General features: G+C 33.7%; 38 protein-coding genes (2 of these 38 cut by a window edge). 16 read left to right on the top strand and 22 right to left on the bottom strand.

The genetic code is table 11. From position 1 onward, the window contains the following. Positions 1-793, bottom strand: the 5' portion of a protein-coding gene (locus EYY60_RS14795) for a lysophospholipid acyltransferase family protein (RefSeq protein WP_026729157.1). 38 nt of this gene lie to the left of the window's left edge; the window shows 793 of its 831 coding nt (coding positions 1-793); its start codon is at positions 791-793; its stop codon lies beyond the left edge, outside the window. Positions 794-919: 126 nt separating this feature from the next. Further along, a complete protein-coding gene (locus EYY60_RS14790; protein WP_132990095.1) occupies positions 920-1,570 on the bottom strand; it encodes an NUDIX hydrolase in 651 nt (216 codons plus the stop codon). A 91-nt stretch (positions 1,571-1,661) separates the two neighbouring features. Between EYY60_RS14790 and EYY60_RS14785 the strand changes: the two genes are divergently transcribed. The 4 genes from EYY60_RS14785 (at position 1,662) to EYY60_RS14765 (ending at position 9,588) form a co-directional block, all read left to right on the top strand. Then, positions 1,662-2,099, top strand: a complete 438-nt coding sequence (locus EYY60_RS14785; protein ID WP_132990094.1) for a DUF4268 domain-containing protein — start codon at positions 1,662-1,664, stop codon at positions 2,097-2,099. 356 nt (positions 2,100-2,455) lie between these two features. Continuing rightward, positions 2,456-5,710 carry a toxin-antitoxin system YwqK family antitoxin gene (locus EYY60_RS14775; RefSeq protein ID WP_132990093.1) on the top strand — a complete coding sequence of 1,085 codons (3,255 nt, stop codon included), beginning with the start codon at positions 2,456-2,458 and terminating at the stop codon, positions 5,708-5,710. After that, positions 5,685-7,637 (top strand): DUF3857 domain-containing protein, encoded by a 1,953-nt coding sequence (locus EYY60_RS14770; RefSeq protein WP_162847891.1) that lies wholly within the window; start codon positions 5,685-5,687, stop codon positions 7,635-7,637. Before EYY60_RS14775 ends, EYY60_RS14770 begins: the two co-directional genes overlap by 26 nt. Then, positions 7,618-9,588, top strand: a complete 1,971-nt coding sequence (locus EYY60_RS14765; RefSeq protein ID WP_132990091.1) for a DUF3857 domain-containing protein — start codon at positions 7,618-7,620, stop codon at positions 9,586-9,588. Before EYY60_RS14770 ends, EYY60_RS14765 begins: the two co-directional genes overlap by 20 nt. A gap of 90 nt (positions 9,589-9,678) precedes the next feature. Here the strand turns inward: EYY60_RS14765 and EYY60_RS14760 are convergent, their stop codons facing one another. The 5 genes from EYY60_RS14760 to mnmA form a co-directional block, all read right to left on the bottom strand. Next, complete coding sequence (locus EYY60_RS14760) at positions 9,679-11,604, bottom strand: AAA family ATPase (RefSeq protein ID WP_132990090.1); 1,926 nt, start codon at positions 11,602-11,604, stop codon at positions 9,679-9,681. Positions 11,605-11,669: 65 nt separating this feature from the next. Then, a complete protein-coding gene (locus EYY60_RS14755; RefSeq protein WP_132990089.1) occupies positions 11,670-12,080 on the bottom strand; it encodes a hypothetical protein in 411 nt (136 codons plus the stop codon). 20 nt (positions 12,081-12,100) lie between these two features. Beyond that, positions 12,101-13,045, bottom strand: a complete 945-nt coding sequence (locus EYY60_RS14750; protein ID WP_132990088.1) for an NAD(P)H-dependent flavin oxidoreductase — start codon at positions 13,043-13,045, stop codon at positions 12,101-12,103. A gap of 12 nt (positions 13,046-13,057) precedes the next feature. Beyond that, positions 13,058-14,659 (bottom strand): S8 family serine peptidase, encoded by a 1,602-nt coding sequence (locus EYY60_RS14745; RefSeq protein ID WP_132990087.1) that lies wholly within the window; start codon positions 14,657-14,659, stop codon positions 13,058-13,060. 46 nt (positions 14,660-14,705) lie between these two features. Then, positions 14,706-15,893, bottom strand: a complete 1,188-nt coding sequence (mnmA, locus tag EYY60_RS14740; RefSeq protein ID WP_132990086.1) for a tRNA 2-thiouridine(34) synthase MnmA — start codon at positions 15,891-15,893, stop codon at positions 14,706-14,708. A gap of 141 nt (positions 15,894-16,034) precedes the next feature. On the opposite strand from mnmA, the gene EYY60_RS14735 reads away from it, so the two are divergent. Beyond that, a complete protein-coding gene (locus EYY60_RS14735; RefSeq protein ID WP_132990085.1) occupies positions 16,035-17,912 on the top strand; it encodes a PEP/pyruvate-binding domain-containing protein in 1,878 nt (625 codons plus the stop codon). Here EYY60_RS14735 and EYY60_RS14730 read toward each other — a convergent pair whose 3' ends face one another. The 11 genes from EYY60_RS14730 to EYY60_RS14680 all read right to left on the bottom strand — a co-directional run bounded on the left by EYY60_RS14730 (position 17,913) and on the right by EYY60_RS14680 (position 30,392). Then, positions 17,913-18,470, bottom strand: coding sequence for a DUF4956 domain-containing protein (locus tag EYY60_RS14730; RefSeq protein ID WP_132990084.1), 558 nt, complete (start codon positions 18,468-18,470; stop codon positions 17,913-17,915). It abuts the gene before it with no gap. A gap of 120 nt (positions 18,471-18,590) precedes the next feature. Further along, entirely contained in the window at positions 18,591-19,307 is a 717-nt protein-coding gene (locus EYY60_RS14725) for a toxin-antitoxin system YwqK family antitoxin (protein WP_132990083.1), read from the bottom strand. 96 nt (positions 19,308-19,403) lie between these two features. Then, entirely contained in the window at positions 19,404-21,314 is a 1,911-nt protein-coding gene (gene yidC, locus EYY60_RS14720; protein ID WP_132990082.1) for a membrane protein insertase YidC, read from the bottom strand. 80 nt (positions 21,315-21,394) lie between these two features. Then, positions 21,395-23,008, bottom strand: a complete 1,614-nt coding sequence (locus tag EYY60_RS14715; protein WP_132990081.1) for a CTP synthase — start codon at positions 23,006-23,008, stop codon at positions 21,395-21,397. Positions 23,009-23,562: 554 nt separating this feature from the next. Continuing rightward, positions 23,563-24,027 carry a hypothetical protein gene (locus EYY60_RS14710; protein ID WP_132990080.1) on the bottom strand — a complete coding sequence of 155 codons (465 nt, stop codon included), beginning with the start codon at positions 24,025-24,027 and terminating at the stop codon, positions 23,563-23,565. After that, the gene (locus tag EYY60_RS14705) at positions 23,981-24,295 is read right to left on the bottom strand and encodes a hypothetical protein (protein ID WP_132990079.1); all 315 of its coding nucleotides are present in this window, start codon (positions 24,293-24,295) and stop codon (positions 23,981-23,983) included. The genes EYY60_RS14710 and EYY60_RS14705 overlap by 47 nt, the downstream gene beginning before the upstream one ends. A 73-nt stretch (positions 24,296-24,368) precedes the next feature. Next, positions 24,369-24,605 carry a DUF3820 family protein gene (locus EYY60_RS14700; protein ID WP_026729140.1) on the bottom strand — a complete coding sequence of 79 codons (237 nt, stop codon included), beginning with the start codon at positions 24,603-24,605 and terminating at the stop codon, positions 24,369-24,371. A gap of 297 nt (positions 24,606-24,902) precedes the next feature. Then, positions 24,903-26,831 carry a glucosamine-6-phosphate deaminase gene (gene nagB, locus EYY60_RS14695; RefSeq protein WP_132990078.1) on the bottom strand — a complete coding sequence of 643 codons (1,929 nt, stop codon included), beginning with the start codon at positions 26,829-26,831 and terminating at the stop codon, positions 24,903-24,905. A 31-nt stretch (positions 26,832-26,862) separates the two neighbouring features. Next, positions 26,863-28,236 (bottom strand): sugar MFS transporter, encoded by a 1,374-nt coding sequence (locus tag EYY60_RS14690; protein WP_162847890.1) that lies wholly within the window; start codon positions 28,234-28,236, stop codon positions 26,863-26,865. Positions 28,237-28,414: 178 nt separating this feature from the next. After that, positions 28,415-29,290 carry a sugar phosphate nucleotidyltransferase gene (locus EYY60_RS14685; RefSeq protein ID WP_132990077.1) on the bottom strand — a complete coding sequence of 292 codons (876 nt, stop codon included), beginning with the start codon at positions 29,288-29,290 and terminating at the stop codon, positions 28,415-28,417. Positions 29,291-29,300: 10 nt separating this feature from the next. Then, positions 29,301-30,392, bottom strand: coding sequence for a mevalonate kinase family protein (locus tag EYY60_RS14680; protein ID WP_132990076.1), 1,092 nt, complete (start codon positions 30,390-30,392; stop codon positions 29,301-29,303). Positions 30,393-30,626: 234 nt separating this feature from the next. Between EYY60_RS14680 and EYY60_RS14675 the strand changes: the two genes are divergently transcribed. Continuing rightward, positions 30,627-31,667: a LacI family DNA-binding transcriptional regulator gene (locus EYY60_RS14675; protein ID WP_132990075.1), complete on the top strand. Its 1,041-nt coding sequence runs from the start codon at positions 30,627-30,629 to the stop codon at positions 31,665-31,667. A 137-nt stretch (positions 31,668-31,804) separates the two neighbouring features. On the opposite strand, the gene EYY60_RS14670 is transcribed toward EYY60_RS14675, so the two are convergent. Then, positions 31,805-32,443: a carbohydrate-binding family 9-like protein gene (locus EYY60_RS14670; protein WP_132990074.1), complete on the bottom strand. Its 639-nt coding sequence runs from the start codon at positions 32,441-32,443 to the stop codon at positions 31,805-31,807. A gap of 678 nt (positions 32,444-33,121) precedes the next feature. On the opposite strand from EYY60_RS14670, the gene EYY60_RS14665 reads away from it, so the two are divergent. The 10 genes from EYY60_RS14665 to EYY60_RS14620 all read left to right on the top strand — a co-directional run bounded on the left by EYY60_RS14665 (position 33,122) and on the right by EYY60_RS14620 (position 53,582). After that, the gene (locus EYY60_RS14665) at positions 33,122-36,220 is read left to right on the top strand and encodes a SusC/RagA family TonB-linked outer membrane protein (RefSeq protein ID WP_132990073.1); all 3,099 of its coding nucleotides are present in this window, start codon (positions 33,122-33,124) and stop codon (positions 36,218-36,220) included. A gap of 32 nt (positions 36,221-36,252) precedes the next feature. Further along, positions 36,253-37,764, top strand: coding sequence for a RagB/SusD family nutrient uptake outer membrane protein (locus EYY60_RS14660; protein WP_132990072.1), 1,512 nt, complete (start codon positions 36,253-36,255; stop codon positions 37,762-37,764). Between the two features lie 101 nt (positions 37,765-37,865). Continuing rightward, positions 37,866-39,278, top strand: a complete 1,413-nt coding sequence (locus tag EYY60_RS14655) for an aryl-sulfate sulfotransferase (RefSeq protein ID WP_132990071.1) — start codon at positions 37,866-37,868, stop codon at positions 39,276-39,278. Positions 39,279-39,290: 12 nt separating this feature from the next. After that, the gene (locus EYY60_RS14650) at positions 39,291-40,292 is read left to right on the top strand and encodes a c-type cytochrome (protein WP_132990070.1); all 1,002 of its coding nucleotides are present in this window, start codon (positions 39,291-39,293) and stop codon (positions 40,290-40,292) included. Positions 40,293-40,333: 41 nt separating this feature from the next. Then, entirely contained in the window at positions 40,334-43,324 is a 2,991-nt protein-coding gene (locus EYY60_RS14645) for a glycoside hydrolase domain-containing protein (protein WP_132990069.1), read from the top strand. A 211-nt stretch (positions 43,325-43,535) separates the two neighbouring features. Next, the gene (locus tag EYY60_RS14640) at positions 43,536-46,631 is read left to right on the top strand and encodes a DUF5107 domain-containing protein (RefSeq protein ID WP_132990068.1); all 3,096 of its coding nucleotides are present in this window, start codon (positions 43,536-43,538) and stop codon (positions 46,629-46,631) included. A gap of 22 nt (positions 46,632-46,653) precedes the next feature. Beyond that, the gene (locus EYY60_RS14635) at positions 46,654-48,837 is read left to right on the top strand and encodes a M1 family metallopeptidase (RefSeq protein WP_132990067.1); all 2,184 of its coding nucleotides are present in this window, start codon (positions 46,654-46,656) and stop codon (positions 48,835-48,837) included. A 98-nt stretch (positions 48,838-48,935) separates the two neighbouring features. After that, on the top strand, positions 48,936-50,225 hold the full coding sequence (locus EYY60_RS14630) for a DUF3472 domain-containing protein (protein ID WP_132990066.1): 1,290 nt from the start codon (positions 48,936-48,938) through the stop codon (positions 50,223-50,225). A gap of 41 nt (positions 50,226-50,266) precedes the next feature. After that, positions 50,267-51,643 carry a Gfo/Idh/MocA family protein gene (locus EYY60_RS14625; RefSeq protein WP_132990065.1) on the top strand — a complete coding sequence of 459 codons (1,377 nt, stop codon included), beginning with the start codon at positions 50,267-50,269 and terminating at the stop codon, positions 51,641-51,643. A gap of 82 nt (positions 51,644-51,725) precedes the next feature. Beyond that, positions 51,726-53,582, top strand: a complete 1,857-nt coding sequence (locus EYY60_RS14620; protein ID WP_132990064.1) for a glycoside hydrolase family 35 protein — start codon at positions 51,726-51,728, stop codon at positions 53,580-53,582. A gap of 246 nt (positions 53,583-53,828) precedes the next feature. On the opposite strand, the gene EYY60_RS14615 is transcribed toward EYY60_RS14620, so the two are convergent. The 3 genes from EYY60_RS14615 to EYY60_RS14605 all read right to left on the bottom strand — a co-directional run. Next, positions 53,829-54,230 (bottom strand): OsmC family protein, encoded by a 402-nt coding sequence (locus EYY60_RS14615; RefSeq protein ID WP_132990063.1) that lies wholly within the window; start codon positions 54,228-54,230, stop codon positions 53,829-53,831. Beyond that, on the bottom strand, positions 54,230-56,317 hold the full coding sequence (locus EYY60_RS14610) for a LysM peptidoglycan-binding domain-containing protein (protein ID WP_132990062.1): 2,088 nt from the start codon (positions 56,315-56,317) through the stop codon (positions 54,230-54,232). The genes EYY60_RS14615 and EYY60_RS14610 overlap by 1 nt, the downstream gene beginning before the upstream one ends. A gap of 97 nt (positions 56,318-56,414) precedes the next feature. Continuing rightward, positions 56,415-57,671, bottom strand: the 3' portion of a protein-coding gene (locus EYY60_RS14605; RefSeq protein WP_132990061.1) for a muramidase family protein. The gene runs 660 nt beyond the window's last position; only the last 1,257 of its 1,917 coding nucleotides appear in the window; the start codon falls outside the window, past its right edge — the gene reads right to left on this strand; the stop codon is at positions 56,415-56,417.

Genomic DNA, 57,671 nt, shown 5'->3' with positions numbered 1-57,671 from the left:
TCATTTCATTAAGTTCTTCCTGTGCTTTAATTTCCTCAGCTGGAATAACTTTTAAGAATGATGGATGTTGTTCGATTGCATATTCTACTTTTTCTACAATTTCGTCGATCGTGTCGTTTTCATAATCAATATCAAGAGGTTCTTTGATAATGAAAGACTGTAGAATTCCTTTTTTCTTCATTCGCAAACCTTTTTTGTCAAATGATCTACGAAAACCGTCGATAACAATAGGAATAACGATTGGTTTATGTTGTTTTATAATATGAGCAGTTCCTTTACGAACCGGCTTAAACGACTTTGTAGTTCCTTGCGGGAAAGTAATTACCCAACCATCGTTAAGGGCAATTTTGATATTTTCAGTGTCATTAGGGTTAACATCTCTTTTTTCAGTAACATCAACTCCTTTTGCACGCCAAGTACGTTCAACCGTAATCGCGCCAACGTAAGCTAAAATTCTTGGCAATAAACCTGCTTGCATCGTTTCTTTTGCAGCAACATAATAAATGTTCATTTTGGGTTGCCACAAATATCCAATGTTCTTAATAGTATCTTGACGTCCGCTTAAACTTGCGTTAAAGACATGAAACATTGCCACAACATCTGCAAAATAAGTTTGGTGATTGGAAATAAACAGCACATTTGTATCAGGCAATGTTTTAATAATTTCAGATCCTTCAATCTGCAATTCATTAAATCCTCTGTATCTTCGGTGCGTCATGGCTCCCAAGACACGGATTAACCATTTCTTGATGAATAAAATATGTCCAAAAGGATTTCGTTTAAACAATCCCATAGCTGTTTATTGTATTTTTTTTGTTAGTCCGCAAACATACAAAAATTATTCTTTCAGCAATACTGAATAGCAATTTCGGAAATAAATCATTAAAATAATGAATATCAAATCGTTAATTTTTCAATTTTACGATTTTTCGCCCAAAACCGTTTTTAACACATCTCTTAATTCACTTAATATCATTGCCGTTGCTCCCCAAACAATATGATTTTGGATGCTAAAAGCAGGAACAGGAATGTTGGCCGCATAAGAAGTTGATAATGTGGCTTCGGTAATAATTTCGTCATTCAAAAAAACAGACAAAGGCAACTCGATAATATCGGCTACTTCTCGGATATCAGGATAAAATGAAAGCTCTTCTTTTGCAATTCCCATAAATGGATGAACCAAAAAATTGCTTGGCGGAATATACATTGGCGTAAAATGCTTTACCACTTCAATTTTTTCTGGAAGAACACCCACTTCTTCGTTTGTTTCTCTAAGTGCGGTGTCTTTAAAATCAAAATCTGAAAGTTCATACTTCCCTCCGGGAAATGCAATTTGCGAAGAATGAACTCCATTATAGGCGTTTCGGACAATCAAAACGAGATGTGTTTTTCCATTTTTTGGGTAAAACAGCATCATAACGGCGGCAATTCTCGGATTTTTTGTGCTTAAATCAAGGTTTTTGAGTTCCTGCATGCGTTCTTTTGGTGCCATTTTTATATGCGACGTTGTCGCTGGCAGTTCAACAGGAATTAAATTAGGAACATATTGCAAAAAATCTTGAAAATCCATATTCAAAGTTTATTTTTGTACTTTCAAATAAAATATAAATATACTCTAGAAAATGCGGTTCTACAAATTTTCTAAGATAAAGCCATAAATAATGTACAGTAAAGAAGAATCACAACGAATGAAAAGAGAATTCTGGGTAGCTTTTGCAGAAAAATATCCGCGAAAATGGGTTCTTTATGATACAAAAATCAAAGATTTCTCTTTTAAATTTTTTGTGGATAATAAAAAAGCGCAGGTATTAATCGATATTGAACACCGAAGCGAAGAAAAACGATTGGCTTATTTTGAAAAACTTGAAGCACTAAAAAACATTCTAGAAGAAGAATTTATTAAAGATTTGGTTTTCGAAAAAAACTATACACTGGAAAGCGGCAAAACCATCAGCCGAATTTGGGTGGAAAAACAAGGAATTGGTTTTAGCAACCGCAATAATTGGGATGCCATTTTTGATTTTTTCAATGAAAACATGCATGCTCTGGAAATGTTTTATCTGGAATATGATGAATTTATAAAAGATATTGAATCGTAAGTTTCTAAGACTCTAAGATGCTAAGGCGCTAAGATACTAAGTTTCTAAAACGAATATTCAAACCCGACAGGTTTTAAAAACCTATCGGGTTTACTTTTGTATTTCACTTTCGCCTTTCGACTTTCGACTTTCGACTTTGGACTTTGGACTTTGGACTTTGGACTTTCGACTTTGGACTTTCGACTTTCGACTTTCGACTTTGGACTTTCGACTTTTTACTCAATCAGCAGTAATATCAAGACACGACAACAGATTTGTTTGATTTTTAAGATATTTGAAAATAATTAATAAAGAAATACCTATAATAGATGAAGATTTGAACAAAATCTCTATATTTGAAAAAACCAAAAACTATAATGAAAAAAATTTTACTGCTGTTTTTATTAGTTTCATTTTCAAAAAACTATGCACAAACTGATTATGCTTTTGTTTACAACAACGATTCAATAATCAAAAAAGGTGAAAAATTGTATGATGACAAAAAATATGATGAAGCCTTAAAAGAATATCAAAAAATCAGTAAAATTGATCCACGCTACTTAAACGCACAATATGAGATTGGCTTAGTCCTTAATGCGCAGGAAAAAAAGAGCGAACTCAAAGCTTTTTTAGAAGATTTATATGCGAAAGGAAAAATGCAGGAATTTCCAGAATTGTATAAAATGTACGCCATCTTTTTAAGCAACGAAAAAGAATACGAATTATCAGAAAAAATCTTTAAAGAAGGTGAAAAATACATAGGGAATTTTTCAACCTTTCAGTACAACTTTGCAATCCTTTATATTCGTAAAGAGGAGACACAAAAGGCACTAGATATATTAAAACGTATTGTTACAAATGATCCTAATTATGCTTCAGCCCATTATTTATTGGGAATTATGGCATTTGAAAATGGAAAAATTACCGAAGGAACTCTTGCTTTGATGAGCTACCTTGCGATTGCTCCTACTGGACAATTTGCCAGTAAAGCCGTATTGCAATTGAATGAGAATTTCGGGCAAAATTATTTAGCAGAAAACAAACTGGTTTTCTCAAAATCTGGAGATAATTTTGAAGAAATCGAAACTATTTTGAGAAATCAATTGCCATTGAAAAAAGTATATAAAATAAAATCAAGCATTGATGACAAAATAACACGTCAAGTACAAGCAGTTGCCGAATATACTTTGGAACATAAAATGGGAGACGGTTTTTTTGAAACTACATACATTCCGTGGGTAAAAGATATGGTTGAAAAAAATCAGCTGGAAAATTACTCTTACTACAGTTTGCTTTCTCTTGAAGATAAAATTGGGAAAGAATTAAACAAGCAAAAGAAGAAATTAATGTCATTTAATGACGACTATGTACAAAAAGGTTTTTGGAGTGTTTTTGGTAAAAGAAATTTAGATCTTTTTGGTAAAAATGAAGAAGTTGTAGTCAGCATCAGAAACGAAAGACCATTTATTATTGGTCCGCAAGTTAATGGCGAATTTAACGGAAAATGCAAATATTTAAATGCATTTGGAAATGTAAATGGTGAGCTTAGTTTTAAAAACGGAGAATTAGACGGGCATCAAAAATATTATGATCAAAAAGGCCGACTTACTGAAGAGAAATCTTTTACAGCCGGAAAACTAAATGGAGAAAGAACTACTTACTATGAAAACGGAAACATCTCATTGTTTGAAACTTACAAAGATGACAAACTAGACGGAATCAGTACTTCGTATTATCCAAATGGCGGCAAAAACTGCGAAATAAACTTTACAAACGGAGAACGAAATGGTACTTTAATCTGCTTGCACGAAAATGGAACTAAGAAAAATGAAATTGATTTTGCTAACGGAAAATTAAGTGGTAAATACAATTCATACAATGAAGCTGGAGATTTGACTGAAACATACAATTGCAAGGATGATAAAATTGAAGGAAATTATGCTGAATATTTTGATGGCAAAACTTTAAAATCTGAAGCAGTATATAAAAATGGTTTTATTGAAGGAAGCTATAAAACATATTATGCAAACAAAACTTTAGAAAGAGAAAACATTTGTGCGCTTGGCAATGTTTCAAAATCAACTGATTATTATGAAAATGGAAAAAAATCGGCTGAAAGTTTATATGCTCCTAAGGGTGTTTTAGAAAATTACAGTTGCTTTGATACGGCTGGAAACAAATATTTTGAAGAAAAATACAAAGCCGGCGAATTAAAAACAGGAATTCAATATACTGCAGATGCTCCTAAAGGAACTGAGGTAAGTGTTGCCAAAAAAGGTTTTGAAATGAAAAACTTTGATGGAACATTACGAATTAAAGGAGATTTTGAAAAAGGAAAAAAAACAGGCGAATGGAACTACTTGTTTTCTTCTGGGTTGCCTCGCTTGAAAGAATTTTATGTTAATGGAAAAAACAGCGGTTTAAGTACAAGCTACAATCAAGGTGGAGAAATTTCAACGATTTCGAATTTTTCAAATGACACTTTAAACGGACGCTATGAAGTGTATGACGCAGCTAATCTTAACCAAATTTACAACTACGAAAAAGGAAAGCAAAATGGTCCTTTTCAAGTTTTGTATCCTAATGGAAAAGTAAGCACTGAAGGTTTTATGTCTGAAAATAATGTTGTAAATGATAAGTTTGTTTATTTCCAAAACGGAAATATTGCATCGATCGAACATTATGTGAATGATTATATGACCAACAAAAAAACGTTTGCCCCTGATCAAAAGTTGGAAAACGATTTTGACTATAAAAACAAAACCGGAAAATTCAATTTAGCATTCAATAATGGTGCGTACACTAAAAACTGCGAAATGAAAAACGGAATCTTGAATGGAAAGCTGATTATGCAGGACAAATTCAAGGCTAATATGTTAGATGCAGAATACGTTAATGGAAAACTTCATAATTTATATAAAAAATACAGTCCGGTTGGATCGCTTTTGGTGGAACAAAACTACTATTGTGGTAAACTAAATGGAACCGCTAAACAATATGATTATGTTGGGAATTTAAAAACTGTCGAAGAATATTCTTTTGGAGCTGAAAATGGAAAATCGGTTCGTTACTACAACAACAAATCGAAAATGATGGAAAATTCAATGGTTAATGATTCGAGAGAAGGCGAAACTACTTATTACAATCAGAAAGGTGAAGCTTTATTGATTATTGGCTTTGAAAATAATATGCCCCAATATTTTATTTCAAGAAGCAAAACTGGTGAATTGACTGAAAAAACTCCAATCAAAAATCAAACTGCAACGATTGTATCAAATTATCCAAACGGAAAACCTGCTATTGAATTAACTTTGAACAAAGGTCAACTACACGGCAAATTTGTAATTAACAATATTGATGAAAAACCTGAATACGAATGCAATTACAACAACAGCAATCTAGACGGAGAGCGTGTTGAATATTATGCAAATGGAAAACCATATAAAAAAGAGCATTTTTCAAACAACAACTTCGAAGGACCACAACAGTATTTTAAAGAAGACGGACAATTATGGGCTAGTGTTTCTTTCAAAAATGACGAATTACATGGGAATACTTTGATTTATAATGCTGGTAAATTAGTACAAACCAAAAAATATGATTCAGATGAATTGGTTGACGTCATCAAATAAATCTTTAATTCTGAGTGCGTTCTTTTGTCTGTATTCTGTTTTAGGTATCGCTCAAAAATCATTTCAGGAAATAAAAGACTTGTATCCAGATCACAATGAAATCATCTTGGATAACACTGAAATTTATGATATTTCTATTGAGAACAATGGTTTAAAAATCATCGATGACAGTCATTATGAATCCATGATTTTAACACAGAATGGAATAATCAATAATAAAGAATCTTTCTCTTATTCAGATTTGATTCCGCTTAAAAGTTATGACGCTTATACCGTGGTTAATGAAAACGGAAAAGAGAAGAAAATAAAAGTAACTCAGACTATTGAAAAACAGTCTCAGTCAAACTCAATTTTTTACAATGGTGTAAAAGAGCGTCAACTTACTTTTCCGAATTTGGAAATGGGCGCCAAAAAAGTGTACAATTATCAATCGCAATTTTTAGATCCGCATTTATTGCATAAATTTATATTTGGCGATAATATGCCAATCCAAAATTCGACTTTAGAAGTACGAACCGACAAAAATGTGGTTATTGATTATAAAATTTTCAATGATCCAAACAAAACCATTACCTATTCTAAAACAGAAAAGAAAGGAAAATGGATTCATAGATGGACATTATCTGACATAAAAGCTGCCAAATACGAAGATGGCGCTCCAGGTTATTTATATCAAATTCCGCATGTTGATTTTTATATTAAAGAATATACAATCAACAATATAACAACACCGGTTTTAGGCACAATTACAGAATTGTTCAACTATTACAGGGATTTTGTAAAAGACCTAAACAAAAAAGAAGACCCTGAATTAAAAGCACTTACGCTAGACATTACAAAAGACAAAACTACTAATGAAGAAAAAGTAAAAAGCATTTTTTACTGGGTAAAGGATAACATCAAATACATTGCTTTTGAAAATGGTTATGAAGGATTTATTCCGCGTGAAGCAAGTCTGGTTTTTGAGCGAAAATTTGGAGATTGCAAAGATATGGCCAGCATTATTTCCAGCATGGCACACTATGCAGGTGTGAAAGATGTTACTTTGGCTTGGATAGGAACGCGCAGTATTCCGTATTCTTATAATGATTTGGCGACTCCATCTGTAGATAATCATATGATTGCCATTTATAAAAAAGGCGATCAATATATCTTTTTGGACGGAACTGACAAAGAAACACGATATGGCATTCCAACAGCTTTTATTCAAGGAAAAGAAGTGCTTTTCAACGAAAATAACCAATACAAAATTTACCCAGTTCCAGTTGTTCCGGCAAATCAAAATGAGATCAAGGAAACTGTCAATTTAAAAATCGAAAACAGCAAATTGATTGGAAATGCAAAAATGGAACGTTTTGGTTACAACCGAAGCCATATTTTAATGCAAATTGGCGATGCGTCAAATAAAGCGCGTCAGGAAATGATCAAATCTTTGGTTTTAAAAGGAAACAACAAATTCATTTTAAAAGATTATAAAGAAGAAAATTTATCGGATAAAAATCTGCCGTACATCATCGATTACAATTTTGATCTCGACAATTATATTGTAAAAGTGGACAAAGAGATTTATCTGAATATGTTTTTGGACAAATTCTTTGACCGTTCGAATCTTGCAAAAGACAGAGTTGCACAATATGAATTTGAATATCTGACTCAATTTTCAACACAATATGTATTGGAAATCCCAAAAAACTACAAAATCAAATATCTCCCAAAAGATTTTGACATCGACAATGATTATTTGAAAGCGCATTTTGCATATGAAGTAAAAAGCAATATGCTCTATTTGAATGTCAATTTACAGCAAAAGAAATTATTGCTCAACAAACCCGATTTTGAGCCTTGGAATGAAACCATCAAAAAACTAAAAACTAACTATAGCGAAACCATAATTCTACTTGAAAATAATGAAAAAAAACTTCCTTAAAACCATTTTTACCTTTGTCGCATTACTGTGCACTTCAGTCTTTTTTGCGCAAGATTATAGTTTCAAAAATTATGACTGGAATGAAAAAGATGTAAAAATCGACGTTCCAAAAAAATATGAAAACGAGAAAGAATTCATTCTTAATCGAACTGTAAAAATTGAAGTTGCTGTCGATAAAAACAATGTAACACAGTTTCGCTTGATTCATGAAAAAAAATACATCAACTCAGATGATGCCATCGAGCGCAACAACAAAATTTATATTCCGTTTGGAGACAACGAAAATGTACTTGTTACTAAAGTTCGTGTAATTCTGAAAAATGGAAAAATCATCAGTCTAGACAAAAAAGACATTAAAGAAGAAGTTGATCAAGAAAAAGGAATGAAATACAACTATTTTGCGATCAACGGACTTGAAAAAGGAGCCGTAATTGAAAAGCTTTATGTGCTGCAAGAAATGCCGGACTTAAAAGGAAATACCATCAAAATGCAAGATGAGTATCCTATTGCCGACCTTAGTTTTGAATTAATTACGCCAGCGCATCTTGTTTTTAAAACCAAATCTTATAATGGTTTGAGCGAAGCTGTTGTGGATGACAAAAAATTGGAAAATAAAAAAGTAATCAGCGTTTCTGAAAAAGATATTCCAGCTTTAAAAGATGATGAAGAATACTCAAACTGGGATGTCAAACTTAAACTTTTCCGATACAAATTGGATGCAAATTTATTCAATGGAGGAAAAAACTTGAATAATTTCAAGGAATTTGCAACAATGACTTATGAAAGAATCAATCCTGTTTTAGATAAAAAACAAGAAAAAGCGATCGCATCTTTCTGCAGCTCAATTCCAGAATCAAAAGATCCTCAGGAGCAGATTTGGAATATCGAAAACAAAATCAAAAAAACAATCATATATGATAAATATACTGACATGAAGCCTTCGCTGACGGATGTAATCAGTACAAAGCAAGCGAACAGTGTTGATATTATAAAATTATATGTTGCTGTTTTCAAATATTTCAAAATAGAACAAAATCTAGTTTTTACTTCTAGCCGTTACAAAGTTCCTTTTGACAAGGATTTTGAAAGCTATGAAAACTTAAACGATTTCTTGTTTTATTTTCCTGCAATCAAAAAATATCTTTCACCAACTGAAATCGAATACCGTTTGCCTTTATTTCCTAATTACTTAGGAAACAACAATGGTTTATTCATAAAAGAAAAAGTTTTTGCAGGTGTTTCAATGGGAATTGGAGAAGTTAATTTTATTGAAATTCCAGGAACAGAAATTACACACGATTTTATGGACATCACAGTCGATTTCACAAAAGACCTTGAAAACCCAACAATCACAAGTGTTATGACTTATGGAGGATATTCTGGAATGAATTTTCAGCCTATAAAAGATTTCGTTTCGGCAGATCAATACAAAACCATGCTGAAAAGTATTTCTGAAAATTATACCCTTCAAAGCGAATATAAAACGCTTACAACAGAAAATGACGGTACAGAATTTATTGGCAAGAAACCATATAAACTAAACCTGACTTTTGATGGAAAAGATATGATCCAGAAAGCAGGAGAAAATTACTTATTTTCAGTAGGACAAACTATCGGAAGACAAATGGAATTCTACCAAGAAAACAAACGTGTTCTTCCTGTAGAGATTGATTATCCGCACTATTACACTAGAAAAATAAAAATCGTTTTGCCAGAAGGAGCAAAAATCAAAAACTTGGATAAGTTTATAATGGACTTCAAAACCGATTTAAACGGTAAAACTGAGGCTGCATTTACAAGCAATTTTTCACAAAACAAAAATGAAGTTACAATTGAGAACACTGAGTTTTATAATATTGTAAATTACCCTTTATCAAGTTTTGATCAATACAAAGCCGTAATCAACGCCGCTGCCGATTTCAATAAAATTGTAGTTATTGTAACGCAGTAAATTTTAGAATTATATAAAAAACTAAATCCGACATATTTAAAATTTGTCGGATTTGTTTTAAAAATCCATCTAATATGGATGTATTCATATTTAGAGGTTTAAAACTTCTAAAGCAAGCTGAGAATTAATATAAAGTTGTGTTTCATTTGCATACCTTCTCCCTTGATTGGCATCTTGTGTAGTCTTTCTTAATAACTTCAAATTATAAAAAGAATTCTCTTTAAGTTTTTTTATAGAATTAACTATAGAATCTTTATCAGGATTGATATCATCCTTTTTAAATGCATTAAATAAAATTCTTTCTTTAAATTCTTCTTCTTCCAGCTTTAATTCTAAAACTACATCAGTATTTAATAAAATTTGCGTCTCTTCCGCTCCTAAAATTAAATATCCGAATTGATGTGCATTTTCACCTTTCGGCAAATATCTATCTTCTACTATTAATAGATAACCATCATCTTTCAATACTCTCTTCGCAGTTTTTAAAGAATCTTCCCACTCTTGAGGGTGAATTTCATGTAATACATTACACAATAAAACACAATCAAAATAATTGTCTGGTATCTCGGTTGGTAAAGAGTAAATTTTTTCAATATTAGGCACATTATTTAACATCTCATAATTTCCTTTATCAGGTTCAAATGCAGAATAAATTGTTTTTTCAGAAACGACTTCATCTTCATTTAAGGTGTATCCAATTCTCCCTTTACCTGCTCCAAAATCTAACAAATTAATTTTAGTTTTTTGCGCGATAAATTCTTTAAACAATTTAAATTGAGGATCATTAGGATCATTACCAAAAATTACATCTGGTTCTTTAAAACATTGAGTCATGAAGTTTCCATATGCCCATTCAGAAATAGAATTTATAAAACATATTAATTCATCAATATGATTATCAAGCCCCATAAGATCATTAAACGATTTACCTGGAGTAGTTCTTGATGGTGGTATAATTTTATTGTCTTTCACCATCATAATTTCATCATATTCTAGATGTGATAAAATATGAACTGAATGAGTAGCAATCCAAAGTTGGCCAGATTTCGAAATAATGCTTTTTAACGCATTTATCAACGTTATTTGAGCCTCTGGATGTAAATGTTTTTCAGGCTCATCAATTATTATTATACTATCTCGGATATTAGTTTGAGAATTTACGTCTAAATAAAAAAATAAAATGGCATAGGCAAATAATGTCTTTTGTCCTGGCGAAAACTGATCTAAATTGAATGGCAAGTTATTATAATGTAGAATACTGTTTAAAGTATTCCCTTGTGCCGTTTGTTGATATGAAAATTCCTTTCCTAAGAATTTTTTCACATAATCTTGAAACAGACTAAATAATTGAAAAGCTTTTTGTTTTTTGATTTCATCAATAATTACTTGAGGATTATCTCTGTTTTTGATATATAAATTAAACTCCTCCCCAATGATTTCGTGCGTCAATTTTGTAAAATATTCTATCGTAGATTGAGTATTTAACGCTGTGAATTCATTTAACAAACTATTTTGATTATTATTTGGCGGTAAATTACTTTTTAAGTGCTCATTATTTAGAATCTGCTCAAAAGATAGACTTTTGGCATTATTCACACTTAGTTTGATGTTTTTCAAATCATCATTATCAACAAATTTAACAAACCCTTTACCCAATCTTTGAAGATTTTGATAAATTGGTCCTATAAAATTTTGTGCTTGAATTAAATAAGCTTGATTTTGCTGATCACTAATATTATTATTAATTAGCTTTAACGCAGATTTGGCATTTATTAAATTTTTTTCTTGACCTCTTGTAATTGATTGTGGCAAATGCAGGATGTGGTCTTTTAAAAAATCTATAGGGCTAATAGTCTGTATATATGATTCAACAAAATGCAAAATTCTTGATTTTCCGGCTCCATTTTTTCCTACTAAAGCAACTGTCGGACCTAAAGATTTTCTAATCAAATTAATTTCTTCTAAATTTTTGGTCTTGGTAATTTCTTCTTTTACATGAATTTTTGAAATTCTCATATCACAAAATTGGATTATAAATTAGTATAATCTTTAAAATTATAATTTTATGACATTATTCAAATCTATACTGAAAAAATGTTATAAACAATAATATGGTCGTCGTAGTTAATATAAAGCTGTTTTCTGAAATCTTGTTTTTTACGGGTTATAATTGAGAGTTTGCATTCTTTCCCGTCATTGTCTTTACACATAAAAGAATACGTAATATCTGTTTCGTTTTCTTCTCTTTCGATATAATCCAAAATATTAAAAAGCTGAATTTCTTGAGAATACACTACAATTCGGTGTTTGTTGGTGTCTAAAACCACACTTAAATTCACCAAATCAAGATTAGACCATTCGCCCCACTTCCCTCTTTCATTTTTCTCTAAAACACTAAAACCTGAGGTCTTAAAATGATAGGATTGGCTTTGGGCTTTTTGCAGTCCAAAAACAAAAAACAATATTACTATAGAAGTCTGAATAAAATTCATAAAATATTTCTTACCTAAAATTAAAATTCAAATGTAGCTTTTTCATTTCTTGCTTTCTCAAATTCAGCTATCATTTGTTGCACAATTTGCTCTACAGGCAAAATTTCATGAATCAGTCCAGCAATTTGTCCAATTTCAAGTTCACCTTCGTCAAGATCGCCTTCAAACATTCCTTTTTTAGCTCTTGCTCTTCCCAAAAGCTGTATTAATTCTTCTTTTGAAGGGCATTTTTCGTATAAATCCTGAACATCTTGATAAAATTTATTTTTCACCAATCTAACAGGAGCTAATTCTTTCAAAGTCAAATGCGTATCGCCTTCTTTTAACTTAACTATTGTTTCTTTGAAATTATTGTGCGCCGAAGATTCAATTGATGCGGCAAAACGACTTCCTACTTGTACACCATCTGCACCAAGAATCATTGCGGCCAACATTCCTCTTCCTGTGGCAATTCCACCAGCTGCAATAAGCGGAATTTGAATTTTTTCCCTAACCATCGGGATCAAAGTCAATGTTGTAGTTTCTTCACGTCCGTTGTGTCCTCCTGCTTCAAAACCTTCGGCTACAACTGCATCTACACCTGCATCTTGAGCTTTTAAAGCAAATGTACTGCTGCTGACTACATGCACAACGGTAATTCCTTTTTCTTTCAAAAATGAAGTCCACGTTTTAGGATTTCCTGCCGAAGTAAACACGATTTTCACGCCTTCTTCAACAACAATATTCATGATTTCTTCAATATTTGGATACAACATTGGAATATTGACTCCAAAAGGTTTATCAGTAGCTTTTTTACATTTTTGAATATGTTCTCTCAAAACTTCAGGATACATTGAGCCTGCACCTATCAGGCCCAAACCACCAGCATTACTAACCGCCGAAGCCAATTTATAACCGCTGTTCCAGATCATTCCGCCTTGAATTATGGGATACTTTATATTAAAAAGCTGTGTAATTTTATTCATGCAAATATGCTGTTATTGTTTAATTATCTTTCCTGTCTTATGTAAACCGTCGGCATCAAAAGTATAAAAATAGAGACCGCCGTTTAACGCTTCAACAGAAAGAAATGGATTTTGATTTGTGATTTTTTTTTCAATTAATTTTTGTCCTAAAACCGAATAAATAACGACAGAAGCATCATAATTTCCTTCCGAAAACGAAAAAGTAATCATTGTTTTAGCCGGATTTGGAAATACAGAGAAAGACGAAGATACAGCGAAATCATCAATTCCTAAATTTGCGCCAAAATTTGGAATTCCGTAACCATAATTATTATCAGGAACACTATATCGATCAGCTGATTGCAAAATCATTTGCCTGATTTCTTTATTTGTTTTTGTTGGAAGGGCCTGCCATAGACACGCAACCATTCCCGCCATAACCGGACATGAAAACGATGTTCCGTTTGCAGTGCCAATATTTCCCGAAGCATCTGAAATTACTGTTGCGGTTCCCTGAGCCATAATATCTGGCTTAATCCGATTGTCAAAACTTGGCCCAATGGAACTAAAATCAGACTTTACTTTTGCCGAAGTGACAGAACCAACAGCTAAAACCGAAACTGCATCAGCAGGAGCCCCAATATGTGGTTCAGTAGTTCTTCCTTCATTTCCTGCCGAAGCTAATACAATTATTCCTTTACTAAAAGCCATTTCAGCTCCGCGCGAAATAAAAGTTGTACTTCCATTCATGTCGCTATAAGTATGGCTTTCACCTGCTTTATCAAACTCAAAATAACCTAACGAAGTTGTAATAATATCAACACCAAGACTGTCTGCTTTTTCTGCTGCTTCAACCCAAAGCGATTCCTCTATTGGATTTTCAGATGCATCGTTTTCAGTAATAAACAAATAGTATGACGCATCTGGTGCCGTACCAACCAATGAGTTCTCTTTGTAGCCACCCATAGTTGAAAGTACTAATGTTCCGTGATCATCGCCAGTATAAAAATTGGCATTTCGATTTACAAAATCATAACCGCCTAAAATTCTGTTATTTGTTTGAAGATTCTGAAAAGGTTGTGCTGTATTTACACCCGGAAAACCTGCATCTAAAACCGCAATAATTTTTCCAGATCCTGTATAATTTTGTTTATGTAAAGTCTGTCCGTTAAGCATTTGGATTTGGTTAGCGGAATTTCCGTAAGCATAATCAATAGTTGTTTTAAGCTTATCGTTTGTACGAGCAGAAATATTTTCATTAACTCTTTTTCCTGTATTCAAAGTTTTGTTTGTAAAAACAACTTTATCAACAAAAGATAATGATTTAAGTGCCGAAATATTAGTTTGAGTTCCTCTAATATGAAGTGCATTTAGCCATTTCGATTTGGCCAAAACCGTAATTCCTGTGCTCGATTTTATTTGTGAAAGATATGTTTTTTCAATAGGAACATCGGTAATATCTAATGCAATATTCTGAGCTGTTCTTCTGGTTAAAGAACGCTGTGTCAGCATATCGGAAGGTTTATCTAAGAAGGATTGCGAACTTGGTTTATCTTTAAAATAAACCCATGCATCTTCCTGCGAAAACATCGCCGAAGTGAAGAGCAATAAAAAAAAGAAAAAATAGTATCTCATAACTTACTTTTTTAAAAAGAGAAATCTCTTATAAAAAAGTATAAAGCTAAGAAATTACTCCCGAACCAACTAATTCATTATCTAAATACCACGCAACAAACTGACCCTCAGTAATTGCCGATTGTGGTTCTTCAAAACGAACATACATTCCGTCTTCAAATTGATGTAAAACAGCTTTTTGCAAAGGCTGGCGGTAACGAATTCTTGCCATCACTTCCTTTGATTCGCCAGGTTTTAAAGTCAAATCTGTACGAACCCAATGAACTTCAGAATTCCCAACAAACAAAGCTTTTTTAAACAAGCCAGGATGATTGCTTGATAAACCTGTATAAATAGTATTGGTATCAACATCAGTCGCAATTACAAACAAAGGATCTGTAGTTCCTCCAACGTTTAAACCTTTTCTTTGGCCAACTGTAAAATAATGAGCACCTTGATGTTTTCCAACCACTTTGCCCATTGTTGGAAGATAATTCAGTTTTCTAGATTCTATTTTTAATTGTTCTTCTAAAGATAATCCAGATGTATCTTCAACATTATAAATTGGATCGTTTTTATCAATTTGAACAATTTTGCCTTCTTTTGGCTGTAATTTTTGTTGTAAAAATTCAGGCAAACGAACTTTCCCGATGAAACATAATCCTTGAGAATCTTTCTTTTCCGCTGTTACCAATTCCATTTCAGCAGCGATTTCACGAACTTCTGGTTTGGTCAAAGCGCCAATTGGAAACAATGCTTTTGACAATTGTTCTTGAGACAATTGGCATAAAAAATACGATTGATCTTTATTGATATCATTTCCGGCAATCAATTGATAAACGGGCTTTCCGTCAACTTCAATTTCGCTTTTTTGACAATAATGTCCCGTTGCAACATAATCAGCGCCAAGACTTAAAGCAATTTTCATGAAAACATCAAATTTGATTTCGCGATTACAAAGCACGTCAGGATTTGGAGTTCTTCCTTTTTCGTACTCGTTGAACATATAATCAACGATTTTCTCTTTGTATTCTTCGCTTAAATCGACAGTTTGAAACGGTATTCCAAGTTTTTCGGCTACTAATAAAGCATCGTTACTATCTTCTAACCACGGACATTCGTTAGAAATAGTAACCGAATCATCATGCCAGTTTTTCATAAAAAGGCCAATAACTTCGTATCCTTGCTGTTGCAATAAATAAGCGGCAACACTAGAATCTACTCCACCAGAAAGTCCAACAACTACACGTTTCATTTTAAAGTCTTTAATTTTTCAAGGTTGCAAAGGTACACCAAATAATAGAAAATTTTACAAACGTTTTGATTACTTTAAGCAATCCCGCGGTAGATAAAACTTATTACTTTTTTGAGTACATTTAATCATCAAATCAAAAACATGAAAAAATACATCTACAGCTTATTTTTCCTGTTCGCGCTTACTACTTTAAGCGCTCAGCGCTATTCATCTTCTCTAAAAGATTACGAAGCATATAAAGCATTTAAAGGAAAACCGCTATCTGATAAATTTTCTAATATCGAATCTGTAAAAATTGTTTACGATTTGAGAAAGAAAAAAATGTACTATTTCAACAGCCAACTTATTTCACATCACTATCAATTTGCAACTGAATATTTGGGTTATGATAAAGACATCGAAGTCTTTAATAATGAAAATTACAGTGACAATGAAAAAGACAGAGATTATCTGCTCGGAAATTTAAATCACATCAAAGGAACTGAGAAATGGATTTTTGAGCTCGCAGCTTCAGACCACATGAAAGTGTCACAAATCGAGTGGTTTTATAATCAAGTAAAAAACAGTTCTTTTATTGGCAACAATCTCAAATTTTACCTCAATGATCCTGAGAAAATAGCCTTATTCCAAGAAGGAAAATTTAAAATTCCTTGTGTAAAATCAGATTATATTTTTAATGAAATAACCTATCAGCAAGTCGCTGGTGGCTCTACAATTGGAATTCTTAAACAATACAAAATAAAAGATTTAGAAAAAATAAAACCTAATCCGGATGAAATTATTATTCTTGACGGAACTCCAAACATTTTACCCGAAGCAAAAGGCATAATTGTAAACGAACTTCAAACACCGCTAAGTCACTTAGTTCTTTTGGGCAAAAACCGAAAGATACCAATAATGGCCTATAAAAACATTGACAAAGACAACAACATCAAAAGATTGCTTTCTAAAAAGGTAGAATTCAAAACCGAAATTGACACTTTTTATTTGAAAGAAACAACAAAAAAGATTGCTCAGAAAAATTCTTCTAAAAAGAAAATTCTAATAATCGACAATTCTGTAACTGATATTATTGATCTTTCCTCTATTCCCAAAAAAGGAGTAAATTATATTGGTTCCAAAGCACAAAATATGGCTTATTTAATCGCCATTTCTAAAGATACACCTTTTAAAACTCCTGAAAATGCACATGCAATTCCTTTTTATTATTATACCAAACACATTCAGAAACCATCAATTGCTGGCTTAATAAATGAGTTGCTGCATTATCCAAAAAAGGATTCAACTGCTTGGATAAATAAAAAACTGAAAGAAATTCGGGAAGCAATCAAAACAGAAAAAATTGATCCGGAATTGATTGCAAAACTAAATGAGACTTTTAAAAATTCCTCTTTTAAAAACTTCAGATTCAGATCATCAACAAATGCAGAAGATTTGGATGATTTTAATGGCGCCGGATTATATGATTCTAAAACGGGAATTTTAGGCGATAGCATAAAAAGTTTCGAAAAAGCGATCAAACAAGTCTGGGCTAGTGTATGGAACGAAGCTTCGTATAACGAAAGAGAACTTTTTGGAATCGATCAGCAAAATATTGCTATGGGCGTTTTAGTACATCGTTCATTTCCTGAAGAAGTTGCCAATGGAGTTGTAATTACAAAGAATATATTTAGAAGAAATTTTCCCGGATTTACAGTCAATGTTCAAAAAGGAGAAAATTCAGTCGTAAAACCCGAAAAAGGAGAAGTTTGCGAACAATTTACCGCCTATCATATCAATGAAGGAAACGACGATGAAGATTTTGAAATCGATTATACTTCTAATTCAAATTTAAACAATAACGAACCATTATTGACACGAAAAGAAATGAACCGATTGTACACTGTCAGCAAAACAATCGAATCTAAAATGTATCGATATTGGCGCAAAAACCAATTTCATCCTGTAGATATTGAGTTTAAAATTGTTGGAGAAAAGAGAGACTTATATATCAAACAAGTTCGTCCATTTAACGACTAATCAATAAAATACCAATAAGTCAATTTCGCTTGCTGTTGTATTAATTAAGACAATTCTAAAGTCAAAATCGTCAATTTTAATTTTCTGCTGAATTATTTTTCGAATGGTTTCCTGATTCAAAGAAAAATTATCGTCAAGCGGAATTTTCAAATCTACTGAATTCAAATATTTCGAAACTTTTTTATTGACAATCATCGAAGCGAAAATATAAAACCCAATAATGATTGTTTGGAAAAAGAGAAGCAATTCAATCTTCTCAAAAGGATACATAATATCTAAAATGGAAAGCGTAATAGTAGCAAAAAGAAAAATAATTGCATTTACCGTAAAAGATTGCGTTCTGAATCTTAAAATAGAAAAGATCGCAAACAAACCAAAACCAATTCCGACTCCAATCTCTATTTTGGTAAACAAATAACAAAGCGAGAAAGTGCACAATCCCACAATAACCATTAATGGATTTATAGTTTCGTTATCTTTTCGATTAGAGAAAAAATACAAAGCCAAAATTGAAAAAAACAACAATAAAAACCTTCCAATCAATTCGTTTAAATCCATTTTTCAAAATGTTAGTCAATCAAATTTAAAAAAAGTTTGCCACGAATTCACGAATTTTTATTCTAAAATTAATTCGTGAATTCGTGGCAAAAAAACTTTACGCTAACTTATATAGTTTTATTATTCCATTTTAGGCTTTGAGTCCGCTTGGTAATTGCTTTTTGGATCACTCATGTTTATTTCTTTGGTCAATTTTCCTTTCAAGTAAAACTGCCATCTACCAACTTTTTTGCCATTTAGAAATTTTCCTTTAGATGCCATAATCCCTTCTGAATCATAAAAAATCGCATCTCCATTATATAGATTGTCTTTAAAAGTTGATTGCTCTAAAAGAATGGCATTTTGACCATATTTTTTATAAACTCCGTCTTTTAATCCATTCTTATAAGTCGTTTCTTCAGCAATTTTACCATCTGGATAAAAAACAGATCGGACACCTTCCAACTTTCCGTTTTTATAATTTTCAAGAGTCATCACCAATTTAGAAGCTTTGTGATAATATTTCCATTCTCCTTCTCTAGCTTTCCCTATTTCTTTCCCTTCGCTTACTTTATTTTTATTCTGATCATAAAAAATAGTATACGAACTTCCGTCATTTGCAGAAAAATCTCGCGTTGCAACTACATCGCCTTTTTTAGTGTCATCAAAAAATTTAAAAATTCCGGTTTCTTTTCCATGACTAAAAGTTCCTTCATATCGAGGGCGTTTTGAAGTTTCATAAATTCCTTTCCAAACCCCGTCTTTTTTGCCGTCTGCATCAACTTTATTTACATCTTGAGCCGAAACCAAAAATGCATTTAAAAAAAGCAATCCAACAACTATTTTTTTATAAATCATAATAAATTTAAATTTTAAGCTTTAACGAAAAATACTTCTGATAAAGTATATTTTAAAAATAAAAAAATCCCGATAAATCGAGATTTTTTTATTGAATTATTTCTTCTTTTGAGCTTTAGCAGCTTCTTGTTGTTCCATTACCTCTTGAAGACGCTGTTGAAACTTGCTTTGCTTTTTAGGCTCTTTTAATTTATTTTCTTGAATTTGAGCATGAATTTTTTCACTGTCAACAATATAGTTCTTGATCACAAACATAATTCCAATTGTAATTAAGTTTGAAATAAAGTTGTATAAACTCAATCCTGCACCGTAATTATTGAAGAAAAGCAACATCATTAATGGCGAAACATAAATCATGATTTTCATCATCTTAGCCATATCCGGCATTCCTTCTTGTTGAGGCGCTGCCATTTGTTGATCTCCCGAAGTCATTTTCATGTAGAAGAAAATTGCAATCGCTGCCAAGATTGGGAACAAACTAATATGATCTCCATAAACTGGTATTGAAAACGGTAATTTTACAACAGCATCAAATGATGATAAATCGTCTGCCCAAAGGAAGCTTTTTTGTCTTAACTCAAAAGCAGCTGGGAAGAACTGGAATGAAGCATACATAAAAGGAAGCTGAATCAAGGCTGGAATACATCCTGCCATTGGGTTAACTCCTGCTTTGTTGTACAATTTCATTGTTTCTTGTTGTTTCTTCATTGGGTCTTTTTTGAATTTCTCTCCCAACTCTGCAATATCAGGTCTTAAAACTTTCATTTTAGCCTGAGACAAGAATGACTTATAGGTAATTGGCGACATAGCCAATTTGATAATAATCGTAAAAATGATAATCGCAATTCCTAATGACAATCCTATTGTAGAGCTTAAAAATCCGAATAATGGAATAAAAATCCATTTGTTGATCCATCCAAAAATCCCCCATCCTAATGGAATGATTTTATCAAAATTTTTGTCGTAAGACTTTAATGTTTTGTAATCTACTGGACCAAAATAAAGGCTCATTTTATAATCAACTTCTCCATTTGAGAATGCTAAAGGTAAATTAGCTCTGAATTGTTTTGTATAGACAGTATCAATTTTTTCGTCTTTAACTAAATTGTCTGACTGCAGTTTCGAAGTTTCAAAAGGTTTTTCAGTAGCCAAAATTGTCGCAAAAAAGTGCTGTTTAAAAGCAACAAAACTAACTTTCTCAGGAGTCTCCTCTTTACCTTGTCCCTGACCATTTACATTACTGTATTTCGATTCTTCGTATTTGTAATCAATTTGAGAGAAACGACCTTCGTACGAAATACTTTTCTCATTTCTGTATGTTTTTAAATCCCATTCTAAATTTAATGGTTTAGCTGAGTTTAAAACTTTGTTTAAACCTTGAGAACGAATATCAAAACCAACTAAGTAATCATTTGGTTTCAAAATATATTTATACTCTAGAAATTCATTTGCTCCCGCTTTTAAACGCATAGACAAAACTTGATCTGCACCAACTTTTTCTAATGTTGGTTCAAAATACAAATCTTTAGAATTTAATGTTCTATTATCTGTAGTAAGAAGCTGTAAATTTAAGTTTGAGTTGTTGTTTTTAATTAACTCAACTAATTCGCCAGAACCTTTTTTAAACTTTTCAAATTCTTTTAAAGTAGCCTCAACAATATAACCGCCTTTATTAGCAATTTTAAGTTTAATCTTCTCGTTTTCGATTGTAGTGAAAGCTTCTTTTGCAGAAGGAAGTGTTGCTGAATAAGCAAATCCTCCTAAAGTTTTTTGCAATTGAGCCAATTGCAGTGTATCTCCAGGAGTTACAGCCACAGCTGGTAATGACGCAGTTTTTGCTTTATCTGCTTTTGCTTGTGCTTCTTGTTTAGCAACTAATTCTTTCTTGGCTTTTTCAGCAGCAATTTCTTTTTCAGAAGGTTGATTTTGGTACATAATCCAAAGCAAAATTCCGAATATCAATACAAAACCAATGATTGAATTAAGGTCTAATTTTTTTTCTTCCATTATTAATTTAAAAAAGTTATTCGTTTGAGGCTATTAGTATCTGTTTAATTTAAAAGTTACAGTCTCTTAGAATATAATTATTATTTTTTATGCGCATTTACAGCAGCTGCCACAAAGTTTACAAAAATTGGGTGCGGATTTGCAACTGTACTTTTGTATTCTGGGTGGTATTGTACACCAATAAAGAATGGGTGATTTTCAAGCTCCACGATTTCAACTAAACCTGTATCAGGGTTAACTCCCGAAGCTTTTAAACCAGCTTTCTGTAATTCATCAGCATATTTATTATTGTACTCATAACGGTGGCGGTGACGCTCCGAAATAGTTTTTTGTCCGTAAATTTTGTACGCTAAAGTGTCTGGTTTGATATCACATTTCCAAGCACCTAAACGCATTGTTCCTCCTTTATCGGTTACATTTTTCTGTTCTTCCATTAAATTCACAACCGGATGAGGCGTTTTATCATTCATCTCTGTTGAATTCGCTTCAGCATAACCTAAAATATTTCTAGAATATTCGATAACAGACATCTGCATTCCTAAACAAATTCCGAAGAAAGGAATATTATTTTCACGAACGTAACGAACTGCTTCAATTTTTCCTTCAATACCTCTTTCACCAAAACCTGGAGCAACTAAAACTCCGTCTAGATTTCCTAATTTCTCTTCAACATTATCAGCATTGATATGCTCTGAGTGAATTGAAATTACGTTTACTTTTGTTTCATTTGCAGCTCCTGCATGAATGAACGCTTCTAAAATAGATTTGTAACAATCCTGCATTTCTACATATTTACCAACCAAACCAATATTTACAGTTTGTTTTGGGCTCTTTAGTCTCTTTAAGAAAGTGTTCCAGTTTTTAAGATCCGGAGATGCTTTTTTAGGCAAATCCAATTTCTTCAAAGCCACAACGTCTAATCCTTCTTCAAGCATTAAATTTGGAACTTCATATATTGTAGAAGCATCAATTGATTGAATTACTGCTTCTTTCTTTACATTACAGAATAAAGCTAATTTTTGGCGTAATTCCTGAGACAATTCATGCTCTGTTCTACAAACCAAAATATCTGCCTTAATACCGCTTTCCATCAATGTTTTAACAGAGTGTTGCGTTGGTTTTGTTTTCAACTCACCAGCAGCAGCCAAATAAGGAACTAAAGTTAAATGAATAACGATTCCGTTGTTTTCGCCTAACTCCCAAACTAATTGACGAACAGACTCTATATAAGGTAGCGATTCGATATCACCAACAGTTCCACCAATTTCAGTAATTACAATATCATAATCGCCAGATTTACCTAGCAACTGCATTCTGTCTTTGATTTCGTTTGTAATATGAGGAACAACCTGAACTGTTTTTCCTAAAAATTCTCCTCTTCTTTCCTTTTCAATAACCGAAAGATAAACTCTTCCTGTTGTAACGTTGTTAGCCTGAGAAGTAGGAACGTTCAAGAAACGCTCGTAGTGTCCTAAGTCTAAGTCTGTTTCAGCTCCGTCATCTGTCACATAACATTCTCCGTGCTCATACGGGTTTAGTGTCCCCGGATCAACGTTAATGTATGGATCAAATTTCTGAATAGTTGTGCGGTATCCTCTTCCTTGTAACAATTTTGCCAAAGATGCCGCGATAATTCCTTTTCCTAATGAAGAGGTCACACCTCCTGTAACAAAAATATATTTTGTTTGATTCATTCTGTTGTTGTTTGTAAGTAGTTGTGTAAAAAACTTGGCAAAAGTACAAATTTAATTAGACAATTTATCAATTCGAGAATGAGATAATTTTGCAAATTTTTAAACATATCGATTACTTGGTTTTGTAATCGATAATTTTAACTTTTAATTGGAGATTTTTTTGAAGAATATCTCTGATTTCTAGCCTAAAATGCTTTTAAGTAGGCGATAGAAGAAAATAGAATTAAAAAATGAAGGAAATCTAAGCCTAATTTCCGATAACATTTAAAGATAAAAATTTTAGGACTTTTTTAAATAAAAAAAAATATTATAATTTAAAAAACACTGACTTGTACACATTTATGAATTCAGTCTTGAACTCTGTGGTATCACTTTGTTTTTGAAAATTATAATATTTTTGTATTTCAAACTTAAATAAAAAAAATCAAACTACCAAAGATTTTTCTTACTATTAACTAGATTCTGAATATTTTGTCCATTATAGTTTTAAATATAAATCATTGAAGCTATAAATTTTACACTCCAATATGCAATTCATCTTAAGTCAAACTCTCCTAAAAAGTGATTGGAAGCGACCATTTCTCCCATAATTCAACATTAACCCCCTTATTTTTAGCTGAGATATAAGTGAATGATTTAGTAAAAATTGAGATAATTTCTTGTTTTATAATTCCTGCATCTTTTTGATCTCCCGTAACATTTACTATTTTTACATTTAAGCTATCAGCATTGGTAATACTGAAATGAACATACGTATTTCGCCCAATTGCTTTGTCACTTATGATTCTTGATTTCTTAAGTTCTCCTCTTAAAAAATTAATGTATTTTGGATTTATCTGATTTTTTTCAAAAAGCAAATATTCTTTTCCGTTATAGATAAATTTCGGTTTTTCTTCAACATCATTTAATGACATTACTGATCCATTCCTAAAATTAGGGCAATTCGTTTTGATCAATTGCAATGCCTCTCCATCACCTCGCAAATACGCTTGATAGAAATGTTCGCAGGCATTTTTCATTATCTCCTAATTCTAATTCAGAAGCACCAAGATTGTACCAACCATTTTTATCATTCGGAATTACATTTGTTACTTTAGTATAGATTTCTTTAGCTAGCAGAAAATTGTTTTCAGAAAAAGCTTTTTCGCCTTTAGCCATTAATTCATCCGCTTCTTTTGTTTGCGAAAAACCATTCTGAACAAAAAAGAAAATAAAAACTGCTAACCAATGAATTAAATTTAAATCAACTTTTGATTTATTATTGTACATAATTTTCATGTTTTTCATTCAAATATACATGAAAAAACAAGCAAAAACTTACATCATTTATAAAAAAGATATTTTTGCAACAGACGGAATCTTATTTTATTGGTTTCGGATATTGCTTCTTAATATTTCGAATTAATTCCTCCAATCCATTCAATTTTAACTCATAAATCAATTGAAGTTGCTGTCCCAATTCTCCTTTTGGAAATCCTTTATTATGATACCAAACGACATAGTATTCAGGTAAATCAATCAAATATTTTCCTTCGTACTTCCCGAAAGGCATTTTGGTATGAGCTAATTTTATGAGTTGTTTTTTATCTTGATCCATAGTTTTTAAGAAGAAAGAAGCAAGAGGAAAGACTTATCTTTCTTCTTGCTTCAATTGTATGCAAAGCTATTATTTATTTGCCACAGATTACACAGATTTCCACAGATTATTTAATTCAGAAACGAAAAAACTTAGTCCCGAAGCCTCGGGATAGCGACTCAGCATCTTTTAAAAAAAGAAGCAAGAAAAAAGAACATAATTAGTTCTCTCTTCCTGCTTCAAAATTATTGTTTAAGGCTTTATTACTAATTCCTAAAAAACTTAGAACCTTAGCAACTTAGCATCTCAGAACCTTTTTTAGTAATGCCATCTCACGAAAGCTTCCATTGCAGCATAAGTTGCCAAACCTAACTGATGGTATAATTCTGCTGTTTCGCGGTTTCTATCTTCGGCTCTCTGCCAGAACTCTCTTGCGTCTGTTCCTTGGAAAACAACTCCATCTTTTTGAGATTGATGTTTGAAGATTCCATGACGTTTTGCTAAAACTTGGTCCGGGCTCATTGGTACTGCCATTTCGACTTCGTCAATTCCCCATTCTTGCCAAGCGCCACGGTACAACCATAACCAGCAGTCGTTCATGAATTCTTTTGGTTTTAAAACTTTAACCGCTTCAAAAATCGCATCCAAACAAACTTTATGCGTTCCATGCGGATCTGCTAGATCTCCAGCTGCGTAAATTTGGTGTGGCTTAATTTTCTCAATTAAATCAACTGTCAACTGAATATCTTCTGGGCCAATTGGTTTTTTCTCAATTGTTCCTGTTTCGTAGAAAGGCAATTCCATAAAGTGAATCTGTGAATCTGGAAGACCAACAAAATAACTTGTCGCTCTTGCCTCACCTTTTCTAATCAAACCTTTAATGTAACGAACTTCTGGAATATCAATTTCGCTGTTCTTTTTGTTCTGCAAAAATGCTTCTGCTTTTTTGTAGATGCTATCTGCCTCTTCGCTTTTGATTCCGAATTTCTCGTTGTAATCAATTACGAATCTTGCAAAACGCAATGCTTCATCATCAGCAACTGCAATATTTCCTGATGTTTGGTACGCCACGTGCACTTCATGCCCTTGCTCTTGAAGGCGCATGAAAGTTCCTCCCATACTGATAATGTCATCATCAGGGTGCGGGCTGAAAATCAATACACGTTTTTTAGCTGGTTCTGCTCTTTCTGGACGATTTGCATCATCTGAATTTGGTTTTCCACCTGGCCAACCTGTAATTGTATTTTGTAATTTATTAAATATCTTAATGTTAGTATCATAAGCTGGGCCTGAATCTGCCAATAAATCACTCATACCGTTTTCGATATAATCAGCATCAGTAAGCATTAAAATTGGCTTTTTAAGATCTAATGCCAATCCCAAAACTGCTTTACGAGTTAATTTGTCTGTCCAAACAATTTTCTCAACCAACCAAGGCTTGTTGATTCTTGTTAATTTCGAAGAAGCTTCTTTATCTAAAATAAAAACAGCATTATCATGTTCTTGCAAAAACGAAGCTGGAACTCTATTTGTAACTTCATCTTCAACAGATTTCTTTACAATATTTGCTTTTCCTTCTCCCCAAGCCAATAAAATCACTCTTTTGGCTTCCATGATTTTTTTCACTCCAAGCGTGATTGCTGTTCTTGGCGTATTATTTAATCCGAAGAAATCTTTGCTTGCGGCAACTCTAGTAATATGATCTAAAGCTACTAAACGTGTTTTCGAGTTTTGAAGCGAACCAGACTCGTTAAAACCAATGTGTCCGTTTCCTCCAATTCCAAGAACCTGCAAATCGATTCCACCTAAAGCTTCGATTTTAGCTTCATATTCGTGGCAGTAATCTGCAATTTGCTCCTTTGTCAAAAGCCCGTCTGGAACATGAGCGTTTTCAGGTAAAATATCGACATGATCAAACAGTAATTCTTTCATAAAACGAACATAACTGTTGATTGAGTTTGGTTCCATCGGATAATATTCATCCAAGTTAAAACTTACTACGTTTTTGAAACTCAAACCTTCTTCTTTATGAAGACGAACCAATTCAGCATACAAACCTTTTGGAGAAGATCCCGTTGCAAGCCCTAAAACACAAAGTTTATTTTCTTTTTGTTTTTCTCTAATTAGAGCCGCAATTTCCTGTGCTACTTCTTTTGAAGCTTCTGAAGAATTTTCAAAAACAACCGTATTGATGTTTTCGAATCGTTTTTCGAATCCTGTTGCTTTGTCGATTTTACTTTTTAACATGATATAGTTTTTTATTTAGTTTCTCATTTATTTACCATCGTCGGTATTTATGTCCTTTTACTGCGTAAAAAAGAATCATTACGTATGATGGCAAAAGCATTAAATACGCCAGCTGATTGCCACTTCTTGAAGTTGCCTGCGTACCGGCTGCAATATTTGACTCATTAATAGTTTCGGTAATCAAACCATAGAACAGCGGGAAAATGGCACCGCCAATAATCCCCATAATCAAAATGGCACTTCCTATTTTAGTATATCCGCCCAAATCTTGTAGCGCCATTGGCCAAATTGCCGGCCAGCAAAGTGCATTTGCCAAACCCAATAAGGCTACTAAAAGAATCACAACTGGCAAAGCTGGAATTCCAGGAAGCTGCATCATTATTTTAGGCGAAATCACAACAATTGCCAGAACAAGAATAATTCCTAAGACTCCAGATCCTTGCAAAGCCGTTGCTTGCGAAAGGTGTTTCGGAATCAATGTTATTCCTAAAATATATCCGATAACCATTGCCGACATCGTAAAAGAAGTTAATTTGAGATAAAAATTGCCTTCATCACCATAAACCCCTAATTGTTTTCCAAAACCTCCAATCGAATCTCCTGCCAAAACTTCTGCAGAGATATAAAGCATTAAAGTAATAACTCCAAAAACCAATTGAGGTCGCTTGAAAGCATTTTTAACTTGTTTAAAAACACTCAGATGCTCCACATTTCCATCTTCATCCAAATCAATTTCTGGAAGTGGCGAAAGCTTCACAAATAGAGCTAACACCATTATAATCAATCCCATATAAAGATAAGGCCTTTGCAATTGTAATGCAAGAGAATTCAATGCATTTGATTTTGAAACCGAATCCAACATGGCAATTTTATCTGCCGTAAACTCCTGCATATTAGACAAAACTAAAGCTGTCAACACAATTGGAGCTACAAATCCAGCCAATTTATTAGCAATTCCTAAAACACTTATTCTCGCAGCGGCGCTTTCACGCGGGCCAATTACAACTACATACGGATTTGAAGCTGTTTGTAAAATAGCCAAACCTGTTCCCATAACAAAAAGTGCAATTAAGAACAATAAAAAAGTACGGCTTTCGGCTGCTGGATAAAACAAAAATGCACCTAAAGCAATGATGAGCAATCCGAGCGAAATTCCATTTTTATAACCTACTTTCTCAATTACCCACGATGATGGCACTGCCATAACAAAATAAGCAATATAAAAAGCGAACGTCACGAAATAGGCCTGAGACGATGACAGTTCGCAAGCCAATTCAAAAAACGGAATCAATGGCCCATTTAGCCAGGTTACAAATCCGAGAATAAAAAATAATGCAGTCAAGATAACCATCGGAATAATTGAATTCCTTTTTATTGCTGGTATGACATTTTCAATGTTTGACATAATACTTTGGGTTGATTGTTAATAGATTTTTTTGTTTTTTGAATCTAATTTAGAATCAACACTAAATTTATCTGTTTGCATATTTTGTGCAAATGTATGCATTTTTTTTGCAAAACCAAAATTAATGCAATAAATGATGGTTATCCTAAAATAGAAATGAAGTTTTTGTTACTATTTATTATGACATCCAATCAAGTATTGGATAGTGTTTTTTAAGATATTCTTTTACGTCTGCAATATCTTCTTTGGCCGTCAAATCAGGCACATGCTCAGAAAATGGGATTCCGATTGTAGTATTTGGGCTTGCTTTTACAGCATTCAAAAGAACCGTTGGCAGCTCCTTTTCATCTCTTTCTGGATTTACAGGACAATTTTTGAGATGCAGATACAAAGTGCTTCCTGTAAACTTAAAAGCATTCATACTTACTCTGATTTTTCCTTCCTTATCCTTGTAATTTTGCAAATCATTTGCAGACGGTTTTTCTAAAATATCGAGCAACTGATTATTTTCATCTAATTTTGCAATCGCAAAACGCGAAATTCGTTCCGATGGAAATTCTAAAGCATCACGATCATAACTTATAAATGCATTAGGGCTTTCTGTTTTTCTTAACGCCAATAAAGCTGCAACAGAATACAAATTATCACTATTGCAAACTGAATACTCCATTCCATTGAGCTCTGGATATTGCTCAACTGCCTGAAACAAAGCATCTGCTGTACCAAAAGGTTTTGTTCTTCCCTCTGGAATATATTGTACAGCAAATGAAATGTTGAGGCCATGAAAATCATTATCGGCATCATGATTTCCGTAAAATTCCTTGAACAATTCTCCCTGCTCTCCTATAATGATATAAATGTTTTCGTAGCCTGCTTTTTTTGCATTCAACAACAGGTAATCCAACAAAGGCCTTCCGGTTGAGCCTACTCCAATCAAGCCTTTGCTTCTTTCATTTGCCTGAGCGATTTCTTCTGCAGACAAATTATCTGCAATAGCTTCTTTTTTCATGCGAGACGATGCTCCGCCCGCTAGAATAACTAAATTGTTGTGCATATCTGTTTTTCTAAATTTCAATATTTTCAATAATTCTGACACCAGGATCAACCGTTACGCCATAAGCTTCTTGTGCGCCTGCGTTCAAAATTGCTTCAATCACCAAAGCTTCTTTTTTAGGATCTACTATCACCACAATGCTGCCACCACCGCCGGAACCAACAATTTTAGCACCGTACGCACCAGCGCGCAAAGCCGCATTTATCATATCATCAATTCTAGGAACGGTAATTTTCAACAAATCACGCAAGACTTCATGATGTTGATTCATCCAAAAACCAATCTTTTCAAGATTTAAAACTGGTTTTTCAAACTCTTTTAAAGCTTCTTTGGTATAATGATAATTTTTTAGAGCTGCTTCAAAAAACGGAATCAAACGATCTGGAAGACAATTTTTGTATTTCCCAATATCTTCAATTTCAGAAGCATTCAAATCAAAATCAGGGTAATTTTGTTTTACAAGATCAATTGCCATTAACGCATTTCCTTTCAATTCACCAATTAATCCGATGGTTTCTTTAGGCACTCCTGAAACTCCAGTAATCAAACCTTTTAATTCTGTTCCGATGCAACGGTACGAAAAGGGATCTTTCGTGTTAATATAAACGATATTTCCAACACCAATACTGAAATGATCCATCATACCGCCAGGTTCGCCATGTTCTAAAACTTCAGATGCATATCCCATTTTGGCGATAAATTCTGGTGTTACTTCATTATCAACTCCAAAAGCTTCGATTAAAAAGCGAATCCAAGCCATTAATAATGCAGATGAGCTTGATGTTCCTGAATTTATTGGAATATCTCCTGTGATTGTAATGTCATAACCACATGTAGGCACACAGCCATGTCTGCGCAAAACGCGCAAGGACGAGGCGAAATAATCGCGTGGTTCCAATTTCTCAAAAGAAGCATTAATATCAATGACACGAACTTCATTGATATCAGTCATATTAATAACAAATGTGTTGGTATTATTTTGCTCTGCTGTAAGCTTTATGCTTCGGTCTATCGCGCAGGCTATAACAGGCAATCCTAAATAGTCCTGATGGTCTCCAAAGAGACAGGTACGGCCCGGGGCTAATGAAGTAATTTTTCTCATGTAAAAACTTTACATTAAAACATTAAAAATCAATAATTTAAAATGTTTATTGGTTATTAATTTTCTTTTCTTTTTTAGGTTTTGATTTTACGAAACTATATATTATATTTTGATAAAACAAGAAAAAAATAAAAAATGTGCTCGAACACACAAATTTTATGTTCTCGAGCACACAATTGGATTATAGCGAAAATTTTTACCGATTATTAAATCAAAGTTTTTATATTTGCTTATATGGATAAAAAGTACACGATTAAGGATATTGCTCAAATGGCCGGAGTTTCAAAAGGAACTGTTGACCGTGTTTTGCATAATAGAGGAAAGGTTTCTCCTGCCGCCTTGGAGAAAATCAATGAGGTTCTGAATGTTATCGATTACGAACCCAATCTAATTGCCAGAAATTTAAAAAGCACAAAAATTTATCGCATTTGCGTGTTACTTCCAGATCCGGCATTCGATCCCTACTGGCTTCCTTGTGTTAATGGAATTCAAGATGCTGTAGTCGAGTTTAAAGCATATAATGTGATTATTGAGACTCATTATTTTAATCCTGAAAGCACAAAATCCTTTTTAAAAGTCAATGAAAACATTATCGCTCAATCGCCAGATGCTGTTTTGCTGACGCCGTTATTCCATAAAGAAACGGTTGAAATCATAAAACAATATGACGAATTAGGCGTCATGATAAACACATTCAACAACGAAGTCGAATCTTCATATATTAAAAGTTTTGTGGGACAAGATCTTCACAAAAGTGGACGCGTTGCTGCCAGCTTAATGAATTTGATTTTAAGTCAAGGCCAAATTGCCATTATCCACATTGACGAAAGCCTTAAAAATGCAGTTCACATGCAGGAAAAGGAAAAAGGTTTTAGAAATTACTTTGAAGAAAAAGAGCTTCACGACTATTCAATAACCACCTTGAAACTGAAAAACGCAAACATCGAAACGAAATTTGCTTCGTTTTTAGAAGAAAATCCAGATTTAACCGGGATTTTTATTACTACCTCAAAAGCGTATCAAATTGCTTCATTGCTATCTTCAGCTAAAAGCAAAAAAATTGCACTTATCGGTTATGATTTGCTTGAAAAAAATGTCAATTTCCTAAACCAAGGATTGGTGCACTTTTTAATCCATCAAAATCAAAAAAGACAAGTTTACCTGGGAGTCAGTACATTAGTCGAGCACTTTTTATTCCGAAAAGAAATTCCTGACACGATTTTACTGCCAATCGACATTATTAATGTTGAAAACGCTTCTTTTTATGTCTCATGATTTTTTTTTAACAGATACAAAGAGACAAAGGGACAAAGAGACAAAGATCTAAAGGTCAGCAACTTTGTAACTTTGTGACTTTGTGACTTTGTGACTTTGTGACTTTGCAACTTTGCAACTTTGAACCTCAAAAAAAGCTATTCCATCAAAATAAACGTTCCGAATGAAGAAGCGATATGGAAATTTGGCGTTTCTGTATTTGGGTTTACCCAGGAAATCCAAGTTGGTTCATAATTTTGACTTTCAGTTTTGGAGAATTTTGCCCTGAAAACACCTGTTTCGATTTTATTATTTTGAAGCAAGTTTAATTCTTTCAGCGATTTAATACTGATACTCCCTTTTACCGTGAAAGAGATTTCATCTTTTGACGCATTTATGCTTAAATCTTCTTTTGGCCATTTCCAATCAAAATCGAAAACTTTATCAGGTCGTGCCTCAAAATCCATCAATCTTGCCGAAGTATCCATTTCCAGGCAATAATATGGATTCAAAGAATCATTTGCTCTAAAAAACAATTCAACGCGATCAGAATTTCCAATGCTGTCAACACTATTATCTTTTTCATCAATATAAATATCAGTATCAAAAACTCTGAAACTAAAATATAAATTTTCAAAATCCCAAAGTGCACGAAATTCAACTTTAGAAATTGGATCTCTATTCCAAGGTGATACAAAATCGGTAAGACAATTTGCATTTTCTAAAAAAAATGAATCGGAAATTTCACCTTCATTTCTTAATTTTTTATCGATTAAAACTACCTGATATTCTTTCATGATTTTAGCTAAAAAAAATGTTAATTTTTGGTTTTGAAAAAAAGCTGGAACAACTTCAAATTCGGCTTCCCTTCCATTCCTTTTTCATAGCGTCTAATATAGTCCAAAAAAAGAAGAAAAAAAGTTTCATTTTCATGTCGATAAAACTAAAATCTCTCTCTTAAAACCCATAAGAAAGCACTGCTTAATTTATATATTTTTAAATCACTAATTGCGAAATTCACAAGTTTTTTCAAAAACCTCATTTATAATTCAAAAAACAGACATTTTTATATGCCTGCGAATTTCTGAAATATTTTAAAAATATCACATCATTTTAGCGTAAAAAAAATGTATCGCACAATTTTATGTGCTCGAGAACATAAATTTTGTGTGTTCGAGCACATTTTTTGTGTTTTTTCTTGTTTTATAAAAATATAATCTATAGTTTCGTCAGAGATTAATCTCAAAACTGAGTTAAATCAGTAATTTTTTTGATGATTTTGAAGCCTAAAAAATGATCAAAAACGAAGTGAATAAGCTGTTTTTCTATTAAAAGATTTAATGGATTTTTTTCAAGAAAATGATACAGTGATAATCAAATAAAAAAAAACAAAATGAATTTGCGAATCAAAAAAGAAGTCTAAAACCTACAAACAACAAAAAACAAATTAATCATTAACCAAAACCAATTTTCGTATGAAATTATTAACCCAAAAAAAGCCAAGAGATTTTCGGATTAACAATTTATCCGGTAAAGAAATTAAACTAACATTGCTTTCATTGTTGGCATTTACATTTCAAGCTTCGGCTGTTTCATCAATAAATACCTCTGAGAAAAATTATTCTTCAATATTTTTTGAGAAAACCATAAAAGGTACAGTAACAGATCAGAATGGTTTGCCTCTTCCGGGCGCAAATGTTGTGGTAAAAGGTACTACAAAAGGAGTTCAGACCGATGTTGACGGAAGTTTCTCGATTACTGTAGCTGATAATGTTACAAAATTGATTGTGACTTACATTGGTATGGAAGATCAAGAAGTATCAGTTGGAAGCTCTTCTCTAAAAATTGTCATGAAAGAAGCAGGACAAAAATTAGAAGAAGTTGTAATTGGATACGGAAAGGCAAAGAAAAAAGACCTTACTGGAGCTGTAGCATCTGTTGGCAAAGACAATTTGAACTTAGGCGGTACAGTTGCCAATGTTGGCCAGGCTCTGCAAGGACGTGCTTCGGGAGTTCAAGTACAGCAAAACAGTTATGCTCCGGGAACTAATCCAACTATCGTTGTCAGAGGAGGAAACTCTATTACAACTTCAAATGCACCTTTATATGTAGTTGACGGATTTATTACAAGTACAGGTGCATCAATCAGCCCGAATGATATTGAAAGCATCCAAATCCTTAAAGATGCCGCTTCTACTGCAATTTACGGTTCAAGAGGAGGAAATGGAGTTATCATGATTACGACTAAAAAAGGGAAATCAGGCAAAATGCAGATTGAAGGCGAGATTTCAGACGGTTTCCAAAATATTATTCAGGAGCCATCTTTATTGACTGGACAGCAATATGCTTCTATTCAAAACGCTATTGCTGCTGAAAACGGAAGGCCAGCGGTTTTTCCTCCAAGTTTTCCTATTGCCAATACTAATTGGTTTGAAGCTGCAACGCGTCCAGGTGAAGTGCTGAACAGAACACTTACTTTTAGCGGAAGCGATAAAACATCTAAATTTTTCTTATCTGGAAATTACTTAAAACAAACCGGAGCAGTTGAAAATACTGATTTCACAAGATACAGTGTTCGTATTGGATCTGAGAAAAAATTTACCGAAAAAGTAACTGTTGGAGCAAACGTTTATGGTGCTGCAAGCGAAGGACATAATAGTGATTTTGGCGACAATATCTTGTCTCCTATGTTCTCAATCCAGACTGCACCACCTTCAATTCCTATCTATAATGCTGACGGCTCTTACTATAAATATCAAGGAAAAGACAATGCTTTGGCACTTTTGCTAGAACCTACAGATCATAGCATCAACAGATTAGTAAACGGTAATATGTTTATGGATTATGAAATCATTAAAGGTTTAACGTATCATTTTGGTGCAGGTGCTGAATGGCAGGAAAATATCCAAGGTAAATATACTCCAAGAACTCTTGTGGCAGGTGCCGCTCTAAACGGAACAGGATCTGAGGAAAACAAAACGTATTTTAGATGGAGTACAGAACAATATTTAACTTATAAATTTAATATTAAAGAGCAACATTCTTTCACAGCAATGATTGGAACTTCTAACCAAAAAGATACTTACGAAAGAATGAAAGCGTCTGGCTCTGGCTTTGCTAATGATATCTTGACTTATTATAATCTTGAAAGTGCTTCGGTTTACTTGAAACCAGAAACACAAAAACAAGAAACAAAACTTACTTCTTATTTTGGAAGGTTAGGCTATTCATTTGGCGACAAATATTTAGCTTCATTTACAATCAGACGTGATGGTTCTTCTCGTTTTGGTCCAAATAACAAATACGGTACTTTTCCATCTGGAGCTGTTGCATGGAGAATTTCAAAAGAGTCATTTATGCAAAGTTTTGAAAAGCTATCTGATTTAAAATTAAGAGTTAGTTATGGTATTACAGGTAATGACGGAATCGCTGATTATGCATACATGTCTACTTTACAGCCTTGGAATACTACTATTTCTGATGGTTCTTTTGAAGGAGGTAACGAGCCTAAAAACTTGGCAAATCCTGATTTGAAATGGGAACAGCAAGCTCAAGCCAATATTGGTTTGGACATGGGATTCTTTAACGACAGAATTACTGCTACAATTGATGTTTACAAAAAGAGAACAACTGACGCACTTTTGAATGTGCCAGTTGGAGGATGGTGGGGATTTAATACTCAAACACTTAACTCAGGTACAATTGACAATAAAGGAATTGAGCTTGGAATAAGCAGCGAGAATTTCAGAAATGATAAATTCTACTGGAGAACCTCTTTAAATCTTGCTTACAATAAACAAGAAGTTGTTGCTCTTGCTGATAATGTTAAAATTATCAGTTATAATACTTCTAATCCAAGTGGAACTGTTTCTGGTCGTGAATTCACAAGACTTGAACCAGGAAAAGAAATGGGGCTATTATACGGATTTGTATATGCAGGCGTTGTAAAAACAGGAGAGGTTTATGCTCCACAACCATTATCTAAACCAGGTGATCCAAAATATGCGGATTTAGATGGCGACGGAAAAATAACTGCTGCTGATAGAACTTATTTAGGAAATTCTACTCCACATTACATCGTTGGTTTCAATAATGATTTTAGATTCGGGAATTTTGATGTAAATATCTTTTTCCAAGGTGCTCTTGACTACTCCGTTTACAACATGACAAAAATGGTTGGTGAATCAAGCACAAGTACAGATGCTTTGAATCGTTGGGTTGCTGGAACAAATGAAAATACTGATATTCCAAGAGATGGTTACTACAAAAGTTCATACGGAAGTTATGTAAATTCAAAATTTGTTGAAGATGCATCATACTTGCGTCTTAAAAATTTATCGATTGGATATTCTATTCCAGAAAGTATCTTAAAACCAACAAAATTTATTGATACTATCAGATTGTATGCAACAGGTCAAAATTTATTGACCATTACAAAATATTCTGGAAACGATCCTGAAATTAATGGGCATACTGGTACAGCTACGGCACAAAACCTTGGTGGAGGAATTGATTTCAACTCTTTCCCGGCTTCGAGAACGTTTATATTAGGAATTAAAATAGCAATTCATTAATAGCTTTTTCAGTAACATTTAAATTTATCAAAATGAAAAAATATACAATCTTATTGCTTTTACTTGCTGCTGGTTTACAATATTCCTGCAATGAGGACTTAGATCCTACGGTATACAGCAGTTTAACGAATACCAATGGGTACCAAACCAAATCTGACGCGATTGCTGCTGTTAATTCCATTTATGGCCGACTAAAAGGACCATCTGTTGGCGATAACTTTTCGTACTGGGCAACGAGACATTTTGCTCTGACTGATATTGCAACAGATTTAGGACACTGCCAATATGGTGGTGACCCGGGACAATTGTCTTTAGGAACTTGGAGCTCTACAAATGGCTTACTTTTAGAAGATTGGAATGCGATGTATAAATTGGTCTCAAATGCAAACAATGCCATCTTTTACATCAACAAGATGACTTCGATTACTGATGCCGAAAAAGCGCAATTTATTGCTGAAGCTAAATTTTTGAGAGCTTCTGCTTATATGGATTTGACAGATTCTTGGGGCCCTGTTATTTTAATTACCGACGAAAATCTTGCTAATCCAAATTATTTAGAGCAGACACCTCCAACATCTGTTGAAGAAATTGATGCTTTTTTAGTTAAGCAATTAACTGAAGCTGCAGCTGTATTGCCTGTTAATTATAAAAAAGAGACAATCTACGGCACAAATGATGTTCAACGTGCAACAAAAGGAGCTGCGCTTACTTTGTTGGCGAAACTATATATGCGTAGCCACGACTGGCAAAAAGTTGTAACGCTTACACAGCAAGTAATGGATTTAAATGAATACCATCTTTTTCCATCTTATTTAGGTTTATTCAAAGAAAGCAACAAATGGTGCAGTGAGAATATTTTCTCTTCTCTTAGTGATGCAAATACAAACGGTACTGAGTTGCTAAACCACTTTGGCCCAATTGATCACCCTATAGTTCAAAACAGATGGCAGTATTATACTGTAAACTGGGATTTCTACAATACTTTTGGCGATGAAGATGAAAGAAAACAATGTTTCTTCCCAGAATTTATGGGAACTGATGATCTTCTTCATAAACAAGCCCCATCATTGGGAGCTCAACCGCCAGCTGGTGAATTTTACATGCCAGATGTTTCGACAAGAAAATATGCTGACGATGAAACTACAACGTATTATGACGGTCATAGTGTAAACATCTTACGTTACGCTGATGTTTTACTAAGCAGAGCTGAAGCTCTGAATGAAATCAGCGGACCAACTCAGGAAGCAATTGATCTTATCAATCAGGTAAAAGGAAGATCACACGCTAAATTATTGGTTTTATCAGGTCTGACAAAAGAAACTTTGAGAGATGCGATATTGCAAGAAAGAGGCTGGGAACTTTTCTACGAAGGAAAACGTCGCGCCGACTTGATCAGAATGAACAAATATGATGTTCTTGTAAATGCATATCACCTTAGAGTTGGTGAAGCGGCTTTAGTTAAAATGCCACAAAACAAGTATTATACTTATCCACAAAGTCAGGTTGATCTTAACCCGAAATTAAGCAATGCCGACAGACAATAAATAAATTTTTAAATCAAGAATAGACAGTTAAAATTGTCTGTCTATTCTTGATTTTTTACACAAAAAAAGTACTTTTCTGTCTCACAAAGAAAACCTTTAAGATGATCAAAAAAATAGTATTAAAATGGAGTTTTATTTTGGTTTTGCTTGTTTTTGCAGGCTGTTCCAAAAATCAGAGCAATGGTATCACAAATATTAGCATTGGGACTCATAGCAACAACGAATTGAAAATTCAGATCGATGTTACTACGAAGGACAATGTTCAGGTATATGCAGAATATTGGTCGGATAAAAAAGGAATCGCGAGCAAAATAACTTCACCTATTTCAAGAAACGGTCTTAAACATTCTTTAGTTCTGTGCAATATCAGTCCGGAAACGAATTACAGTTATCAATTGGTTACGATTCAGAACGGTGAAAAAAAACCAAGCAAAATCTACACTTTCAAATCAAGAAAACTTCCGGAATGGCTTCAAAAACAATTCAAAGCCAATTGCCCAAAACCAGAATTATTACCAGAAAATTTCAAAAAAGGTTTTATGCTTTTGGCAAAAAGAGAAACTCCTGGAACCGCTTATATTGTTGATTACAAAGGAAATTTAAGATGGTATTATACCGTTGAAGGAACAGGATTTAAAGTAGCGCATTTTACTAAAGATCAAACCATACTTTCGATTTTAGGAACAAACGACGAACCGACAAGCTACGGAAGCGAAATTCTCGAAATCAACATTCAAGGCGATACTTTAACACATATTAAAAAAGGCCAAGGCGATTTAAAACAAACAATTCATCATGAAATCATAAAAAAATCGGCTAATGAAATTGTGGTTTTAACGGTTGACCAAAAAATAATCGATTTGACTTCCATTGGAGGAAAAAAACAAGATACAATCAACGGCGACGGAATTCAGATTTTGGATCGAAAAGGAAAACAGCTTTGGAAATGGAGCGTTTTTGATGATTTAGATCCGTTTAAGGATAAAAATTTACTAAAAACTAAAAAAGACTGGACGCACGCCAACAGCTTGAGCTACGATACAGATGGAAACTTCTTAATCTCTTTCTATAATAATGGGCAGATTTGGAAAATTAACTCGAAAACTGGAAAAGTAATCTGGAAATTAGGAAAAGATGGCACAATGAAAATGGCTCCAGACACAAATTTTTCTCAGGCGCATGCCGCACACATAAATCAAGAAGGAAGTTTGTTGTTTTTTGATAATGGCGTTGATAAAAAACAATCATCGGTTTTTACTTTAAAAATAAATGAAAAAGACAATTCAGTACATCTGGATTTCCAAATAAAATTACCAAAAGATATATACAACGATAGAATGGGAAGCGCCTATATGATTAATAAAGATCTTCTTCTTGTTTGTTGTTCTAAAAGACATATTACCGTTTTAACCAATAAAAAAGGTGTCTTGTTGTGGGCTTTAGAATCTGAAATTCCACCATACAGAACCATCTTTATTCCCGAAGAAAAACTGAAACCTTTTCTTCTAAATTAAAAAATACTAGCCATGAAAAAGACAATTCTTATCGGACTTTTTTCAGCATTTTCAATAGCTGTTTTTAATTCTTGTACCAAATCAAATTCTCAAACTTTGGCTTCAAAAACAACTGAAGAAGGAGAAGAAGATGAAGGTTATATCACAATTGACACTTCTGATATTCCAGACGACCAATTTGGAGAATCGGTTCGCTATGGAAGGGAATTAATGATGAAAACGGCTTATTACATTGGTCCAAATGGAAAAAATGGGAAATATTTAGGCAACAAAATGAATTGTACGAACTGCCATCAAGATGCAGGAACAAAACCTCATGCGTTCAATTTAATGTCTTCACACGATAATTATCCGCAGTATAGAGGCCGAGAAAATAAAGTATTAACGCTTGCTGAACGTGTAAATAACTGTATTATGCGTCCGCATTCCGGAAAACCTCTTCCGCTTGACAGCAAAGAAATGGTGGCTTTTTTATCTTATTTTAAATGGATCAGCAAATTTGTGCCAAAAGATGGTAATTTTAAAGGAGCAAAAAATCTAGAAATCGAATTTCCAGATGTTGCCGCAAGTCCAGAAAGAGGAAAAGTTTTATTTGCCGAAAACTGTGCAAGATGCCACGGAAATAATGGCGAAGGTGTTTATAATGCTGATAAATCAGGCTACACCTACCCTCCTCTTTGGGGAGAGTACGGTTACCAGCCAGGTTCAAGCATGCATCGTGTAATCAAACAAGCACAATGGCTAAAAAGCAATATGCCTTATGATAAAGTTTCCTTAGGAAAACCTTATCTTACAGACAAAGAAGCGCTTGACATCGCAGCATTTGTAAATGACGATTCACAGCATACAAGACCAAATCCAAAAACATTTGATTATCCTAATAAAATGGGCAAACCTATCGATTATTCGCATAGCCCTTTTCAGGATAATTTCTCAGAAGAACAACATAAATACGGTCCTTATAAACCAATTATTGCATATTGGAAGAAACAAGGTTGGAAAGCCGTTTACTAAATAAAATCTAACTACACCTTATTAATTGAATATCAAACACAATGAAACTAAACAAACAAACTTTAAATCAAATATTGGTAATGAGCTTTTTCATTTTCAGTATTTCATTGACTGCCCAAATAAAATATTCAGACGGAAATGACAGCTGGAATCCTAATCAATTAGGAAATCACCGTGCTGTAATTGCTTTTTCTGGCACAGGAAATGTTGCTAAAACAACTATCGAATGGCGAAGAAGAGATCAAAATCCAGAACTTAAAAAGATCATTGTTCAGGATGCATCTGGAAAAGAAATTCAGAACATAAAAACCGAAAACATCAATAGAGAAAACGGAACTATTTTCTTTGAACCTATTTCGGGAAAAGGAACATATTACGTTTATTACATGCCATATGTTGATGAAGGAACGGCAAATTATCCGAAAGGAATTTATCAAAAACCTGAAAACAAAGCTGATGCACAATGGCTTTCAAATATTAAAACAAATTTAAAAGACAATGCTTCAGTAACTGAGATTCAGAGTGTAAATGCGTTCAATAGCTTTTATCCGATGGAAGTTATTGCAACAGCATCTGAAACTACTGCTATTGTTGCAAAAAACAGCGGAAATTCTTTCTTAGTTTTTCCAGAAGATAGAGAACATTCGATTAAAATGAAAACTGATTTGCCTCAAAGATGGATTCAGAAAGGGGTTCAAAATAGTTTTTCAGACACGGCAATGAAAGGTGAATATCTTGCTTTTCAATTAGGAGTTTACGCTCTTGAAGATTTAAAGAATGTAAAAGTTACTTTTTCGAATTTAGTTGGTCCAACCGGAACAATTGATGCAAAAGACATTAATTGTATCAATACTGACGGAACAAGATATGACGGTTCTCCTTTTACAAATACAGTTTCGGTTTCTAAAGGAAAAATTCAGGCAATGTGGTGCGGTATAGACGTTCCGCAAACTGTTGCTGCGGGAACTTACAACGGAAAAGCAACTGTTATTGCTGACGGAAAATCAAAAGAAATCAATTTACAAATTACGGTTTCTAATGAAGTTACAAAAAATGGCGGTATCGACAGTCCTGAAAAAATGACGCGTTTGAAATGGTTAAACTCAACTTTAGCGCAAGAAAATACGGTTATTGCTCCTTACATTCCTTTAGTCGTAAAAGATTCTGAAATTTCTTTATTAGGAAGAAAATTGACTTTGGCTGCGAATGGATTTCCAGCACAAATTCAGACGTTCTTTACTCCAGAAATGACAACGACAACGGCAAAACCAAATAACATTTTAAGTTCGCCAATCGATTTTCATTTTGTTGATGCATCAGGAAAAGAAGCACAATGGAAAAACAGTGGGGTAAAATTCACTAAAAAAGAAGCTGGAACGGTTTCTTGGGAAAGTACTTCTACCTCAAAATCGGTTCAAATGGATGTGAACGCTTCAGTTGAATTTGATGGTTTCGTACATTATATCGTGAAAGTTACAGCGCTTGAAGATGTTGCCTTTAACGACATTAATTTCCAAATGCCAATGCAGCCAACAGCTGCAAAATACATGATGGGATTAGGTCAAAAAGGTGGAGATCGTCCTGCAACTTTTGACTGGAAATGGGACGTTGCACATAAAAACCAAGACGGCGCTTGGATTGGTGCTGTAAATTCTGGATTGCAGTTTTCTTTGAGAGACGAAAAATACAGCCGTCCGTTAAACACGAATTTCTATTTACAAAAACCTTTATTGCTTCCAACTTCTTGGGGCAACGAAAATAAAGGTGGAATTACGATTACGCCAAATCAAAAATCAGTTGTAGTAAATGCGTACAGTGGTGCTAGAACAATGAAAAAAGGAGAAGTGTTATACTATAATTTCAATTTGTTAATTACCCCTTTCCACACAATTAACACAGATTTTCAATGGGATACAAAGTTTTATCACAGATACAGCCCAATCGATTCTATTGCTAAAACTGGCGCAACGGTAATCAATATTCACCACGCAAATGCAATCAATCCGTATATCAATTATCCTTTTATCGAATTTAAAAAGATGAAAACATATATCGATGAAGCGCACGAAAAAGGATTAAAAGTAAAAATCTACAATACGGTTAGAGAAGTTTCTAACAAGGCTTATGAGACTTTCGTTCTTAGAAGTTTAGGTCACGAAATCTATTCTCCAGGAAAAGGTGGCGGATTCTCTTGGCTTCAAGAACATGTTGGGGACGATTATATCGCTGCTTGGTTTGTTCCAGAAATTAAAGATGCTGCGATTGTAAATAGTGGCATGAACCGTTGGCATAATTACTATGTGGAAGGAATGAATTGGCTGACTCAAAATGTTGGTATTGATGGAATTTATCTAGATGACGTTGCTTTCGACAGAATCACAATGAAACGTATCAAAAGAGTTTTGACTAAAGATGGTCACCCTGGAATTATCGATTTACATAGCGCGAATCAATACAACAAAAGCGACGGATTTAATAACAGTGCCAACTTATATATGGAACACTTCCCGTACATCAATAAATTATGGTTTGGAGAATACTTTGATTACGAAAAAAATCAACCTGACTTTTTCTTAACTGAAGTAAGCGGAATTCCGTTTGGATTAATGGGAGAAATGCTTCAAGATGGTGGAAATCCATGGAGAGGAATGGTTTACGGAATGACAAACAGATTGCCTTGGAGCGATGGTGCTGACCCAAGAAACATCTGGAAAGTATGGGATTCTTTCGGAATTAAAGGTTCTGAAATGATTGGATATTGGAGCGAAAACTGTCCTGTAAAAACAAACAATGAAAAAGTTCTAGCAACAGTTTACAAAAAGAACGGAACGGCTTTAATTTCAATCGCAAGTTGGGCAGATGCTGATGTAAATGTGAAACTAAATATTGATTGGAAAAAACTAGGAATCAATCCTGCAAAAGCAACTATTACTGCTCCGGAGGTTACCAATTTCCAATCTGCAAAAACGTTCACAACAAAAGACGAAATAACTGTTCCTAAAGGAAAAGGATGGTTATTGATTGTGAAGTAAATTAATAGCCTAGATTAGTTTAAGCTCCAGAGGAGCGTAATATTTATAGATTAATTCATCAGGATTTTTATGAAGCTCCAGCGGAGCGACATATACCGCCCCGCTGGGGCTTCTATCGACATCAAATTGTATTTCTATAAATATTACGTCCCGCTGGGACTTTCACACAATAACTACTACGAAACAACCACAAAAAACCAAGCTCTCCATCATGAAATTTAGACCATTTTTATCAATTCTACTCCTTGGAAGCCTCTTTGCCACAGCACAAAACAAACCCACTATAAAAGAATACAAAAAAGTATTTACCACATATCCGTTTTCAGATCCTGATCCGATTCCGAAACCAGATACCAAGTTTTATCCGTATTTCCGTTTTGATGGTTTTACCGATAAACCGATTCAGAAAGAATGGAAAGTAATCGAAATCGAAAACGATTATATTAAACTGATGATTCTGCCAGAAATTGGCGGAAAAGTCTGGTCGGCTATAGAAAAATCTACAGGAAAAGACATTGTTTACAATAATCATGTGGTAAAATTTAGAGACATTGCCATGCGCGGACCGTGGACAAGCGGCGGTGTTGAAGGCAATTACGGAATTATCGGCCACACACCAAACTGCGCAACTCCTGTCGATTACAAAATCATAAACCGAGAAGACGGAAGCATCAGCTGTGTGATTGGCGTTTTGGATTTATTAACGAGAACTTCTTGGAAATTAGATATCAATCTGCCAAAAGACAAAGCGTATTTTACCACAAATTCATTTTGGTCTAATACAACCGAATTCGAACAGCCTTATTATACTTGGATGAATACGGGAATAAAAGCATCCGAAAATCTGCAGTTTATTTATCCGGGACAAACCTATATCGGTCATAACGGAGAATACAATTCGTGGCCAATTGATAAGGAAAATGGCAAAGATTTGTCATTCTACAAAAACAACAATTTTGGAGGTTATAAATCGTATCACGTATTCGGAAAATACGATGATTTCTTTGGCGGATATTATCATGACGAAGATTTCGGAATGGGAAGATATGGCAATCACGATGATAAACCGGGCAAAAAAATATGGATTTGGGGATTGTCTCAACAAGGAATGATTTGGGAAAAATTATTAACCGATACTGACGGACAATATGTAGAAGTGCAAAGCGGTAGATTATTTAATCAAGCGAGCGAAGGCAGTAACCTTACGCCTTTCAAACAGCGCTCATTTGCGCCATATCAAACCGATACTTGGACCGAATATTGGTTTCCTGTAAAACAGACAAAAGGTTTTGTAAAAGCCAACAATTATGGTTCTGTCAATATTAAAAACGAAAACGGTTGGTTGAAAATCTATTTTTCTCCTCTTCAAAAATTAAATGAAAAAATTGAAGTTTTTGAAAACGATAAAAAAGTGTATTCTAAAGATATTGCTTTGAATACCATGCAAACTTTCAAAGATTCTATTCAGATAAAAGTTGATTCTAATAAATTGAAATTTGTTTTAGGTGAAAATAAACTGGTTTGGAATTCTGCTCCAGAAGATGGAAACATCAATCGTCCTGTAGAAATTCCAAAAGATTTTGATCATAATTCGGTTTACGGATTATATCAGCAAGGAAAAAACTACATCAGTTTTAAGGATTATGTAAAAGCAGAAGAAAACCTTACGGCTTGTTTACAAAAAGATCCGAACTTCGCTCCTGCTCTTTCTGCATTGGCTTCTTTGCAAATTAGAAAATTAGAATATAAAGAAGCTGTAGAAGTTGCTAAAAAAGCATTATCAATAGACACTTACGATCCTGCTGCCAATTATTTTTATGCTTTAGCGAATTTTCATTTAGGAAATAATACCGATGCAAAAGATGGTTTTGATATTGCTGCTGCAAGTGTTGAATTTCGCAGTCCTGCTTACACCGCTTTAAGCAAAATTTATTTGGCAGAAAACGATTTGCCAAAAGCTGTAGAATATGCTGAAAAAAGCTTAGTATATAATCAATACAATATAGAAGGTTTACAGCTTTTAGCCGTTTTGTATCGTCTTCAAAATAATTCCGATAAAGCAAATTCAGTTTTAAAAACCATTACAAAATTGGATCCACTGAATCATTTTGCTGATTTTGAAAAATACCTTTCGAACAATTCAAACTATTCAAAAAATGCTTTTGTTGCTGCCATTCAAAACGAAATGCCAGAACAGACTTTTCTTGAATTAGGAATCTGGTACAATAATATTAGCCGAAAAGAAGAAGCTTTAAAAGTGTTTTCTATTGCAGAACCAAGTGCAGAAATTATTTATTGGAAAGCCTTTTTAGAAAATAAACCTGTTGATGTAAGCAAAATAAAACCAGGAACGAGTTTTCCTTTTAGAAATGAAACTGCTGAAATTTTGAAATCATTAATTAAAACAAATGATCAATACCAATTAAAATATCATTTAGGTTTAATTGAATGGAATCGTAACAGCATTTCAGAAGCTAAAAGATTGTTTTCAGAATGCGGTGCAAAACCAATCGATCCTGCTTTTTATGGCGCAAAAGCTTCTTTATTCAAAGACGATCCTTCAATCGTATTGGCAAGTCTTCAACAAGCTATAAAATTGGATCCACAAGGCTGGAGATACCATAAAATGCTTACAGAATATTACATCGCTCAAAAGCAATTTGATAAAGCGCTTACAACGGCTGAATCTTTCTATAAAAAACATCAAGACAATTATTTGATTGGAATGCTTTACGCTAAAACTTTATTGCTAAATAAAAAATACCACGAAGCAGATTCGTTCTTAACCAAATTGCAAATCCTACCGTTTGAGGGCGCAACAGCAGGAAGACAATTGTATCATGAAGCTAAATTGATGCTGGCTTTAGCAGAAATCAAAAACAAGCAGTACAAAAAAGCACTTCAATTTATTGCTGATGCCAAACTGTTTCCAGAGAATTTAGGCGTTGGAAAACCGTATGACGAAAACATAGATGAAAGACTAGAAAACTGGCTGGATTATCAATGTTATAACAGTCTTGGAAATAAAGAAATGGCATCTAAATCTTTAGATAAAATTGTCGCTTTCCGTCCTGTAGTGGATAATACGGTTATGAACTTCCTTCCGGCGAACAACCTTGTTTCGGCTTGGGCGATAGAAAAAACGTCTTCTTCACAAGAGGCAGAAAAATGGATTAAAACTCAGGCAGATTTATATCCGACAAATAAAATAGTGCAGTGGAGTTTATTGGCTTACACCAAAAAACAATCGAATATTTTGAGTGAAGATGAAAAAGACGGTGAAGTTAGAATTATCGAAAAATTGTAAAGAACTTTCAAAAACAATAAAAATGAAAAACCATTTTTTAAAATATACTTTTTTGGGTCTTGTCGTTTTGATGAGTCCAAAAATTGAGGCACAAAACAAAGCAGAAAAGGTTGATGAATTATCTATTTACCGCGCTACTCCTTTAAAAACACACGATTTAATTCATACCAAACTGGAAGTTTCTTTCGATTATGGAAAACGCTATTTGTATGGAAAGGAATGGATTACTTTAAAACCTCATTTCTACGAAACTGATTCGCTTAAGCTGGACGCAAAAGGAATGGATTTTAAAGAAATTGCTATTATTGATGGTAAAAAAAGCATTCCGTTGCAATACAAATACGATAACGAAGAACTTTCTATTGCTTTAAACAGAAAATATAAAAGCACAGAAAAGTATACAATTTTCATTAATTACACGGCAAAACCAGCAGAATTGAAAAGCAAAGCCGGAGAATCGATTACCAACTCAAACGGATTGTATTTTATTAATCCTGACGGAAAAGGTGACAAACCAACACAAATATGGACGCAAGGCGAAACGGAAGCTTCTTCTTGCTGGTTCCCAACAATCGACAAACCAAATCAGAAAACAACTTCTGAAATTGCGATGACCGTTGAGGCAAAATATACCACACTTTCAAACGGTAAATTAACCTCGCAAAAAGTAAACAAAGACGGAACAAGAACAGATATCTGGAAAATGGAACAGCCAAATGCACCTTATTTATTTATGATGGCCGTTGGTGATTTTAAAATCTATAAAGATTCTTATAATGGCAAAGAAGTCTGCTATTATTTAGAACCGAAATATGCGCCATATGCCAAACAGATTTTTTATAAAACGCCAGATATGATGAATTTTTATAGCAAAATGCTTGGTGTCGAATATCCTTGGGCAAAATATTCGCAAATTGTCGTGAAAGACTATTTTGGAGGTGCGATGGAAAATACTTCTGCGACAGTTCACGGTGAATATGTTCAGAAAACAGAACGCGAATTATTAGATGATAATCAAGAAAGTACCATTGCTCATGAACTTTTTCATCAATGGTTTGGAGATTATGTAACGGCTGAATCTTGGTCAAACTTAACCATGAATGAATCGTTTGCCACTTTTGGAGAAGTGCTTTGGCACGGGCACGATGCAGGGCAAGATGGTGAAGACAGGTCTCGTTATGAAAAATTGCAGAATTATTTACGCTCTCAAAAAAATGGCGACAGCCCTATTTTAGCACGTTTTCATTACAAAAATGCAGATGACATGTTTGACAATATCAGCTATTCTAAAGGTTCGATTATTTTGTATGCTATGAAAAACCAAATGGGTGACGAAGCATTTTTTAAAGGATTAAATCATTATTTGACAACAAATGCTTATAAATCTGGCGAACCGCATCAGCTCCGTTTATCGATGGAAGAAGTGACGGGAAAAGACTGGTTGCCTTATTTTGATCAATGGTATTATAATGCTGGAAGTCCGATTTTGGATGTGACTTACAAATATGCCAACGGAAAAGTTATCATTACAATAAGTCAATCTCAAGATAGTGCAGTGCAAACCTTCACATTGCCTTTAAAAGTTGATTTTTATGTAAACGGAACTAAAATCAGAAAGGATATTTTAATTGATAAAAAACAACAAAGTTTCAGTTTTGACCTTCCTTCAAAACCTGAATTTATAGATTTAGATCCAGATAAAATCTTAGTTGGCGAAGTTAATGTCGATAAAAAAACGGCTGCTGATTATCTTTTTCAATATAAAAATGCACCATCGTATTATAACCGAATTGAAGCCATAAAATTTGCTTCAAAAGATAAAAGTCAGGAATCACAACTTATTTTATTGGAAGGATTAAAAGATCCTCAAGAAGATTTGCGAGTACTGAGTATCAGAGCAATTGATTTAAATGAAAAACAAACAAAAGATCAGGTTTTAAAAACGCTTCTTGATATTGCTAAAAATGATAAAAAGACAATCGCCAGAGCAAATGCAATTGTAAAATTAGCTTCGACCGGCGATGCTTCTTATAAAAATTTAATGGAAGAAAGCAGTAAAGAACAATCATACAACGTAATTGCAGCTGGATTATCAGGATTAACAAAATACGCGCCAGCCGAAGCAGATAAAGCATTAGCTTCATTAGATGACGACACTAAAAAACATGTGACGCCATTAATGAAAAAATTTAATAGTCAAAAATAATTAGCAAGATCCATTTGAATTGTTTTGTTTTTGAAAACCTCTCTAATCTGGTTCATTAGAGAGGTTACTTTTAAATAAAAAACCAAAAATCACAGCAAATGAAAAATTTATTTTACTTGTTTTTTGCTTTTCTTTTAGTTTCTTTTTCGAATGATAAAAAAGAAGCTGAAACAACCGTTTCTATTCCGCTGGCAGGAAATGCTTTTAGTTCTGAACATATCGACGGAAGTACTACTATTGCAGAAAACGGTATTGAAAACTGGACAAATCCTAATGAGTTTTTTACAGTTTATTTTAGAGTTTCAAAGCCCGGAACCTTCCAGATTTCTGTTGAAGAATCAGTTGAAGTTTTTGGAAAATCAGAAGTTGCATTTTCGATAAATAATGAAACTAAAAAAGTAAGTTTTAGCACTTCTAAAAAAGCTGTTGTAATTGGAAACTGGAACATCAATCAAGAAGGCTATGTGGCATTAAAAATAAAAGGAATCAGCAAAAGCGGTTCTCAATTTCCATCTATAAACCGTTTAACGATTTCAAGCTCAAATTACGACGGAAAAATTTCTTATGTTCCAAATAACGAAGGCAACTTTTATCACTGGGGACGACGCGGACCGTCTGTTCATTTAAATTTTCAAGTTCCCGAAAACATCAATGCCGAATGGTATTATAACGAAATTACAGTTCCAGAAAAGGAAGACAAAATTGGCTCTTATTTTATGGCAAACGGATTTGGCGAAGGCTATTTTGGAATTCAGGTAAATTCGGCAACAGAAAGAAGAATTCTGTTTTCAGTTTGGAGTCCGTTTACGACAGATGATCCAAAAAGCATTCCTGAAAATCAAAGAATAAAAATGCTTAAAAAAGGAGAAAACGTTCATACAGGCGAATTTGGAAGTGAAGGTTCCGGTGGGCAGAGTTATCTCAAATACAATTGGAAAGCAGGAACAACTTATAAATTTCTATTAAGAGGTTTTCCCGAAAACAATAATTCAACAACATATACAGCTTATTTTTATGCGCCAGAATTAAAAAAGTGGTTGTTGATCGCGAGTTTCAATCGACCTCAAACCAATACTTATTTAAAAAGATTTCATTCCTTTTTAGAAAATTTTGTTCCTGAACAAGGTGATTTATCGCGTAAAGTTCTCTTTAATAATCAATGGGTTTGTGACGAAAAAGGAAATTGGACTGAAGTTAATTCTGCTCGTTTTACAACAGACAATACCGGTGCAAAAGGGTATCGAATGGATTTTGCCGGCGGGCTGGAAAAGAATTCTTTTTATCTAAAAGATGGCGGTTTCTTCAACGATTTTACAACACCAAAAACCGTTTTCACAAGACCATTAAACAATAAAAAACCAGAAATCAATTTTGATGCTTTGCCTTAAAAATGATTGCTTTAAATAATAAAAAAAATAAATAACCACACATGAAAACTCGTATTTTAAAACTCTTTTTAATTGTTTGCATTTTATTTGGCTGGACAGTCTCGGCGCAAATGATCAAGACCAAAACACCATCAAGGCCAAAAGGACAGCAAGATGTTCTTAGGATGTCTGCACCTGCTATCCCAACAGTTCGTATTGCTTTCATTGGTTTAGGAATGCGCGGACCAGGTGCTGTTGAGCGTATGACGCATATTCCAGGTGTTGAAATTATCGCACTTTGTGACATGAAGCAGGAAAACACTTCAAAAGCCAATGAAATTTTGACAAAAGCTGGATTCCCAAAAGCTCAAGAATTTTATGGAGACGAAAATGCTTGGAGAAAAGTTACAGCGCTGCCAAATGTAGATTTAGTGTATGTGGCCACAGATTGGTTGCATCATGCCGTAATTGGAGTGCAGGCCATGAAAGATGGAAAACACGTTGCAATTGAAGTTCCGGGAGCTTTGACTATGAAAGAAATCTGGGAACTAATTGATACTTCAGAAAAAACAAGAAAACACTGTATGCAACTTGAAAACTGCGTTTATGATTTCTTCGAATTGACAACTTTAAATATGGCGCAACAAGGTTTATTTGGTGAAATTCTTCATGCTGAAGGATCTTACATTCACGGTCTTCAGCCATTTTGGGGAGAATACTGGAACAACTGGAGAATGGATTACAACATTAAACATCGCGGTGATATTTATGCAACACACGGAATGGGACCTGCGTGTCAAGCACTAAATATCCACCGTGGTGACAAAATGAATTTCTTGGTTTCTATGGATACAAAAGCGGTTGGGAATCCTGCATATATCAAAGAAAAATCAGGGCAGGAAATTAAAGATTTTAGAAACGGAGATCACACCATGACGATGATTCGTACGGAAAATGGAAAAACAATTCAGATTCAGCATGACGTTACTTCTCCTCGTCCGTACAGCAGAATGTATCAATTGAGCGGTACAAAAGGATTTGCTAATAAATATCCGTTAGAAGGTTATGCCTTAGACGGAAAAGAACTTGGCGACGATGTAAAACCAAATCATGAAAAATTGAGCGCACACTCTTTTGTTCCGGAAGAAGTGAAAAAAGCTTTAATGGAAAAATACAAACACCCGATTGCAAAAGGAATCGAAGAACAAGCCAAAAAAGTAGGCGGTCATGGCGGAATGGATTTTATTATGGATTATCGTTTAATTCACTGTTTGCAAAAAGGGCTTCCGTTAGATATGGATGTTTACGATTTAGCAGAATGGTCTTGTTTAGGCCCACTGACAGAAATTTCATTAGATAATAATTCTGCACCCGTAGAAATTCCTGATTTCACAAGAGGAGGCTGGAATAAATTGAAAAAATTAGAGTTTTCAGAATAAATATTGGTTAGTTAGGAAGACAAGAGGGCAAAGTTTATATTTGTCCTCTTGTCTGTTTTCAAGCAAATCTTATCACAACACAATGAAAAAAATAGCTTTATTTCTTTTTATCGCTTGTTGCTTATTTTCAGAAGCATCAGCGCAGAACAAACAAACTTTCGCAATCAGCGATGGAAATTTTCTTTTAGATGGAAAACCAATACAAATTCACTCTGGAGAAATGCATTATTCTCGAATTCCGCAGCCGTATTGGAGACATCGCCTAAAAATGATGAAAGCAATGGGACTAAATGCCGTTGCCACTTATGTGTTTTGGAATTATCACGAAATCGCTCCCGGCGTATGGGATTTTAAAACAGGCAATAAAAACTTGGCCGAATATATTAAAATAGCTCAAGAAGAAGGTTTATTTGTGATTTTACGTCCAGGTCCTTACGTTTGTGCAGAATGGGAATTTGGAGGTTATCCTTGGTTTTTGCAGAATGTTCCAAATATGGTTATTCGTGGAAATAACGCGGCATATTTAGCTGCAACAAAAGCTTATTTTACCGAATTATACAAACAAGTTGCCAATTTACAAATCACGAAAGGCGGGCCAATTATTATGGTTCAAGGCGAAAATGAATTTGGTTCGTACGTTTCACAGCGAAAAGACATTTCATTAGAAGAGCATAAAAAATACAGTGCAGCCGTTTTTCAACAATTAAAAGATGTTGGTTTTGAAGTTCCGTTTTTCACTTCAGATGGAAGTTGGCTTTTTGAAGGTGGTGCTTTGCCAGGAGCTCTACCAACTGCAAACGGTGAGGATGACGTTACAAAACTAAAAAAAGTCGTAGATCAATTCCATAATGGGAAAGGCCCTTATATGGTTGCCGAATTTTATCCGGGCTGGCTAGATCATTGGGCAGAACCATTTCCAACACAAAAACCAGAACAAACCGTTCGCCAGACTAAAAAATATTTAGACAACAATGTTTCTTTCAATTATTATATGGTGCACGGCGGAACCAATTTCGGATTTACATCTGGTGCAAATTACGATAAAGAGCACGACATTCAGCCTGACATGACATCGTACGATTATGATGCCCCAATAAGTGAAGCGGGTTGGGCAACTCCAAAGTATAATGCCTTGAGAGAACTTTTAAAAACTAAAGAAACCCCAAATATTCCAGATCAAATTCCGGTAATTACGATTCCGAATATTTCCCTTTCTAAAGTCGTTGATTTAGATGATTTAAAATCGAAAATAGAACCTGTTTTCGAAGATACACCACAAACATTTGAGCAATTAAATCAAGGTGATGGTTATGTTTGGTACAGCAAAAAATTTACACAACCAATCAGCGGGAAATTAGAATTAAACGGTTTACGTGATTACGCTATCGTATATGTTAACGGAAAAAAAATTGCCGAGTTAAACCGCTATTACAAAAAATACGATTGTGAAATTGAAGTTCCTTTCAATGCAACTTTAGATATTATTGTGGAAAATATGGGACGCATTAATTATGGTTCGCAGATAAATTCTAATAACAAAGGAATTGTTAGTCCAGTTATCATCAATGGAGAAACGATTACTGGAAATTGGGAAATGTACAAACTGCCAATGGATAAAAAACCAGATTTAACTGCTTATAAAAACTCAGGAAAAGCAAATCGTCCTACTTTATATCAAGGAACTTTTGATCTGAAAAAAACTGGAGATACATTCTTGGATATGAGAGATTTTGGAAAAGGAATTGTCTTTATTAACGGAATTAATATTGGGCGCTATTGGAGTGTTGGCCCACAACAAACACTTTATGTTCCAGGATGCTGGCTGAAAAAAGGCAAAAATGAGATTACGATTTTTGAACAAAAAAATGAAACAATTCAGAAAGAAGTCAAAACAATTGCATCGCCAATTTTACAAGAATTAAGACCAGAAAAAGGTTAAAAAAGCCCTATTAAAAACCTCTAGAATAAGCAGATATTTTATAAAAAAAGCCCCAGCGGGGTAAAATATTTATAGAATTTAAATCAAACAAATAAGAAAAAGCTCCAGCGGAGCGACATATCAAAAATGTCGCTCCGCTGGAGCTTTATTGCATAAATATTCTTTTCTATAGGTATTTCGCTTCTCCGAAGCTTACAAAAAAAGCTGTCCTTTTGGGACAGCTCCATATTAATATTCGGTTAAAAATTAATTCCAGTTGAAACTAATTTTCTTTTCAATTTCACTGCTCAAGCTCAAAAACACTGGACAAGTCATTGCTGCACGCTCTAAAATTGTTCTACTTTTTTCATCAGCATTACTTTTCATTTGAAAAACAATTTCGATTGCACCAATTCGTCTTGGTTCCGCATTCATTATTTTTGTTACTTCTGCGGTAGACCCTACAAAATCAACTTCCATATCGCGGGCTTTGATTCCCATAATCGTCATCATACAACTTGCTAATGCATTTGCAACTGTATCTGTTGGAGAAAAAGCCTCCCCTTTTCCGTTATTATCTAATGGCGCATCTGAAATAATTTCGCTTCCAGACTGCACATGAATTGAACTTGTTCTTAAATCGCCTAAATAGGTTACTTTTGATGTCATTAATTTGCTTCTTTTAAAGTTAAATCACTGTCGTAATATAAAATGTAAACACCTTTGTTTGCGTGTCCTCCATCTTCTTTTTTGTAATATTGAAATTTATTGTCCACTTGTTCTGTGGTCATTAAATCGGCCGTTTCTTGGTATGTTTTCCCTTGAACCAAACGCATCATCGTGTCAAAAGTAACATCAAATCCTTTTGTTGCATAAACATTCGGATTTACTTTGTTTTTTAAACGGTATTCTTTTTTGAAAATCAAAGCTCTTGCTTCACTGCTTTCTCGTGTTACTGATGGATACATCAAATTCAGTTTAACTAAATTATCAAAATTAATTTCATCTGTATCCAATGTATTATTTGGCTCTAAAATTACTAATTGAACCTGACACGTCTTTTGCGAATCAAGCAACGCTTTTATGGTTGCTTTTACCATTGCTGTATTTCCAGTTTCCATCACTACATAGTTTATACGGCCAGGAAGCAATAAACCTTTTAAATTCGCAACATCTAATCCACCTGTTTCTGTCAATGTAGCAAATACAACTCCTTTTTGGTTTTGTTTGATATAGTTGATTACCGACTCTTTTTTCTTGTCAACAACAGCTACAATATTTCCGTTTTTGGCGCGCATATAATCAAAAACTGAATTACGCACCACATCGTTTGACGGAATCGCTTGATACAAATTATCAATTGGATTTGCTACATCTTTTGATAAAGGTGAAATCACCGGAATATTATATATGCGAAGTGAATTTGCAGTCGACTCAGCATTGTTTTGATAAAATGGCCCAATCACAGCATTTGCATTCTGCAATTTATTTTGCGCAATCAAACTTGAAACGTTAGATGTCGTTTTGGTTTCTCCTGAATCATAAATCGAAACATCAATAGGCAATTTCAAAGCTTTAGCCGAATCAATCGCCATCATTGCTCCCGAATAAAAATCCAAAGTCATATTTAAGAATTTATCCGTTTTGATTTTTGTTGCCAAACTCGTTGTATCACTTTGAAGTTTTGCCAAATTAAACGGCAATAATAAAACCACTTTTTGGCGATCTGTCTGACCTCTTTTCTTTGTCAGTTCTATCACTTCAGGATCTGCAGAAACTGTTTCAGATTTTACTTTATCAACAATTTTAATTCCGCTAGGTGCATCTGCTGCTTTTTCAATTGGTTTCTCAACAGTTTTCTCAACTATTTGTGGTTGTGCTTGAGGAATAATTGGCTGTGGCGCTAAATATCCTGTCGGAACTTTTAGAACCATTCCCTCTTTTACACCTTCTGAAAGCGAAGGATTCAAAGCTACCAACTCGTCTTGCGTCAAATGAAATGTTCTTCCTAAACTATAAAAAGTCTCTTTTGGCTTAACCTGATAATCCATATAAGTTGTCGCTTTTTTAGGAGTATCAGTTTTTTTAGCTTCAGTAGGTTTAGCTGTATTTGCAATTGGAGCTGCATCTGTTTTAGGAGCAGTTCCTTTTATAGTCAAACGATAGCCAACTGGAAGGTTTGAAACAATTTCAGGATTTCGTTTTTCCAATTCCTCAACTGTCATATTGTATTGTTTCGCAATACCAAATTTGGTTTCTTTTGCCAAGACATCATGATAAACATATTTTTCTTGAGATGAATTTTTAGCTGGTTTTGCTGCTGTTTTTGGAACTGAACCTTTCGCCGGAATTACCAATTTTTGTCCAATTTGAACGCCGTCTTTTTCTAAAAACGGATTCGCAGCTTTCAACGCTTCATCCGAAATTCCATATTTATGTTCGATGCTGTAAAAAGTCTCTTTTGGCTGTACTTCGTGAATAATATCTTTTGTATTAACGGGTGTTTTTGCCACAGCAGGCTCAGATTTTACCGTAGTTTTTCCACTTGCAGGAATCAGCAAAACAGTATTTGGTTTCACTCCATTTCTCGCATCTGGATTTAATGCATAAATATCATAAGGCGTAACTTTAAATTTTACGGCAATCTGGTTTATTGTTTCTCCGCCTGTAACTGTATATTTCACCACTTTTTCCTGTGAAAAAGCTGAACAGGTTACAAAAAAAACCAAAGACAATAATGTTGAATAATATTTCATAAATAGGACTTAAAACAATTTAATTTTTAATTCAAAAACAAGTTACTAAATTCTAGACAAAGCAAGATTCGGGCCAGTGTTAATTCCTGCCCAAATATTATCTGAGATCAATCTCTGCTTTGGCAATACTAATTTCTTTATATAACTCATCTTCTTCCTTTTTCTTGCATTTATACAAAACTTCTTCCATGTTTTCGAACTTGTCCGAGTAAACATAATACGAAAGACTGTTTATATTGAAAAAGAAACTTGCGTTAAAATCACCAGAATCAATAAGTTTCATGATAAGCTTATCGCGAAGTGTTGCGTCTGTAAATATACCTAAAACTAAGTAATACCCGTTTGAAACTTCTTTAAGATTATCAAAAACTTCCACTTTTACTATTTTATCTTTTTTAAGCGGATTTTCTTCCAATTCACGCTTCATTTCTTCTAACGAAACTGTTTTTGAAGCTTCAGGAACACCTGATTTATTTTGCTTTTTAATTGCTTCATCCTGATACTTTTTCAGTTTCATCAAAGCTAATTTGTCATCAAATTTTCGAGCTTCCATACTATAATAAGAAGCTTTGCTAATATGTCTTTTTACTTCAATTTGTTTCTGAGTATCCAATGAATCGATTTTGGCAATCAAAAGCTGATTTTGGGCATCGCCTTGCTCCTGTTGGATTTTGTAGCGTTTGATTTCTTCTAAAGAAAGCCTTTGCTGAATTGAAGTCACATTATTATTTTTCTCGCTTTCGCGAATTTTTTTCTTGTATTCCTGATTTTCTTCAACAGCAATTTTCTCTACTTTATTCATCAAGCCGGCATATGCTTTTCTGTTTTCAGCCAATTCTTTTTTTAATTGAGAAGATAATTCACTTGTTTTCCCAATGCTTTCATATGATAGTTTTTCCAAACGTTTTGATTCATCAACATTCAAAACATCCATTCGTTTTAATTCAACCAAATCATTATTCATCGTGTTTACCAATGAATCCAGTTTAGCCATCAAAATATCCTGAACATTTTTATTGGCTTCTAAAACCAATCGAAGTTTTTCAACCGAATTTTCTTTAGAACCATTCATATCATTCAGATTTACTTTCAAATCATTGATTTTGATAATCTTCTGATTCATTTCTTTCTGAATTACCAATCTGTCTTTTAAATCTTCTAATTCTACAGTTTTGGCTTTTGTTTTTTCAACTACAACTTGTTTTTCTGCCAAAGCAAGCATCAATTCTTCACTTTCATTTGCAGGTTTTATTTCTTTTGTATTGATGGCTAATTTATTTCCAACAATTAATCCGTTTACAATTTCTGGATTTTGCGATTCCAATTGATCGATCAAAATTCCGTATTTTTTAGC

The organism is Flavobacterium zhairuonense, assembly GCF_004352915.1.
Classification (GTDB): domain Bacteria; phylum Bacteroidota; class Bacteroidia; order Flavobacteriales; family Flavobacteriaceae; genus Flavobacterium; species Flavobacterium zhairuonense.
This window is presented reverse-complemented; position numbering and strand designations above follow the sequence as displayed.

What these genes read in the sequence shown, in the direction of transcription:
- EYY60_RS14655 (WP_132990071.1), top strand. Translation starts at nt 37,866, where the DNA reads ATGATCAAAAAAATAGTATTAAAATGGAGTTTTATTTTGGTTTTGCTT.
- EYY60_RS14640 (WP_132990068.1), top strand. Translation starts at nt 43,536, where the DNA reads ATGAAATTTAGACCATTTTTATCAATTCTACTCCTTGGAAGCCTCTTT.
- EYY60_RS14760 (WP_132990090.1), bottom strand. Translation starts at nt 11,604, where the DNA reads ATGAGAATTTCAAAAATTCATGTAAAAGAAGAAATTACCAAGACCAAA.
- EYY60_RS14620 (WP_132990064.1), top strand. Translation starts at nt 51,726, where the DNA reads ATGAAAAAAATAGCTTTATTTCTTTTTATCGCTTGTTGCTTATTTTCA.
- EYY60_RS14675 (WP_132990075.1), top strand. Translation starts at nt 30,627, where the DNA reads ATGGATAAAAAGTACACGATTAAGGATATTGCTCAAATGGCCGGAGTT.
- EYY60_RS14610 (WP_132990062.1), bottom strand. Translation starts at nt 56,317, where the DNA reads ATGAAATATTATTCAACATTATTGTCTTTGGTTTTTTTTGTAACCTGT.
- EYY60_RS14785 (WP_132990094.1), top strand. Translation starts at nt 1,662, where the DNA reads ATGTACAGTAAAGAAGAATCACAACGAATGAAAAGAGAATTCTGGGTA.
- EYY60_RS14715 (WP_132990081.1), bottom strand. Translation starts at nt 23,008, where the DNA reads ATGAATCAAACAAAATATATTTTTGTTACAGGAGGTGTGACCTCTTCA.
- EYY60_RS14735 (WP_132990085.1), top strand. Translation starts at nt 16,035, where the DNA reads ATGAAAAAATACATCTACAGCTTATTTTTCCTGTTCGCGCTTACTACT.
- EYY60_RS14745 (WP_132990087.1), bottom strand. Translation starts at nt 14,659, where the DNA reads ATGAGATACTATTTTTTCTTTTTTTTATTGCTCTTCACTTCGGCGATG.
- EYY60_RS14650 (WP_132990070.1), top strand. Translation starts at nt 39,291, where the DNA reads ATGAAAAAGACAATTCTTATCGGACTTTTTTCAGCATTTTCAATAGCT.
- mnmA (WP_132990086.1), bottom strand. Translation starts at nt 15,893, where the DNA reads ATGAAACGTGTAGTTGTTGGACTTTCTGGTGGAGTAGATTCTAGTGTT.
- EYY60_RS14755 (WP_132990089.1), bottom strand. Translation starts at nt 12,080, where the DNA reads ATGAATTTTATTCAGACTTCTATAGTAATATTGTTTTTTGTTTTTGGA.
- EYY60_RS14790 (WP_132990095.1), bottom strand. Translation starts at nt 1,570, where the DNA reads ATGGATTTTCAAGATTTTTTGCAATATGTTCCTAATTTAATTCCTGTT.
- nagB (WP_132990078.1), bottom strand. Translation starts at nt 26,831, where the DNA reads ATGTTAAAAAGTAAAATCGACAAAGCAACAGGATTCGAAAAACGATTC.
- EYY60_RS14645 (WP_132990069.1), top strand. Translation starts at nt 40,334, where the DNA reads ATGAAACTAAACAAACAAACTTTAAATCAAATATTGGTAATGAGCTTT.
- EYY60_RS14615 (WP_132990063.1), bottom strand. Translation starts at nt 54,230, where the DNA reads ATGACATCAAAAGTAACCTATTTAGGCGATTTAAGAACAAGTTCAATT.
- EYY60_RS14705 (WP_132990079.1), bottom strand. Translation starts at nt 24,295, where the DNA reads ATGAAAAACATGAAAATTATGTACAATAATAAATCAAAAGTTGATTTA.
- EYY60_RS14665 (WP_132990073.1), top strand. Translation starts at nt 33,122, where the DNA reads ATGAAATTATTAACCCAAAAAAAGCCAAGAGATTTTCGGATTAACAAT.
- EYY60_RS14660 (WP_132990072.1), top strand. Translation starts at nt 36,253, where the DNA reads ATGAAAAAATATACAATCTTATTGCTTTTACTTGCTGCTGGTTTACAA.
- EYY60_RS14690 (WP_162847890.1), bottom strand. Translation starts at nt 28,236, where the DNA reads ATGTCAAACATTGAAAATGTCATACCAGCAATAAAAAGGAATTCAATT.
- EYY60_RS14710 (WP_132990080.1), bottom strand. Translation starts at nt 24,027, where the DNA reads ATGAAAAATGCCTGCGAACATTTCTATCAAGCGTATTTGCGAGGTGAT.
- EYY60_RS14770 (WP_162847891.1), top strand. Translation starts at nt 5,685, where the DNA reads ATGAATTGGTTGACGTCATCAAATAAATCTTTAATTCTGAGTGCGTTC.
- EYY60_RS14685 (WP_132990077.1), bottom strand. Translation starts at nt 29,290, where the DNA reads ATGCACAACAATTTAGTTATTCTAGCGGGCGGAGCATCGTCTCGCATG.
- EYY60_RS14765 (WP_132990091.1), top strand. Translation starts at nt 7,618, where the DNA reads ATGAAAAAAAACTTCCTTAAAACCATTTTTACCTTTGTCGCATTACTG.
- EYY60_RS14625 (WP_132990065.1), top strand. Translation starts at nt 50,267, where the DNA reads ATGAAAACTCGTATTTTAAAACTCTTTTTAATTGTTTGCATTTTATTT.
- EYY60_RS14750 (WP_132990088.1), bottom strand. Translation starts at nt 13,045, where the DNA reads ATGAATAAAATTACACAGCTTTTTAATATAAAGTATCCCATAATTCAA.
- EYY60_RS14730 (WP_132990084.1), bottom strand. Translation starts at nt 18,470, where the DNA reads ATGGATTTAAACGAATTGATTGGAAGGTTTTTATTGTTGTTTTTTTCA.
- EYY60_RS14630 (WP_132990066.1), top strand. Translation starts at nt 48,936, where the DNA reads ATGAAAAATTTATTTTACTTGTTTTTTGCTTTTCTTTTAGTTTCTTTT.
- EYY60_RS14700 (WP_026729140.1), bottom strand. Translation starts at nt 24,605, where the DNA reads ATGGATCAAGATAAAAAACAACTCATAAAATTAGCTCATACCAAAATG.
- yidC (WP_132990082.1), bottom strand. Translation starts at nt 21,314, where the DNA reads ATGGAAGAAAAAAAATTAGACCTTAATTCAATCATTGGTTTTGTATTG.
- EYY60_RS14670 (WP_132990074.1), bottom strand. Translation starts at nt 32,443, where the DNA reads ATGAAAGAATATCAGGTAGTTTTAATCGATAAAAAATTAAGAAATGAA.
- EYY60_RS14775 (WP_132990093.1), top strand. Translation starts at nt 2,456, where the DNA reads ATGAAAAAAATTTTACTGCTGTTTTTATTAGTTTCATTTTCAAAAAAC.
- EYY60_RS14680 (WP_132990076.1), bottom strand. Translation starts at nt 30,392, where the DNA reads ATGAGAAAAATTACTTCATTAGCCCCGGGCCGTACCTGTCTCTTTGGA.
- EYY60_RS14635 (WP_132990067.1), top strand. Translation starts at nt 46,654, where the DNA reads ATGAAAAACCATTTTTTAAAATATACTTTTTTGGGTCTTGTCGTTTTG.
- EYY60_RS14725 (WP_132990083.1), bottom strand. Translation starts at nt 19,307, where the DNA reads ATGATTTATAAAAAAATAGTTGTTGGATTGCTTTTTTTAAATGCATTT.